Here is a 57,671-nt window from a genome sequence, read left to right on the forward strand (position 1 = left end):
GCTATGACATGACCATCCGGCCCGATATGTGGCGCGCCACCCTGCGCCAGAATGCCCGGATTTTTCAGCAGCAGGATATCAAAACCATCCTCACCACCCTGCTCAAAGAGAACGGCGTCCGGGATGTGGCGTTCAGTCTGCGCAATCCCCACCCGGAACGGGAGTTCTGCGTCCAGTACCGCGAAACCGATTTTGAATTCCTGCAACGGCTCACCGCCGAAGAAGGGATTTTTTACTTCTTTGAGTTCACCGGCCATAAAAACACCCTGGTGTTTGCCGACGATGCGGGCTCTGTCGTCAACGGCCCGGTGCTGCCCTATCACCCCGAAGAGGCCCAGCAATTGTGCATTACCCGGCTGACCCGCCAGGCGCAGGTGCGACCGGCGGTGGTCGAGCTCAAAGATTACACCTTCAAAAACCCGGCCTGGGCGGCGGAGTTCCGTCATCAGATGCGGGAACAGGACCTCCAGCATACCGGGTACGAACACTTCGATTTTCCCGGCCGCTTCAAAGACGAACAGCACGGCGCCGACTTCACCCGCTACCGGCTGGAAGCCCTGCGCAACAACGCCCTGACCGGCGACGGGGAAAGCAATGCCGCGACGATGCAGCCCGGCGTGCTGTTCACCCTGACCGGCCATCCCCGGAATGACCTCAACCGGCGCTGGCAGCTGGTCGGCGTCACTCACCGGGGCAGCCAGCCGCAGGCGCTGGAACAGACCGCCGGAGAGAGCGGCACCACCCTGAGCAACGACTTCACCTTCATTCCCGACAATCAGCACTGGCGCCCGGCCCCGTTACCCAAACCGGTGATGGAGGGCCCGCAGATTGCCAAAGTCGTCGGCCCCGAAGGCGAAGAAATCTACTGCGACCCGTTCGGCCGCATCCGCCTGCAATTCCTCTGGGACCGTTACGGCCGGAGCAACGATAACAGCTCCTGCTGGATACGGGTGACTCAGCCCTGGGCCGGTCAGGGCTGGGGCATGCTGGCGATACCGCGTATCGGGCAGGAAGTGGTGGTGGACTTTCTGAACGGCGACCCGGACCAGCCGATTGTCACCGGACGCACCTACCATGCCAGCAATCTCCCGCCGGGAGACCTGCCGGGCAGTAAAACCCGGATGACCTTTCGCTCCAAAACCCATAAAGGGGAAGGCTACAACGAGCTGCGCTTCGAGGATGCCAAAGGCAGTGAGGAACTGGCGCTGCACGCCCAGCGGGACATGCACACCGTGGTGAAACACGACCAGACCCTGGTGGTGGAAACCGGCAACCGCCAGGTGGCGGTAAAGACCGGGGATGAACAGACCCGCGTTGAACAGGGCAGCCTGACGGAAACCATCTGCCGGCTGCGCAGCACCGAAGCCAACCAGATACAGGTGAAAGCCGCCGCGGGTAAAGCCGGCGAGGGCACCCAGTTCTATACGGCCAGCGACAACATCACCCTGACCGTCGGCGCGGGCAGCATTGAGATGACCCAAACGCATATCACCCTCACCTTTGGCGGCTCCGTCATTACCCTGAACGCCGACGGGGTGTTGATTAATGGTTCCAAAATTGGCTTAAATAACGGTAGTGGTCAAAGCAGTGTTGCTCCACCTACGACAATAACTAAATCTCCTGCTCCTGATACTGCCCCTATAATTTTACCCTCGACAAGTCAGGAAGGAAAAAAACCATCTGTACCTGTAAATAGTCCGATTACGGCAACACCTACAAGCCAATCACTTCAACCCAAAAGCAGTGCTATTTCAGCTGATAATGAAAAATCAATAAGCCAGGATGGATTGAATTTATTAAAAGAAATCGAAGGACTGCGATTGAAACCATATAATGACCAAACAGGCAAAAATATAGACAACTGGACTGAAGGGGCAACTATCGGATATGGTAAATTGATTTCAAAAAGTGAATGGGATACATATAAAAATGGCATTACGGAAGATGAAGCAGAACAGCTCTTCAAAGATACTCTTGCACCTTATGAAAAAGCGGTAAATGATGGAATAACAAAGGAAATAAAACAAAACGAGTACGACGCTTTAGTTTTGCTGTCATATAACATTGGTATCGGTGGATTCAAAAAATCATCTGTTGTCAAAATGATAAATGATGAAAATGCGAAGACAGGTTATGACAGCATTGATGATGCCTGGAAAGTATGGAATAAATCACAGGGCAAGGTCAATCAGGGCTTAATAAACCGACGAGCAGCTGAGTTAAAAATATTTAATAATGGAGTCTATGAAAAATGGTAAAAAAAATATTTTCTACTCTTATTGGGATTATTTCTATTTCCCATTCTTATACATCGTTTGCGTCTTATACTTCGTCATTGGAAACGGAAAAATTTATTATCACTATTAATGTTCTTTGCCCAGAAGGTGAAGTTACCTGTGATGACGTTGTGTATACTGGAATAAGAAAAAAAGATAGCGCCACGCTAAGACTTAAAGGAAAAACATTAAATAAAAACTGTCAGACAGGAACCTGTAACTTATATGGTTATGAATTCATTAATCGTGGTACGACATATACAATATATCTCGACGGGATATTAGAAATTACTCAAGGGAAGAAGTTGCTTTTATCAGAAGTCGGAAAGTGGCACGCCCAATAATGATTTCATATTAAATAAATTGCTTTTTTCTATCTCATTTTTTAGCAGGAAAATACGATGACGCAGGAAAACACCTTAATCCCTTTTCACTTTAACGCCGGCACCCTCAACGTGCCCCGCGACTGGCGGGATGTCAGCATGCTGGTGCTCACCAGCCCCGATGACCACAACGGCAGCAGCTTCACCCTGTCCCGCGACACCCTGCCCTGGGGCCTCGACTTCCCCCAGTTTGCCGAGCGCGAAATCACGTCACTCAGTCAGCAGCTGAAAGACTGGCAGCTTATCGCCCAGGAACCCGGCCGGCTCAATGGCCGCGACACCCTGACCGCCGAGTTCACCTGGTCCGCCCCGCAGGGCCCCCTGCATCAGCTGATGATGATGCTCAACCTGCCACACCAGGTGCTGATTCTGACCGGCACCTGCAACGGCGCCATGACCCCGGCTCAGCGCGAGCAGATGCTGGCCATCATGACCTCGTTTCAAGCCCGTCCGGGTGAAGAACCCTAACCGCCGGGAGTCGTCATGAGCCTATTACAAAATGTCTGGGTGGGTGCCGGGGCCGCCCACCGCCCGCCGGCCTCCTCACCCCGGCAAACGCCCCCCGGTCCCGGGGCCGCCGCCCCGGCGAAAACCGCCACGCCGCCGCCCCGAACCGCCAGGACGACATCGGGTTCAGACAAGGCGCTGGCCTTTCTGGAAAGCGAGGCGTTCAGCCAGGCTTCGCTGGGCGCGGCCGGGGCTTACGCGGTCGCCACCGGCGCTGCCGCGCCCTTTGCCGCCGGCCTGGCCGCCGGGGCCGTCGGCGCGTCTGCCGGCCGTTATGTCGGCGATAAAATCGGCCGCCAGATCGCCCGCGCGATGGGCATGCAGACCGTCTCCACCGAAGGGAGCGCGCCCGCCCGGCTCGGGGATGCGATTGCCCACCAGAACAAAAGCGCCGGGTTATGGGGCGCGCTGGGCGGCGTCCTGATGGGCGCCGTCGTGGCGGTGGCCGCGGCCGCGTTTGTGGTGGCGACGGCCGGCGTCGGCGCCGCTATCGGGCAATACGGACAGAATAAAGGCGCCATTATTGAAGGCTCCCCCAATGTCTTTTTTGAAGGCAAACCAGTGGCCCGGGTCGGGGACAAAATTGTATGCAGCGCCCACCCCGTCGGTGAAAAAAACCGGCTGTGACAGTCAGCTCTGTCACAAAGCCGGGGAGCCGGTAGACGTGGCGACCGGCGACTTCCTACAGGTCTGGCCGGTGCTGGCCCTGCCGGGGGTACTGCCGCTCACCCTCAACCGGACCTACCGCTCCACCGCCGCTCTGTCCGGGCTGTTCGGCCCCAAATGGGCCGATGACTGGTCGCAGCACCTGCGCCGCGACGGCGAGGAAACCCATTTCACCGATAGCGAGGGAGTGATTTACACCTTCCACACCCCGACGGAAAACGTCTTCTCGGTCAACCTCCATGCCGGTCACTATCTGCTCTACGGGCAACGCGACGGCGAACTGCGCCTGTTTAACCGCCGCACCCAGCAGATACTGAGCTTTGCCGAAGTCCAGGAGGATAAACGCCGCCTGTCCCTGATAGAGGACCGCAACGGCAATCAGACCGTTTTTCATTACGATGAACAGCAGCGCCTGACCCGCCTGGTCCATGCCGACACCACGACCCTGGCGCTGCATTACGAGCACCAGCAGCTCACGGCCATTGACTGGCTGCACGCAGCACAGCGCCAGCGGCTGGTGACCTGCCGCTATGATAATTCGGGGTATCTGGCGGAATGTGACGCCTTTCAGTTTCACCACCTGTGGCATGAATACAGTCCGCAGGGGCACCTGACCCGCTGGCGCGACACCGATAAAACCGATGTCACGATTCACTATGACAACGCGGGCCGGGTGACGGCCACCACCACCCCGCAGGGATACTGGCAGGACCGCTTTGAATATGATGACGACCATCACATCACCACCTATTTCGATGCCGAAGGCGGCTGTACCCGCTACCACTATAACGCCGACGGCCTGGTAACCCGTCTGGTGGACCCGCTCGGCCATGACACCCGGACCGAATGGGATTTCAGTTGCAAAACCGCCGAAACCGACCCGCTGGGCCGGACCACCGCGTATGAGTACAGCCCTTACGGCGAGCTGACCGCCTTGCTGTCGCCCGCCGGGGACCTCACTGCTTACGATTACAATGAATACGGCCAACTTACCCAGGTCACTCAGCCGGACGGCGCCCGCTGGCGACTGCATTACAGCGAACAGGGGAATCTGACCTCGGTTATCGACCCCCAGGGGCGGGTGGAAGAGACCCGTTACGGCCCGCGGGGAGAAATCCTGCGCCAGGTCCTGCCCGACGGCCGCACCTGGCGCTACGGCTATGAACGCCAGCAGCTCAGTGAAATTCGGGCCCCGGACGACACCCTGACCCGGTTTGACACCGACGGCCTGGGCCGGTTATTGCGGGTCACCGACGCGTTACATCAGCAGACCGACTATCACCACAGCCCGTTTCATGCCAGCCCGGCGGGCAGCGTCAGCGAGATTCACTTACCGGATGGCATCCGGCAGACGATTGACTACGACAGCGAGCGCCGGGTCTCGGCGGTGACCGACGGGGAAGGCCGGACCACCCGCTATACCTATGACGCCTTTGACCGGCTCAGCCGCCTCACCCGCCCGGACGGCTCGGCCCTGACTTTTGGCTACGACCGGCTGACCCGCCTGAAAACCGTGACCAATGAAACCGGTGAAACTTACCACTACACCCGAGACCCGGCCGGCCGGGTGATTAGCGAAACCGATTTTACCGGCCGGACCATTCATTATCAGTATGACGCCGCCGGACGCCGCCTCACCGCCCGTTACCCCCATCACCAGCTGCTGCGCTGGTGCTACACCGACGACGACCGCCTTACCCGCCAGGAAGCGTGGCAGGAAGAGGCCGGGCAGTGCACGTTATGCGCCGTCACCAGCTACGACCATGACGCGCAGGGACGGTTGATACGGGCCGCCAACCCGGATGCGGTGGTGGCGTTTGAATACGATGAAGCCGGCCGCCTGACTCAAGAGACGATTAACGGGCGCGCCGTCAGCCATCAGTGGGACCCGATAAGCGGCCTGCCCACCGGATACCAGGCGGACACCCTGCCCGCGGTCAACTGGTACTACGGCCTCAACGGCCGGCTGATGCAGTGGCAGCTTGACGGCCATGCTCCGTTGCAGATGCAGCATGACGGGCTGGGCCGGGAAATCGCGCGGGAAAGCGCCGCCGGCTTTATCCAGTCACAGGCTTACACTCCGGTGGGGCTGCTGGCCCATCAGACCGCCGGGCGCAGCTCCGACTGGTTCAAACAGACGCTGTACGAGGCCGACCCGCATTTCCCGCCGATGGGCAGCGCGGTGACCCGCCACTGGCATTACACCCCGGCCTACAACGTGGCCTGCATTGAAGACCCCCGCTGGGACGAGACGCGCTACGGCTACAATGTGAATGACCAGGTGGTGACCGCCCAGTTTGGCGGAATGCGGGCCTGTGATGAACTGTTTGTGTACGACGCCGGCCAGCACCTGCATTACCAAAAACGGGTGCCGGAACGGCTCAGTGAAGACCTGCGCCAGAGCTACCACACCCAGCAGGCGGGGCGGGTGATTCAGCACGGCGCCTGCACGTATCGCTACGATGAAAACGGGCGGCGGACAGAAAAAACCGAACAGCGACGGGGATACCGGCCGCGGACCTGGCGCTACCGCTGGGATGCGCAAGACCGGCTGACCGGCTTTATCAGCCCGGAAGGAGTGCGCTGGCGTTATGGCTATGATGCCTTCGGGCGACGGATTAGCAAGCGAAAGGAGACAGACACCGCCGGACCGCCGGTGAAGCCGACCGCGATAATCGGCTATGATTACCTGTGGAGCGGGGAGCAGCTGATTGAAGAGACCCCGGTCCGGGCTGACGGCACCGTTGACTACGCGCACAGTATTCACTGGCTGTATGAGCCGGGCGCCCTGACCCCTTCGGCCCGGTTTGAAAAAGGCCGGCTATATTATGTGGTGAGCGATCACCAGGGAACCGTGCGGGAAATTCTGACCGAGGAAGGGGAGCTGATATGGGCGGGCCGGTTACTCACCTGGGGCGAGCCGGAATGCTGGCCGGTGCTGACAGTCAATGACCCGCGCAACCTGACCTGCAACCTGAGATTCGTCGGCCAATATGAAGACACGGAGAGCGGTTTATTTTATAATCGGCACCGTTATTACGAGAGGGAAACAGGCCAGTACTTATCGGCAGATCCGCTGAATCTTAGTGGAGGATTTAACCCGTACGGGTATGTCCATGATCCGGTCAATTGGGTTGATCCTCTGGGATTAACAGAGTGTCCAGATATTGTATCTTATAGGGGAGACTCCAGAAAACCTGATGTCGTTTTCAAAGAAGGATTTCAGCCTCAGGGAACAAGTACGGACTTATACAGACATGCAAAAGATAATTACGACCCACCTAGTAATTTTATTAGCACTACAAAATCTCCTAATATGGCTGCTGAATACGGCTCGCAATTTTATACTGAGAATGGATATGTATATGCTATGAAAACGAAAAATGGCATAGATGTAAACGCCGTTTTAGGTAAAGATTCCCCATTCCCTAAAGAATTAGAAATTGCTGTGCCTGGCGGAGTTAGCCCTAAAAATATATTGGGTGCAACACCTGTTGATGCTTCTGGTAATTTTGCTAATTATAGTATCTTAAACCCGCAAAGGTATGGATCAAAATGAGCATAAAAAAAATAACAGTTAAAACAATAGAGAACGGTAATAAAGGGGAAGCCGAATTATATTTGCTTACCTCACCCAACTCTGAATGCCACATGAAGATTCTCATAAATGGAATTTGTCGAGTAGAAGTGAGTGACTTTGATTTTTTCTCTTGTTTTTCAAAAGCAAGGAAAGAGTTAAAAGATATAACCTTTCTTTGCAAAGGTGCAAAAAGGAATGTATATCCATCTAATATGTCAAGACAGATGTCTTTAGGCATGGTTGCCTATGAATGCACATTAGGCAAACAAGCCACACGTGAAGATATAGTCAAAACATTTGATTTCGATGATTTGAATTTAGCAACTAATCCAGATGAACAAAAAGAATTTCATTATGAATGGCTTAAATCATTTTAATTGAAGTAAATAATAAAAAGCCGGAAATATCCTCGTAATCTTCCGGTTTTGTTTTTTTAATAGCTGCTCAAATGTAAGCAGCGCATTACGGTTACGTGCACAATCCAGTCAACTGGATTGATCCGTTTGGGCTTAGTAGTTTTGATCCATTTATACATGGTGACATTACAGATTTCCCTAAAGATTTGCATTTTGGTCAAAATAGAATAGCGCCAAACTTTAGTAGCATAGGAAGTCAGGCAGACCCTTTGATAACAGGAAGGCCTATTCTGGATGTAGCAAATGATATTAAGGTTGGGAAAATTAGCCCTGATACTTTTGTTATTTCATATACGATTGATCCTGCGACAGGTAAACCTATAACGCTTAATAACCGTGGTTTAGCCGCTATAGTTGAATCTGGAAAATTCCCTCAAAGTGCAATATATGTTCCCTATGAACATGTTCCGAAACATTTAGTAGCGGATATTTTAGATAGGCCACCTTCTAGGTCTATAGATATTACGCATAATAAAGATGGCTCTGGCCTTGTTAAGACAATTGGCTGCAAAAAATAGTTAGGAAATGATATGACAATACAGTTAATGCCAGAAAAAACAGAGTTTAGGATATCAACTACAGACCTTGAAACTGTTTATACAGAATCGAGTGGGGTTAAGCTCAGACTTGATGTTCTACGTATTGATAATTTTAAGAGTGATACATATCGTAATATAGAAATTCATTTTTTGATTGTGGCTGAACTCAAGTGTATTACTATGAATTTCTTCGATCTTAATCATCAAAACTATGCAATAGAGGGGCAGGATTTTACAGTAAATAGAATTGATTTTTGGGAAAAAAATGGATATCACCCTGATTCTGGTTTTTATCAAGTAACTAATTCAGATATATTGAACAATAAAAGACCATTATATGATCCTAAAAATAGATTCGATTTAAAGCATTATTTAATTAATGGCAATGATAGCCATGTAGAAATAATTGCATCTAAATATGAATATCGATATTTATAAGTAGTAATTAAAGCCGGAAAGATCCCCGTAATCTTTCCGGCTTTGTTATTTTTATGCTTAAAATAGATATCTTACAGACTTGGCCTTATATATTAAATATATAATTTAAAATCACAAAAATATAAAATAAATAAGAAGATAAAAAAAGCAATAATACATGAAAATATAAGATTAATAGTAAATATATACATAAACTATATTTAAAATATTTTATTCTATTTTCTCTCTGAAACAGCAAAAAGCTAGAATCACTTCCGGCCTGCTTCTTTCTTACCGTGGTGAATACCCATGCCACGCCAACGCCGACTGGTTAATGTAATGGCAAGGTGTCAAGGTAATCACAATGGTTACTCCAGGGCTATTAAAAATGCACTAGACAAAATAGACTTAAATCAGTCTGTTAATGAAATATCGAAACAGGTTGCTAATATACAAAATTTAGCTAAGAAAGGAATGATGAATGAAACACCAATAAGAGCTAAAAATACCTCGAAAGGAAAAACCAAAATAGGCAGTCAACGTGCTTTAGAAATGTGGAATAAAACTTTAGGGGTATAATAATGAAAAACAAAAATAAGAAATTTATAACTGAACCAATGAGTTTTTTATTTTCAGATAATCTTTTATCAGGGGGAGAAAAAGCACCCTCTGATATTATCCTATTGGAAGATAAAGACAAATCCCTCAGATTATCATTAAGTCAAAATTTACCAAATGGATATTTAGTCTGGCAAGATCTTATAGAAAATAGCGTTGGTGAATTTTCTTTAGAAGATAACTATCCTGAAGCCGAAGATTATTTAGAAGATATTGACGAAGAATACAGTGACTTACAAAAGGAAAAGACATTAATTTATAGAAAATCTAGAATGAAAAAAACAAATACAGAATACGATGATTTTTATTTTGAAGTTTTAGATGAAGTCTATTATCAACTAAAAATGTTATCTATTCAAAGGTACATGTTAGGTTATCAGAAGAAATCGTTATTAGAAAAAATGTTCGAAATATAAATAAGATTTCAAAATAGTGCTACATCTTATACCACTCATAATTCTATGTATAACAATGGGTTGAAGAAGGCTATGTGTAGCATAATTACGAAACGTTATTTATAAAGAAGGGTTGTATCCATGCGGAATGACTAAGGATAAAAAAATAGTCGCTTTTAATCCAATGATATTAAAAACTAGTTGATATAGAAAATATGTTCTCATGAAAAATCCGGAAAGATCTCCATGATCTTTAGGTTTTGTTATTTTCATACTTAAATAAATATTTTACAGGATTGATATTATATATTAAATATGTAACTTAAAATCCAAAAATATAAAATAAATAAAAAGATAAAAAAAGGAATAATAAAGAAAAATATAATACTCATAGTAAATATATACATAGACTATATTTTAGCTATTTTATTCTGCTTTCTCTCTGAAACAGCAAAAAGCCGGGATCGCTTCCGGCTGGTTTCTTTCTTACATTGGTAAATACCCATGCTACGCCAATGCCGACTGGTTAGTGTAATGGCAAGGCATCAAGGTAATCATCACGGATATACTGATGCAATAAGAAATGCTCTGGATAAAATAAATCCAAATCAATCAATACCATATCGAAACAAGTGACTCAACTACAAAATTATAGTTAAAAAAGATATGGCGAATGGCAATATTATTAGATCCAAAGATATGTGTAACACTGTATTCAGGGAAAAACATAAATTAAAAAGTAAGACAGAGCATCTTTGATCTCTGGAGTAAAATTTTAAGATAATTCAATATGAGTGAGATAATAAATTCTTATATGGAACCCGTTGAATTTTTTAAAAGTTCGGATTTTTTATCCAGTTCTATTGAAGAGTTTAATGAATATGAAATTACTCATAATAAAGATAGGGCATTAAAGCTTCTTTTCGAACAAGACATACCAGGTAACTATATTGTTTGGAATGATTTTTCTCTGATCTGGTATCCGAATTTTATCTTCATGAGGATTATAAAAACCAGAAAAGGATATCCTTGACAGAGTAAAAATATCTATTCAGGATCAAGTTAAAGAAAATATGAGATAAAAGAAAACCATATCTTATAAGAAAGAAACAAGGGTTAGTTAATAACATAGAACACGATAACTTTCCAAATAAAGTAAATACCGAATGTAATAACATGTTAAATATAATAAACATTTATCGATATTTATTTTCTTTTAATCAGAACGCTAAATTAGAAACCATATTGTCTATATTCAAAAAAGGAATTATGTCGTGCGGTATAAAAAAAGATAAAAAGACATGAGTTATTTTCAATCCTATTCTTTTGAAGAATAGAGAATAAAGATAGAACAGAGTCTGACACTGGCCCCTTACTGGCTGGACGGGCACGCTATCGCGGCTCAGGCCGCCGAAAAACTGGGGTACCGCTCTGTCGCAGACGCTATCCGCGATGAACTCAGCGCCTTTCTTGACCGCCTGCCTGTTCTACAGCGCCTGCATTTCTCCGACAGGAGCCCGTTTATCTCAGACGCCACGCTGAACTGGCTGCATCCCCCGGCCACCGTCAACAACGGCACCACGCAGGGGATTATTGGGTGATCTCCGAGGAGGAAAATACGCAGCAAACGAACTTCATGACAAAAAGCAGCGATAATACCCAGATGATCAAGACGTTTAATGACAGACGCTGGCGTGGACATATTGACTTTCCGGCAATCCGGCAAATAGAAGTAACAGATCAAAATTGGAGACCACCGTCAATCTCATCAACGCAATAAATACACAAAACAGGTGAAAGATCACACTATTTTTAAATCAGGAATTAGGTGCGGAATGACAGCTCTATAACTCGTTCTTGGGTAAGTGGACGTTCATTCATATTGAGCTAGTGCATCAAACACATGAAACAATAACTCTCTTGAGGGGGTTGTCGTATCCATTCCTTCAGTGAGCGATCTGAACGATCCTAAATGAGCCGATTTTTAGCTAATTCTGCCTTTTTGTGAGGTTTCCTACCGAATTTGACACTTTCTGTCTGTTCATTGCTGCTATCGATACCAATCCATATTTCCTGTGAGATTTGACAGTATTTAATTTGTCAACTAACGTTATTATTAACATATGAAATCATTGGAATAATGTAGGAAGGTAGGTAAGTAGCAAATGTAACTTTTAAAAATTAATAGGAGAAAATCATGCCGACTAAAGGATCGTTGTATAACCTTGAGAATGTAAATCGTCAGATCGTTACACCACAAAACCTAGTTGAGCTGGGAATTGATGAGTCTATTCTCAACACTCCAGCACTTTTGGTTACTGATTCATCTGGCAAAAAGCAAAAACCTATTGGAATTTCAATTAATGGTGCAACATTTGGAGATTTTCCAGATGGCACAGCTGAAAGTCGTGGATGGTATTCTTATATGAATATCGGAGCGCCAATAATTGAAGAGAGAAAAAATATTACACAACCACCGCCTGATACCCTATCCTCGCGGACCTATGTAAATCGTGATTCTAGGGAGCGTTTCTTTGCCGATAATGTAAATTTTGAGATTTCAAATACAATAACATGGAACATTCAAGGCACAGCTCAATTGACCTTCGGTGTACGAGACATGGCCTCTCTTACAAAAACCATAGAAACAAAATACAATGCTCGAGCGAGTTACAATCAAGGCAGTGTGGATGTTACTTATACGGGTACCGCAGCCGCTCATGGCGAAGGTGAGGTATACGCTAATCTTATGCTTGCTATTCAAGGTTCAGTCGGTGGTTCTCTGACAACCTCATGGAACTCCACTTCTGGAACCAATGGTAGCATCTCTGCGAAATCGCGCATACGAACTCTTGTTACACAACGTCGCGTCATTAAACAGTATAACTATACGATTCCTGTCACCTTTGCTGGGTTCATCGCTGTTCGATACGCCTCCCCCGTTCCAATCAAGTCCCCGCCCCAAACCGCCCCGCCTAATAGTGCTGAGATTGTGGCCCAGGATATCAACGTGCTTAATCTGGTTGGTGGCCAACGACATCGTGTAACGGGATTGGCAGAAACGGTATCTGCTCTAGAAGTTGATCATACAATCTTCGAGACCGAGTCTATGGAGTATTCAGATCAACCACTCTACCGGAAACCTTAAAGTTATATTTCACAGGAGATAATTATTATGTCATTCGATAGCATCTTTTCATTTGGCAAAGATAATGCGGAAACCGCTCAAAACCTCAGTAAATTATTGGAGAATAGAATTCCAGGCTCTCCTGTCGATCCTAACGCAAAGATTATTAAAGAAACATCTCCAGAAGCCCTATCTGTCATGGGGTTTCTCAACGGGTTTATGGGCGCTGTTCAGAAAACATCACAGACTCATAGTGAATCTTTTAATGATCCAAAGACAACGGGCAACATGGCATCTTCTTCAATGAAAGAAGGCAGTAAGACTGTTGATGCTGATCCTGACATCAAGAAAGCTAGCGATAGCACTAAGGCAAAGGGTGACAAAAATACTTAGGGAAAATGCCCAACGTCGCCGATATTGTGCCAACGACCATTACCGGCGATATATACAGCATTAACAAGGTTAGCTTCGCTATACTCCACGGGGTTCGGATTAAGTTTCGAACCCCGTTTATCTTGTTGAGTGCACGGCTAACTGAAAATATAATCACAATAGTTTATCTGCCAGTATTAACTATTTTCAGCAAAGTTTTCTCAATGCTGAGATCAATTTTTGAATACCTAATTCAACTTTACTACGGGGACATCCTACATTAAAACGGAGAAAACCCTCACCAGCTTCACCATAAATTTTACCTGGCATAATGGCGATTTTCTCTTCATGGATAAGTATCTGCTGCAATTTATCATCATCAATATTCAGATTACGCAGGTCTACCCAAGCCAAATAAGTTGCCTGGGGTGGCTGCCAGTTCAATTGTGGAAATGCAGCATTCAGTTCCTGTGCCACATAATTCAAGTTATCACTCAAGTAATTGCGCAGTTCATCAAGCCAGATATGTCCCTCCCTGTAAGCTGCAATATAGGCTGATATCGCTAAAATAGCAGGAGAAGATAATCCATCACTCTGCGTTAGTTGATGAGAATATGCCGCACGGCTATGACCATCATTAATAAAACCATAAGCACCCGTAAGGGCAGGAAGGTTAAATGATTTGGATGCAGAGGTTATTAATGCCCAATGTGTCGTGGCAACTTCACTCCAGGGAATATGTTTTGTGTCTCTCAAAGTCATGTCCATATGAATTTCATCTCTGATGACGTTAACATTATAACGCTCACACAGCTCAGACATCGTTTTAAGTTCAGAATGACCCTAGACTTTGCCTGTTGGGTTATGTGGATTGCACGGCAATAATATTTTGGTTTCTGGTTGCGATAGCAAAGTTTCAAGTTGATTCATATCGCACACCCAGTTATTGCCTTGTTTCTTAAGTGGGCAAGGAAGCAACCGCCGCTTATTCTCCTGAATAACTTTATAAAAACCATCAAATGCATCGGGCAATCGGATGGTATTACAACGCTCATGAAGTAGATAAACAAGAATGCCGACTATAACTGTCCCCAAAATACCAGTATCAATGGATTGAATACCAAGAATATTTTGGATGTTATTGGTTTTCAATATCGTGGGATCTGTCGTTGGCAGGATACCTGTGGTTGTTAAATAAAAGTTTATCCCCAGATGAAATACTGTAAAACCTACGAAGCCGGTAAAAGCTGCCACACCTTTATTTTCGCGTGCCATACCTAGCGGGATAGCAATCGCGAACATAATGAGCATAATGACTCCAGCGGATATTATTAGGAATTATTTAATAAATAGCACTACGGATTATCGGGTGAAATGGTTCACTATTGATAAATATTTTAAAGAAGGATTATTAGTTTGCTAGGATCACGTAAAAGCTACTCAAAAAATCATTATTATCCTTTAAGTCGTTCATATATTAAACAAAGAATAGGCAGAACCGTAATATTACAATTCTGCCAAAGGAAAAGTGCGTTTGGTTGAGCCTGATTTTATATTTTGAATAGATATCATTGTCATCTTGTCAGGAAAATATCTTCAATTCCTATTTACAATGGTACCAATAAAGATACGAAGGTAAGAAGTCAGTTTTTGTTCAAATTCTCCTAATAATCCATTTGAACAATAGGATTAATCATTGAGTTAATTTATAAGATGAAAAATATAATCATCTGATAATTACAAATTGATATTAGTTATATATAGCCAAGTAATGCAGCTTTAGCTATTGCCTGGAATTTATTCTTACAATCCAGTTTTTTGACGATATTCATTAGGTGGAAATCAACTGTACTTTTAGTGACACAAATGGTTGATGCAATTTCAATTGATGTCATCCCATCTGCGGTATACCTTAATACCTCTAATTCTCTATGTGAAAATGAGGTATTATCGATATAGAACGATTGTAAATACTTTGTGTGTGATGTTAAATATCTTATTATCCTAATATATACTCCTAAAATTTCTCCACTACATTTATACATTGTCTCGTTATCAATAGGCCCATCTTTTCCCGCAACAGAAAATACTCCATAAGTTCCTGAAAATGCAGGAAGACCAAAGGTGATCCCAGAGCGAAACCCATATTTCTGATTCACATACCACAGTTCTTGTCCATTAGATTTGGAAAAGAAATCCAAATCCCATATTTTTGAAAAAGAAGGCGGCACTGGTCGGAAATTTAGAACGGGATCAATCATCCAATACTTTTTTTCTATATAAAGGGCCCTCCAAGATTCATGATAATTATTAAAGAAATACACTTCTCGGTTAGATATAGGAAAACGCGCCTTTAATAAAAGGGAGAACAAACTAAATCCCGAAATTTTGTTAATAAGTTCACAAATTTCAGCCACAAAATGGGGATCTACGTCTAATTTATGGAAATTATAAGGTAAGGTATATGGTCGATAAATATTCATTCAATGTCCTCTTGAAAATTAAGAATATTGATAGTGAATCCTAATATTTATTATAGTAGCAGAATTTAAACTTAATAGAGAAAATAATTCTTTACTGTTATACAGAGGCAGAATCTGATAAGCCATCATGTATTATTCGTAAACAAGAGAAATTATATCAATAGGATTGAAAATTTAATAATCATGAAAAACAATATATATAAAAACATATTATAGCCATATGAAGAACATTAGACTATTTTCAAGTCAATATAAGTAATTATTTAATATTTTACTCTAAAAAATCATGTTTTATTCTTTACAACAATAAATTAATTAAAATATTGAATCATATGAAACAACACCTAATAAATATATGAGTAATTTTCCCGTATAAACTATGATTTATACCAGTAGCTGTTTCAACTTTAATAGTTAATTATATAAAAAGAAAGTTATTAAAATAATAATTAGTAAACAAAATAATCTTTCTATTCCTAATAAATAGTTTAAATATGTAAAGAGGTGTTATAATGAATGAAGTCATTCAGGGTAAAGATGACATTGCTATAACCAGGAGCTCTGTTACAGCTGATGTGACCTTTGTTATTGATATTAATTCAATAATTGAATATCTTCACACTAATAATCTTAAAAGTTCTCTGAACCCTAAAGATCCAACAATTATCCGTCAGCATGTATACATAGCTAATTATACTCCAGAGCTTGGATTAAAAGTAGCGAGTTCATCTGGTGCCCGCGTAACTGTTCCTATTAATGCAAATATTAGATGGAGGGCTACAACTGTATCCAATAATTTCGACTATACAATTATATTGTATAAATTCAAAAAACTTAGTACAGGACAAGATGTCATCTCTGTCCCATCACAAATATGGTCACAGAATCCTATAGGCAAAAAAGTTCCAATGGTCCCTTCAGGCGTTAACGCAGATGAGGATGAACCTAAGGTAATTTTTGTTGAATCTCAAGACAGTTATTTCCAAGCAATAGCTCATAGACCAGGTGTAGAGCAATATACATGGTTCTTTGCTGCTTATGACGGCAAAAAACTCCTAGGTTATTATCGATATGATCCATATATTGAAGTAACTAATAACTAATCATTTGTATATTACCATTTTCTACTGGAAAATTATTAAAAATAGTTTTCCAGTATTTTTATTTTTCACTTTACTTAAATATCTGCAATAAACACTAATTTATATAATAATATCACCACTGTATAGAGAAAAGCATCTAACATCCAGGTAAGTCTATTCTTCTCCATGAATTTAACAATCTTCCGACAATTATTCCGTCATCGGCTCAAGTGATTTTCTCTCTATTATTTGTTTCTTTAGCCAAAATCACTTATAAAAACCATTACATTCGACATTATCATTTCTTAAGCAACATAGTATTAAATTAAAATTTAGATGATTGTTACTTGTTTAACTTAATTTTTCCGTTATTTAAAAACCTTCCTAGTAAAGATCATCCTATTTTCCTGGAAGATACTACCTGTTGCTTACTCCACTTAAGTTAATTCTTTAATAAGAAACAAAATAAGTGTTCTTATTAACTCATTATGATCCGAATAACCAATTAATTAAAATTTCCAATAGAAAATCGAGATGTAAAAGAAACGTCACTCGTTAATCAGAGAAAGATATAACTCGGAGTGTGCTTTAATAACGAATAAATTAACCAATACGCATGTCATTACTATCAGGTTATCACCCCATATTTATGTTTTATGGAATAAAATATCATCCTTATTGGTGAATGAATGATAAAAAGAATATCTATTTTAATATTGGGTTGTATTTCCTTTCAGATAATCGCTTCACCGGCAGAGATAAATGATAATCTGCCAATGACTGAAGCGAGGAGAACTCTGCAAGATAGTTCCAGGGAAATTAACCAACTGATAGAACAACGCCGATATCAGCAATTAAAGCAGCAGGCTAATACTGTTCCTGAGCCAACTCCTGCGCCGGTATTGCCGGAATCTAAGCAATGTCTGCCGTTAACCGGTGTTTACCTTAAAGGGATTTCTCTGCTCTCGGTTCGGGATTTAAGTACGCTCAGCGCTTTGTCCCCGGAGTGTATCAGTAGTCATGATATTAACCGGCTCAGCCAAGAACTGACTCACCTTTATATCAGTAAAGGCTATGTCACCGCCCGTATTCAGTTTATTGCGCCTAATGCCGATGGCGAGTTAGGGCTAAGCGTTATCGAAGGGTTTATTGAAAAAATCGAAGGCGGTGATCGCTGGGTGAATAGTCGTATGTTATTTCCCGGTTTGGAAAAACAGCCGCTCAATATCACGCAACTCGATCAAGGTTTAGATCAAGCTAACCGGCTACAGTCCAATAAAGCCACCCTGGATATTTTACCGGGAACGATGAATGGCGGCTCGGTGATTAAACTGCATAATCAGCGCGGTAAGCCTTGGTTATTGAGTGTCAAAACTGATAATTATGGGCAAAAGAGTACTGGGAAATGGCTGGTTCGCACAAATGCCAGTTTTGACAGTCCATTTGGTTTATCCGATTTCATCAGCCTGAATGCCAGTAGTACGTTAGATAGCCCATCAAACCGATATAGCCGTGCTTATACTCTGCTTTATTCGGTGCCCTATGGCGCGGCAACATTCAGTGGGTTCGGTAGTTATTCCCAATATGTCAGCCGCCCCCATTTACAAATGAGAACCATAAAGATTTATGGTGATACTCAGCAAATCGGCATACGTTCCGATTTTGCCTTCTATCGTAATCAATCTCAGATTAATAGTGTTAGTGGGCAACTGACTTACAAGAATTACAATAATTACGTCAACGATGCCAAGATTGGCGTCAGTAGCCAAACATTGAGTGTCTTTGAGCTCGGTGTTAATCATTTACATATCATTCCAACCGGATTAATCACGCTCAATCTGAGTGTTGAACAGGGTTTGCCCTGGTTCGGAGCACAAACCGGCACTTCTTATCTCGATAAACAGTTCACCAAAGGCAAGTTGATGGTCAATCTGCATCAGCGTTTTATGCTGTTCAACTCGCCTTATCAGCTCAATAACCTGTTTTATGGACAATACAACCGGCACGGTCTGCCCGGCGTCGAATGGCTAAATATCACTGATCGGAATGCAGTGCGGGGATTTAGCAAAAATACGCTATCCGGGGATAACGGCTGGTATCTGCAAAATACGCTGTCCCGGACATTTCCCCTCGCCAACAGCACATTATCAATGCGTATCGGCATTGATACCGGCCGGGTTCAGGGATATCGCAGTCCACAAGGCTGGCAAAGCAGCGCCGGTATTAGTTCCGGCGCCACGCTGAAATACCAGCGCATGGTATTCGATATAGAAACCAGCCGAGGAAAGTTACTTTCTAATCGCCAAGCATCTGATGAACCCATTCAGGTGCTAGTCCGTTTTTCTTACACCTTTTGATGGTTTTAAGCAGTACCTAACGCTGTACACACAATAATATAACTAAATATATAGAGACTTAATGTATGAAAAACAAAAAATTCAGGTTATCCCCTACCGGCAAGCTTGTCGCTTCTATGGCAATCATTCTTGTCTCTTGTTCCACCAGTTTTGCCAGTGAAATTGTTGGTGGTGGCGATCCAACACACCATCCCGATATTTTCGCTGCCGAAGGTAAAGCAACGGTAGTGAATATCGTGACCCCTTCCTCTTCCGGGCTGTCACATAACCAATATCTGGATTACAACGTCGGCCAGATGGGCGTCGTCCTAAATAACGCGCTGAAGGAGGGGCAATCACAATTAGCAGGTCAACTCGCCGCTAACCCTAATTTGAATGGCCAAGCCGCCAGTCTGATTCTGAATGAAGTTATCAGCAGAAATCCTTCCCTGTTATTAGGTCAACAAGAGGTGTTTGGTATTGCCGCGGATTATATATTGGCAAACCCGAACGGTATTACCTGTAATGGGTGTGGCTTTATTAATACTAACCGCGCTTCTCTGGTGGTGGGTAATCCATTGGTAGAACAAGGTAATTTACAGGGTTTCAGTACATTTGATAATCAAAACAGCCTGAGAATTAAATCAGATGGTTTGATCGCAAACGCGATCTTGGATCTTATCGCACCCAAAATTGACAGCCGAGGCCCAGTCACCGCTCAGAAAGAAATTAATGCAATCAGTGGCGAAAATAAAACCTCAGCCACAGGGGAGATCATTGATTCTCAGCAAGAATTAACCAGTGTGCTGGATAGCTATTATCTCGGCAGTATGCAAGCCGGACGTATCCGTCTACTTAATACCGCAAAAGGCAGTGGCGTTAATTTGCAAGGTTCTCTCACTGCCAGTGATGAGATTATGGTGAATTCCCACGGTAATCTCAATTTAGAAGCGGCGCACCTGCAAGGCGGAAATGTTGCGCTCACAGGTAATAATATTGAAGTAAAAGGTAAAGTCAGCGAATCAGCATATAGCCGTGATGGTAGCAATAATTACCAAAGCTATTTCAGCGGTTCTTATGCCAATGATAGTAAAAGTAGCCAGTCACTTGCCCGCACTCAACTAGCAGGCAAAAACATCTCATTGGTCGCTAATAATAATAACCGAATTACAGCCACGGATATCGTGGGTGATGATGTTAATCTGAGTGGTGCTAACCTGACTTTAGATGGGCAGCAGTTAAAGCAATCCACTAAAAATATTGATAACCAATGGAGTTATTCCCGGCGCCATGAGGTGACTAAGGAAAGTGAAAAACTGCATCAGGCAGGGAATACAATAACCGCCCGACAGAATGTGAATTTAAATGCCGTTGAAGGCGATGTTAAGATCCGTGGCAGCCAAATAAATGCCAACGATAAGCTGGCCATTACAGCGAAAAAAGATGTCCTGATTGCCGGTTTAACTGAAATAGAAACATCATCAGCAAAAGGCTATAAAAAAAATCACACGGCTAAATTGCAGACCGGAAGTTGGGAAGAGAGTAAACAGACCGAGCGCTTGATTGCCAGTGAATTACAAGCAGGTAGTCATCTTGATATTAAAGCTGGAAATAAAGCCGAAATTCTTGGGGCGAAAATCCACGCAGGTCAAAATCTAACTCTGGAAGCCGGTAAACAACTGCAAATCGATGTTCAGAAAACGGCTAATAGCGGTGCCGTATATGATGATAAAAGATACTGGGGAGGTATCGGCGGCGGGGGGAATAAAGACAATAGTGAGCTGAAAGAAACCAGCCATGCATCTGAATTAACGGCGAATGGGCGTTTATTGCTATCAGGCTATGAGGGTATCGCCATTACCGGCAGCAAAGTGAAAGCGACCCAAGGTGCTTTTGTAAATGCTAATAGTGGTAAATTAACCATCGACAATGCGGTCAGTTATATCGACCAGAAAGTTGATGAGCGAACAGGCACCGTACTCAACATCACTAATAGTTCAAAAAGAACCAATAGCCAGCAACAGAAATCTCATGGCAGCGAGTTGGTTTCTGAAGCGGATCTCAAATTACTCAGTGATGAAGATATCAATATTATTGGCAGCCAGGTAAAAAGTAGCGGCGCGCTTAACCTGAGCACATCCGGTAATATCAACGTGCTCTCTTATGGCGAACAGAAACAGGTTGATAAACAAAGCACTTCTCTGAACCCACAAAGCCATTTCCAACCAAAGGGGGATAAACAGTATCGTGCCGGAGTAGGTATTGAACATACCAGTAACAGTCAAAAAAATCAGACGATAACACAGCAAGCTTCCACGTTAAGTGGAGGTAACATCACTCTCAATGCTGATAAAGATGTCACCCTGCGTGGTTCCAATCTGGTGACGACTACAGGTGATGCTAAGATCACCGGTGCGAATGTTCGTCTGTTAGCCGCGGATAATAAAAAATCCGAAGAGCAATCTCAGAGTAAAAAGTACGTTGGCGCCTATCTTACCGGAGGAATCGATAAAGTCGGTTCCGGTATTCATGGTAGTTATGAAGGTAACAACAACAATCATACCAGTACGACTGCCGTTGTTTCCGGTTCTCAAATCGCAGGTAATTTGCACATTAAAACCAATGGTGAATTGGTTCAGGAAGGGACGAAGCATGAAGTCAATGGCGCTTATACCGCTGAGGCAGGCAAAGTCAGCAATCTGGCCGTATCGAATACGACATCAAATACCAACCACAAACTACAAGTTGGCACAGATATTGGCGTCAATGTCGATTATAGCGCGGTCACTCGCCCAATGGAGAAAGTGGTCAAAGAACCCGCTAAATCTGCACTGGATGGCACTTTAACCAAAAAAGGCACACCCAATTTCGGAGCGGATATTGTCGCTAACGGCAGTAATATCCAGACCGCGAACAAAAAATCCGAAGCAGTTGCGACTTCTGTTCAGGCTAGCAATATCGTCATTAAAACCAACGGCGAGCTGTATGACCAAGGTACTCAATATCGTGCTGATAAAGGTAACGTTACACTGACTGCCGGTAGCCATAACAGTGAAGCAGCACAGAATCACCACCAAAGCAGCCACAGTGAAACCCGCGGCAATGCTGACTTACGTGTTTACACCACCACCGGTGAAGATATCTCCGGTAATGGTAAAGGCAAAGGCGGCACACAAAGCAGCCATACTGCGACAACCGAAGCAGTAACCAGCCGGATTACCGCAGCGGATGACATTAATATCCGCGTCGAAAGGGATGCTGAATATCAAGGCACATCTCTGAATGCTGGCGCCGGCAAGGCCAATATCGATGCTAAAGGTGATATCCGTTTTGATAACGCCGCCAATAGCATAACGAAAACAACAACCGGTTATAACGGCGAAGCGTCTGCTAAAGGGGGGAATTCGCCAGAGGGCAAGAATGTTCATCTCGGTCTTGGCGGCGGCTACAACACGGATAGCAAAAGCAGTACCACAGCTCAGGTCAGTAAGATTGGCGGTACACAAGGCATCAATCTAAGTGCTGGCAATAACCTGACGTTGAAAGGCGCTGAAGTGACCGGTAAACAAATCGACCTGAATGCCAAACAAGGTAATGTTGAACTGGTATCTGCTCAGGATCGCGTTAATAACGATGGTTGGGAATTTAACCTGAAAGGCAATGGGGGGAATGCAAATTCGATCAAGAAAGCTGAGGATGACACTACCACCACGACCACAAAACAGAACTTTGGCGGGGAAGTCAAAGTAGGTATTGATCGCCTGCAAGCAACAACCCAACGTAATAGCCATATCAAAGGTGAAAATGTCGTGATCAACAGCGGCGGTGATACGACAGTTGCCGGAGCACGGATAGAGGCTGATCAGGTAAAAGGCAATATTGGTGGCGATCTACGAGTTGAAAGCCGTAAAGATACTGAACATGGGTTAAATGTCGGTGTTGATGCCGGCATTAATTACACCAAAGAGTCCAAAGTAAAAAGTGACGATATTCCTAAAGACGGGGCAACTAAGGATGATTCATCTAAAGACGATGTGGCGAAAGATGAGGTATTGAAAGATGATCCAGCTAAAAATCCAACCGAAGATCCACAACCGAAAGGATGGCAGGAAAGATTAACCTCCACATTTAATAGTATTAACAATATTAAAGGTATTAATGGGGTTACAGGTAAACTTAAAAGCAATGTCGATATTAAAGATCGAGAAAATGTCGGTGAACAATCGGTTATTTCCGGTAACCAAGGGGTTGATTTAGATGTAACAGGAAATACTCATCTGATTGGCGGGCAAATTGGTAGTGAGAAAGGCAATGCCATTCTTAATACCCAAAATGTGGAACAACAATCTGTTACCAGCTATGACAATAGTAAAGGCGGCAATGTTGCATTACCTGATTCTGTTAGCGGAATTGTTAAGGCAGTTCAGGAAGGTGTATTGTCCGGTAAAGTACCTTTGGTAAAAACTTATAGTAATGAAACCGAAAGTAGTACCACTAACGGCGAAATAATTAATCGTAAATCTGATTGATTTGTTCTTCTATAAAAGATCCTTCAAATGAGGGATCTTTTTATTGTTATCTATTTCAATAGTTCCAATTGACAATATTAATGCTTTTTCATAATATCAAAAAATTAATAAATGACTTGGAAGTATAATTATGTTTAGAATTTACAAGCAAAATTTAGAGCTTAAAAACCACGATAAGTCACAGATTAGAATAAAGGGAATATTTAGGAAGGAAACTATTTGTTCAAATATATTCATTGCGTATATTATTTTTATGACCGTGTTTAAGTTCAATAATCCATTATTTATACCCTATGGATTTCAAGATGTATCGCGACGGCAAGGGAGTGAATCCCCGGGAGCATAGATAACTATGTGACCGGGGTGAGCGAGTGCAGCCAACAAAGAGACAACTTGAAAGATGACGGGTATAGATATGTGGATTACGCTATGGCAATAATACTAGTCACTACGTTAATAAGTATGTCTGTTAAGACGAGCAGAGAATTCAATATATTGATAAATGGATATCAACCAGAGGATATTAATTACTCTAACGAAAAGATAAAAACTTCACGTAAAGTATTAATTTCAATTATATTAATAACTTTTTCAATATTAATGTGGATATCAATATCATATTTATCTAGCATTATTAGATATAATTTTTCATTAAAAGTGTTTTTATTGATAATTATTAGCATATCAATATACCTAATCATGAAAATATTTAATCAGAGAGTATTCACTATGCATGAATAGGGGATATTAACTCAATACAAGTACGCTTTATACTTTGAATTGTTAGATAATAAGCCGCCACAATGAAAGCGGCTTTTAAATAAAGTTAGCGTCAATATTCTTTTATTTCCTTTGAAATTTGATAAATATTTTCTATACCGATAGAACACTCATCATCTGAAGCTAAAGTCGTTGTTATGAAACTGAGTTTATCCCTAGATTTGCTGGTAAATGTTACATGATACATTTGCCTATAAATCGGCTGAGATAAATAAATATCATCAAACTCATGTTTATCATTCAGTACTTTTTCCCTTTCGGTCTTGCTATTTCACGTTGTAGAATAATAGCTACTTCACTTTTATTTAATTTCTCAGAAAGAATTAATGATGTTCGCGTTTTATCGAAATCGATATTATTTCTATCAATACCAAAGTCATTCAAACTATTCGCAGTAAGCTGCGTTGCCCATCCATTTATATCTGAACAATCAGGTCCTGCGGCAATAGCAGATATTGAAAATGATAATATAGCTACCGATAGTAATATTATTCGACCGTTAAATCGTGATCGCCACTGACCCATATTTGTTTCCTGATAAATAAACGCTAATTTGTTATTTCAATGGTTGATATTGCCCCTATACATCAATCAAACGGGACGAAATGGACTTTATCCACATAAGTCACAGAATAGAAAGTTTTGTCATTTTAATACAACACAAGCTATTTACTTTGTGTTTTTTTTATGATTGGATGAAATTTGGTAAGCATTGATGGAGCATCATATGAAGACTGTTGCGATATGCTGGATCATACTCAATATCAGCTAGTTAACAGGGCTTTCTCGCTATCGCGAAGACAACAGGGAACTTATTTCTTTACTAGTTATCTGGCTATTCTGGCTCTATGCGATAGTTGGCGGCACAATCCACATCTGCAAGGAAAAGCATTAATAATGCATTTACATCAGCAACGCTGGCAGACCCCTTATAGTGAACTGCCCCTTTCATCATAAGGGGAGTTACAGAGACTAAAATGGGGGCTAATTTCAAAGAACAATCTGCCTATTTTGAATACCAGGAGCAATGCATAATGAGTGTAGTATCCAATACAAATATTCCTGACGATATTTTGCATATTAATGAGTCTGAAACAGCAACCTACCTTCCTAGCCTACCACAGCCTTTTGCTGTGCTGTTTGAAAGAGGGCAACTCTCTGTTGAATTATTTTCTCCCGTCGAAATCGATACTCAAACACCACATGATAGGGACGAAATTTATATCGTCAGTTCTGGTCATGGTGTTTTCCGTCGGGGAGAAACTTATGTCAATTTCTCTGCTGGAGATTTTCTGTTTGTTCCCGCTTATGTTGATCATCGCTTTGAGTCGTTCAGTAAAGATTTTAGAACATGGGTGATTTTCTTTGGTCCTATTGGGGGTAACAGCATCCACAACAGAGGGGAAGACATGGCTTCACAATGAGACTTCATTATCGTGGGGAAGGGCTGGCGGGTAGTGCATTGGCATTTTGGTGCAGTAAATTACCACTGAAAATCTTGCTACTAGAAGCTACAGCACCTGGTATCAGAGGAGCAACGGTGCAACGTCACTGCTTTTCCGACAAGCGCATTGTGTTGTGGGAACCGCTTGGCGGGTATGTGAATCCTCGTCTATATTCCTTGGGCTGCCCGTGAATTCAGCCAGCAGTTAGCTAAGCGCCTATGAGTTCAGCCCCTTTGTATTAAGAACAATTCAGACAAGCTATAAATTAGCGCCTATCTGTGCCTACAAATCTAGCCCTCAAAACCCCAACTTTGAAAAAAGTCTTTATTCAACATCTTAATACTTAAGTACCGGTATATGAGGAATTGTTAATAATTATCTTATAGTGGCATTATAAGATGGTAGGTTATTGAATATCATTGAGGCTATACATGCCAAAGAGTACAGAAAAACAGGAAACAGCCCAACATCAGTCGAAACGGTTATCCAGAACACCTTTGGAGAAGGGAATTCATCACGGTAAAAAAGCGCTTTCCCTAACTGTCAGAGTAGGAAACTATATCCGCAATATTCCTATTATCGCTCACTTTATCCGTGCAACGCTGCGTTTTAATGATCGGATGGGCAATCAGTTTGGCGCCGCAATAACATATTTTTCCTTCTTATCACTTATTCCCATTCTGATGCTCTCTTTTGCCATTGCCGGTTTTATTCTGGCCTCTAATCCCGATTTATTGGCAAAACTGATTAATGGTATCGCCAACAGTATTAGTGATCCGACTCTTGCCAATACGCTGAAAAATAGTGTCGATACAGCCATTAAACAACGTACTACCGTGGGATTAACCGGTTTGGCAATTGCGCTGTATTCCGGTGTGAATTGGGTCAGTAATTTACGTCAGGCCATTCTTGCCCAGTTCCATCCTGTCTGGGTGAGAAATCAGGAAGATAATGAGAAAATCTATTTTAAATATCTTCGTGATTCTATTTCTCTGATTGGGCTATTATTAGCTCTGGTCATCACGCTATCACTGACCTCTATCGCAGGCTCCGCCCAAGCAACTATTGTCAAGATGTTAGGGTTAGATGGCATTGAATGGCTGCGTCCATCCTGGTTCTTGATTGGATTAGCCATCTCTATTTCAGCTAATTATCTGCTTTTCCTATGGCTATTCTGGGTGTTGCCTCGCCACCAGCCAGAACGCAAGGCACTATTAAAAGGGACATTGATGGCAGCAATAGGCTTTGAAGCGCTCAAATATATTATGACCATGACATTACCACGCCTCGCCAATTCTCCCTCTGGCGCCGCATTTGGTTCTGTTATCGGTCTGATGACTTTTTTCTATCTCTTTGCCCGCTTAACGCTATTCTGCGCCGCCTGGATAGCTACCGCGGATAATAATCATAAAAATACCGAATAAATGTGCCCTGGCAGAGCGATCTGCCAATAATAACCGATGAAAAGGAGCTGTTTATGCCGTTTGTTAATATCAGAATTACTCGTGAAGGTGCTACAGCAGAACAAAAGAAGCAATTAATTGAAGGAGCCACTCAGTTACTGGTCGATGTATTAGGAAAAAATCCGGCGACAACTTTTGTCATTATTGATGAAGTCGATACGGATAATTGGGGAATCGGCGGTAAGAATGTGACTGAACTGAGAGCTGAGGCTAAAAAGTAGTCTCCAATGATGAAGGGCGGTATTGCCCGCCCTTTTGGTTGTCTTAAGACGCTTTTGCCTCAGGCTTCGATATCGGTGGTTGTGCCGGCATATCAGCTTTATCCTGATGTGGTGTCAGCAACATAATCTGATTAAAGCTGTTTCTTAACTGATCGACATCCATCTCCACTTCTCCTTTCGGTTGAATCAGAATAAATGCAACCTCTTGTGAAAGGATCTGCTTCAACTCGCGATTAAGCATTTCAGGGGTCAAGGAAGCTAAAAATGCTTGCCTCAAACGCTGATACTGCTCAGGAGCGATATCCACCACATTGCTTTGTTGGGACAAAAGACGCTGATTAATCAGAATATCCGTACTGGTATGACCATACATGGCAAACAACTGGCTGAGTTGTGCTTGTTTTTGCGCATATAGCTCATCAAATTGTCCCTTCGGCAACCCTTTATCCCGTAGTGTGACCAATTCAGCCGCCAGATACTCCATTGCCGGTTTTAGATTACCAGCTGTCGTGTTGAGATTCAGGGCGCAGCTCGCACGATGGTACTGGACTTTGCAATCCAACCCCAGTTTCAACGCTTTATCGTTTTTTCTTTCCAGCCCAAGTTGCAGATAGCGATAAAGTGCCTCGCGGGTAACATCACTGATCCAGTAGTTATTAAGCACATGTGAATCATTAATCGGCTGCCAATTGAGATCCCAAATCAAGGATAAAGTATCTTCCTTCTTTTTATCGCTGATAATCCCAATGGTCTCCGGTTTCATCGGTGACAATGCGGCGATGGTGGCCGGAGTATGGCGTTTACCTTTCAATGATGAAAACGCTTGGCTGATATTTTCCGGCAGAGTACGGCTATCCACATGGCCCGCAACGTATAACGTCATCATGTCAGGGGTATACCACTGCCGGTAAAACTGCTTAAGCTTTTCCAAATCAATAGGTTGAAGCGCGTTCTGTGCCGGATCATGCCCTAACAGGGTTGAACCTTTCAAACGTCTACGCCACACGGGATCTTGTATATCCGGTGGATAGGTTGCGACGGATGTATTAGCCATTTTCATGGCATGTTGTAGAGTCTCAGATGTAAATACCGCTTTTCCTGCCGCATCAGCCAACCAGTTCAATGCGTCTTTTAGTAGTTCAGGCTGATTATGTGGCAAGCTTAAGCTATAAAGTGTGAAATCATATGAAACAATAGCTGGAGGCAGTGGGTATTTTGGATCAATAGCACTGTTCCATAGCTGCTCTAATTTGGTAGAAGATAAACTTTTGCTACTAAAGAGAACGACTTTCGGAATCAACCAGGTATAACCCGCCTGTTGGGTTTTCTCCGCCAGTGACCCTGTTTTCACAACAAGGCGCAACTGTATTCTGTCGTTAGGACGTTGCGGCGTCTGCAAAATTTGCCAGTTAAAACCGTTTTCCAGTTTACCTTGTTTCCAGGCAGGGTCAGGCTGCAAGGCTTCTGCCTGCGTCTGGCCCGAAACTGCCAGCATTATCCCACCAATCAAATAACGAATTTTCGTACCCTGCATGTGAACCCCTATAGATGTCTATCCTTGGTTTTAGCCTTCGAAGATTTAACCATTGATGACAGAATATGTTCCCTTCGACCAATAATAACGGTAGAAAAAGCAAAAACCTGAATTTTAACAGGCGAAATCCTATCAGGATTATAACAGAGGATTAGACCTCAAACCGCCGCGGATAGTTTCATGATGACGGAGGTTTATGCTTATCAAATTGACGATTATATCCCCTGATCAGCATACCCAATTCATCGTCCTGATGGTATTTAGAGCAAGCCATTGGCTCTGATGGTTGATCGTTATTAAGATCCCGCGCAATGGCACGTAATGGGTGCACAATAATCCGGTTGATACACCAGCTTATCGACACCGTAAGGATAAGGGCCAATAATAAATAAGTTGTCAGCATCAGTGCCAACGTATTAATAGCAAAACGATATACTCGATTGGAATCCACTTGCAAAATCAGATGCCCTAGTGGTTTAGCACCTGTCGATACTGAACCATAAACATGAAGAGGAATACTCACTTCCACAGGGATACCAAAAACTCGTTTAGCCAGTTCGGGGATTGGGCGATGGGTGGCAAAACTCAATCGTATCACCCGGATATCTTCCGGTAACACCACATCCGCCCGTCCTAAGATACCTACAGTGCGCAGCCCTATCAGCAACTCTTTTGCTTTACTAAGATCAGAATTAAGTAGCGCTTCCGTTAAAGGCGCCTGTACCTGAACCGCCGCATTATTAAGCTGGCTGATATAATCATCTTTACGTTGCTGTATAAAATGACACAATTGAATCGTAATAAAAATAGCAATGGTCACCAGCGTGACGCCGGTCACTGCGGCCATCTGTTTAATAGTTAACGAACGTTTGACGCGCAATTTCATTTTCACTTAAACCAATGCCTATGGGTATCGCAGTTATAACACGTGATCATTGGAATTGAGTATACTTGATTTTATCGCTAACGATCCTGTTTCACTTATCCAAGTCGTTATTTTCCTGAAATAATTGCCTTTGGCGGTTATCTGTAACTATTAGAAAAACATATAAATATTCAATTTTCCTATTTTAAACCGCCTAATTTGACCACAATGTGTAACACTGATGAGTCAAACCACCAATCAGAAACTTAAATTAGTCACTCTTTTAGCATTACGCGAAGAAAAGTATCAAACCAAATTACTTTTTTCCTGGCAATCCACCTTTACTCACTCTGTCCAAGATTCATTCCTAATCGCCAGGTCGTCGTGATTTAACTCACTGTATACACGACATCATTAAGCAAAACGTAATGAAAGTTTAAATTTATACTATATTCTATTATATGCACCTAATTTCGGAGAAGCATATATTAACCACAGTAATTTACTGTATGTTCTGACTCCTCAACGTGACACTATTAACCTTGTGTGAAAGGATGGTGTGTATGAGTGATCTTGAAGATTTATACCCCTATCGTTTTTCAGCGCTCTCCTATTCTAAAGCTGAACGGTTTGATGCTTGGCGAGAAGAGCATCAACATCATAATATTTCGCTAAAAATGCGTGAAATTATTATCTTAGATGCTAATTTCCGCGGGATGCATATAGGAGAGCTGATGCTTGGACGTTGGCGTTTCCTTAGCAAGCGCGAGAATACAATCAATAACTTTGCTCATCGCTCATTAGACAAGATTCGCAAGGATAATCTTGACCATTATTATTTTCGCCTTAGCCTTTCTGATACGTGGATTTATAATGACACTAGCCACCAAACTCAGGTAAGACCTTCGCAATTGGCTGTTATCGATTTGGGTCAACCCTATAATTTGAGTATCGCCGAAGGTGAGGTCATCATGTTGATGGTTCCTCGAGATCTTCTCCCGACAACAACGGCTAATTTCCACGGAGCAGTCTTAAATCACAGCCTGGGGCAGCTTTTTGCTGAACATATTAGAGCACTATTTCTGCATGCTCCCCACTTGCCTAAGAACGATATGCCACAGGTTATGCAAGCTACTTTGGGCTTCCTGAATGCGACGCTTTCTGCGACCCCAGATAATATTATTCAGGCACAAACTGCTATTGACACGACTTTGTTCAACAGGATCAGACACTATATTGATCAAAATCTTAATTCAAATACACTAAACGTTAACCAGATTTGTGAACAAATCGGTATTTCCAGGAGTCATTTATATCGGCTCTTCGAAACGGTAGGCGGTGTAGCAAGTTACATTTGTTCACGACGTTTATCTAAAGTTCATTCAATTCTGAGTTCCCAAATCACCCCACGTCAACGTATTGCTGACTTGGCTTATCAGTATGGGTTCAGTAGCCCGGTTCAATTTGCGCGTGCCTATAAGAGGAAATTTAGCTATTCTCCAAGCGAAACGAAAAGAATCGTTCTCCCTACCGATGAAGATTCATCTGTCTTGCAGTCTAGTAGCGATTTTTGGCTACGGTCTCGTTGATTAATGTTCGTTTGTACTCTGCCCTACTGTGGGTGAATGAGCGCTTAACATTATGCTACAAAGAGCATCTCCTGCAATCATCCCGCCCGCGAAAGACTCCAGTCCGTGGGAAGGGTGGTTGCGATACTTGCGTTTTACCCATAAACGACAAATCAACCCAAGGAGAACCATCCAGCCAACAGTAGGTTTAGCTATTAATAGTCCTGTTGCAAGCATGATACCTAATTGGCCTCGAGTGCCGCCAATAACTTGTAGAAGCGCACCCAGTATTACCCAGCTGGTGAAATTCATTAAGTTGCTTTGATCTATACTTGTTTTAATAGCCGCGGCATAAGCCAAATTGACTGGGGCAAACAGGTTATGAGCGAACAAATCCCGCCAGGTCAGTAGAACAGCGATAATCGCTACGCCAAAACCTAACATGCCCGCGATCATTTGTTCTCGCCGCCCTCTTTGCTCAAATATGGGATCACGATTATCACCTCTCAATATGTATCCTGCTTTAAGGTCGTAGCCCATATCAGCAAATGCAGGCCCAGTTGCCGATGTAAACGCGGTTAATACGACCAAGGCTTTTACTGGAAAACCGATCCAGATACCAATTACCAATGATAGTAGCGCTACACCAAACGCAGGCATCCACCCGGTGTTCATGGCTGCGATTCCCACGATGAGTTCGTGAAGTAGCGCTGAGATCGTGCCAAATACAACAAATCCAATCAACATAGGTAAACTGAGTTGTTCAAACAGACCCGTCCCTAGAGCAAGTATCATCGCCAAAAATAGATAGCCCAAACTACCGAGACCGAGTAAAGCCCGAAAAGATGAGGCACCAGGCTGATCAATCTGATGTTGATGACAGCCTGCGGGAATAGTGATGTGTGCCTTCTTCCGCTTGTACATGGAAAGACCAATTTGCAAAGCTGCCACCATACCAGCACCAACCAAAATCCCTTCAGGCATTCTCAGGGTACTGATATCCAATGCAAACACAATATAGAGACAGGGAGCCAATAGCAGTCCAGCCGCGAATGACAGCATAGCCGCAAAGCCCCCGATAAAAGCAATACCGGCAGCCGACATTGGCAAACCTAAAAGACTGCCGATAAACCCACTTATCACCCCACAAATTAATGTGATCGTTCGATAACCTCCTCGATCAGTGGTTTTGATCACCTCAGCGGTAGCCATCCCAAGAGGCCAAGCACCTGATGCTGGAAATACCGGGGAGTCAAACATACGATATAGCAGGAAAGCATCCCACAACATAGCCAAACTTACCCCTACCAGTATCGGCATAATGAGTTCAGGCATCTCCATGACGTACGCGATACCAAGCGGGGCGAGAAGGCTGATAGCTGCCCCAAAAGTGGCAGAGGACATACTGGTTTGCACTAAATTTTGTGCATGAACAGAACGGAAAAGTGTGAATTGATAGATTGGGAGCCGTGCTATAGCCATAGCAACCAGAGCACCAATTATAGATGTGCTTGGTGTGACACCCAGAGTGACAAGTGTTTGGATACCAATGATTGATCCGAGAGAACTTACCAGAATCAATACAACTAACATTAATGGAGAAAACGCCCGTGGGTGAGGTGATGAGATATTCGTCATACGCTGGTGGCTTGATTCTTTCCCCACGGTGCTCTCCCCTAATTTTCAAAGTTGGTAATAGTCACTGTCTCTCTGTTGTTTCATCATCTATTTTCAATTTAAACCGATTTTTAAATCTATTGCAGATAGCCGCCGAACAACGTGGCATCTTCCTGTAATGCCTATTGTTTCGACTGTTGTCGTTTCAATGTCATCCAAAGGATACATAAAACTGAAAGGGAGATGGCTAACAACAACCCCATTGCCGCACGGTATCCCTCAATAAAGAACGTATGAAAAACATTCAGCGCATCTGCAAGGTCAAGACCAGCATGTTGATGCAAAGCTGAAAGCGCGCCTTCTGGTTCAGCGATAACTTTCTCCACCCATTGACCAGGAGTCACGCCAAACGCGCCTAATTTGAGTAATAAGCTGCTGGTAGCAACTTGCTGATAAAGTAGCAGACCAAAAGCAAGCCCTACGGCCCCACCAATATTATGCACCGTCCACGATGATCCCATAGCAACCGCCCCCATACGTTCCGGTACAGATGACAGCGCAGCCACTGTGGATGGCCCCAGTACACAAGCCCAACCAATACCCATAAACGTAAACGCAATCGCAATACTGAATAGACTGCTGTATTCGGAAAAGAGTGTTTGAAGGAATGCTGAAATAGCAAAAAATAAAAAGCCGCTGACAAGTATTATTTTGACTCCCATTCGGTCAGTAAGCCGACCAACAATCGGTGAAAGAAGAGCAACCATCGCCGTAGTAGGAAGCAACATCATACCTATCTGATATCCCTCAAGATCTTTTATCGTATGTAGGTACAGAGGCATCAGGAAAAAAGCCAGACAGTAAAAAAAGGCCAGTGCCGCATTGGCTATAGCCGCACCAATGAAAGTCCGGTTTTTAAACAGATGGAGTTGAAGGATCGGCGCAGAGACCCGTTGTTCAATATGATAAAATATGACCAACGCGACGACCGATATGATTAAAAGACCTAGCGTAGAGAATGACAGCCATCCCCACTCACTACCTAAGCTGAGTACAACAATGCAGGCCGACAGACCGGTGATCAGAAAAATCAATCCCCCCCAGTCTAACGTCGTCCCTTGTTCCTTATTCCTAGATTCTTTGACGCTAACCGTACAGATTAATAGGCTTAAGACAATCAATGGAACGTTTATTAGGAAAATCCAACGCCAACCTAGAGTGCTAACGATGATTCCTCCTATTACCGGGCCAATTGCCAGTCCGAGTCCATTAACCCCAAAGAGCAAACCGATACCTTTTCCACGCTCCTCCTCAGGGAAGGCATTGGAAACTATGGCACCAGAGGCTGTGTATAAGACTGCGCAGGATACTCCCTGAGCAAAGCGAAAAGCGATAAGCCAGTTTATATTTGTAACAAGCCCAGCACCAAGTGATGCAAGTCCGAAGCATATGGCGCCAAGGTAGAGTACGCGTCGACGACCATAGATATCAGCCATACGCCCCATCACAACCATGAAAGCTGATAGTGCCAAGAGAAAAATATTGATAATCCACTGGAGTTCAGCCACTGTAGCATGAAGATCAGCTCTTATTGCGGGCAAAGCCGTGTTGACGATAGTAAAGTCAATACAACCAAGAAAGCTCGCAATACTCACACCAGTCAAAACCCACCACTTTCTGTGATTCTCTGAGAAAAAAATCATCAAATAGCCTCCTCTGTGTTCAGTAGTTCATCTAAAAAATTCCCGGAATCTCACTGAAACAAGCTTGAGTATCGGCTTAGCATGTGCCGGGAATTTCCTGGAAGGACAGACTATAACCTTATCTTCCTTAGTTATTTCATATCTATCAGATTACTGATGTTTCATGTCTTTTTGATTTATTCCACCATACAATGAATCGCATCTTCCTGAAGGAATGCATTATTAAGAAAATTTGGTATAGACCGCTTCTTAAAGCGTAGAGATAACCAGCGTTCTTTTCCAGGATATTTTTCAACAACGAAACGCTCGCGTGTAGCATCCATTGCCGCAGTCATTGGTTGTGGATAGATGACGAAATCGTAACCTTTAGCTGCCCAAATCGGCATGATTATGGGACATTCTTCCATAAGATAATTTAAACAACGTATGAACGCCTGAACGGTATCAATACTTGGGTCCCGCTTTACCATTCGATCAATAAATATGCCTATGGTTTCGTTAATTGCCTCTTTATAAGCAGGATCATTGACATATAATCCTTCTATATCTTCTCGAAATGCCAAATATGATATATCGTTTAAGGCTTCATCCCAGCGGAGAATATTATTGGGAATTGAAAGTGCAGCGAGAACTTCGGAATTTCGAGCGATCCAAGAAGTACCCAATTCATATGTAAAACAATAGGCTGCTTCATAACTCATTCCCAGATAATTATGCCGCTGTAAGGTATCAGCTACCGCGATTGTGCATGAAGAAAATCCACTCTTATTAATCAGATCAATGGTTGCTGCGAGTTTATCGCCTTCATGATATTTTTGGCCGACACTGATAAGTAAGATGACCTTACTACCCGACAAGGCCGTTTTTTCTTTATCAAAATTGAATGCGGCTTTTGAAAAGAATGTGTAACTAGCCATATTCTTGCCCCCAAATTGAAGCTTTATTATCCCCTAAGCACCAATACTGTAATTTGACTTTATTCTCGTCATAAGATGATCTGCATACTCAATACGAGGATATCTTGCCGGATTATCCGCATCCTTAAATATATCTAATGGAGCTATTTGAGCATGCATGCTTGGCTCAAAAAAGAAAGGGATAGCGTATCGTTTCTTTCCAGAGCGATTTATTACCCGATGGGGAGTAGAAATAAAGTTATCGTTAGTCATCCATTTGATCATATCTCCGCTATTTAAGATAAAAGAACCCGGTTCAGGTGGAACATCAATCCATTCTCCCTCTTGATTTTTGACTTGCAGTCCCCCAATGGTATCTTGTGCTAATAAGGTCAAAAATCCATAATCCGTATGCGGGGCAATGCCATACTGGTCTTCAGGAATGATGTCTGGCTGTTCCGGGTAATATTGAAGCCTCAAGAAAATAGTCGGCTCCCTGAAATAATTATCTAATGCATCGGGGCTCAGGCCGAACGCCATTGCAAAAACTTGTACCATCCGTTTAGCCAAAGCCTGCATAGATTTATAGTATGTTGTGATCGTCTCCTTGAACTCCGGCATATCTTCCGGCCATTGATTTGGGCCCGCTAAGTTTTGTTCTAGTTTAAAGTCTTCACTTTCCTCCGATACTTCATTAGCAATAATAAATGCCTCACTTTGATTAGGCTTATTCGCTTTTTCCAAAGTAGATAATTCAAATCGAGATGTGCTCCTCGGCATATAACCCCGAAAGAACTTATTTTGACGAATTTTTAATTTCTTATTCAGTGGTAGATTGTGGAAATCTTTTGCTGCCTGAAACGTGGCTTGCACTAAATCTTCTGATATGCCGTGATTAATAAGGTAAGCAAACCCCACATTCGTATATATTTGGCGAACTTGATCAGCAACTGACAATAATCCCGTATCTGTATGGGTAAATATTGGCGCAAGGTCAATATGAGGTATTTTCTCAAAACTTTTCATACATGACTCTCCCTGACGACTCAATGTCAAATAATGATGAATTCTCTCCTTTAGAATATAAATCATAAGAATATTTACAGGGTAAGCATTCCGTCCCAGAAAACGGATATTTCATCCCATAAGGGATTTTTATACGTGTAATGAATGAGTTGCTGAATGGCATTTGTAGCAACAAACCCATCATTGTCAAAAAGTCGATTTTTCTAATCTCTTTTAACTAACTCTTTTTAGGTAAATTGCCGTAGCTTATGTTTGAAAGGGGAAATCAGAAAGAAAAATAGCGTTTATACAAACGCTATTACGGGAAATTAAGGATGGTTCAACCTCACCATCCTTAAAATTTATTAACTTAACCAATTATTCCACTGCGACATTTTCATCCTGATCAACCGCAAAACAGGCGATCAGTTGATTACCATATTGATTCAGTTTTGGCTGACGCTGAGTACAAATGCTAAGCGCCCGGCGGCAACGCGCTGCAAACGCACAACCGGGTGGTGGATTCATTGGGCTTGGTAATTCACCGGTCAATTTTATCCTTTCACGGCGTAATTCAGGATTCAACCTTGGCGTTGCTGATAATAACGCCTGTGTATAGGGGTGACGTGGATGACTGAAAATCATCTCTTTACTGCCTTTTTCCACACAACGACCGAGGTACATCACCATCACTTCATCAGCGATATGTTCAACCACCGATAAATCATGGGAAATAAAGACATAGGAGAGCCCCAGCTCTTGCTGCAAATCCATCATCAGGTTTAACACCTGCGCCCGCACCGAGACATCCAACGCGGAAACTGGTTCATCCGCAATCACCACATCCGGGTCCAACATTAAGCCGCGGGCAATCGCGATCCGTTGGCGTTGACCACCAGAGAACATGTGCGGATAACGGCTGTAGTGTTCCGTTTTTAGCCCCACTTTTTCCATCATCTGCAACACTTTCTCTTTACGTTCCTGTGCGCTCAACTTGGTATTGATCCGCAGAGGTTCCTCCAAGATCTGACCAACTTTCTTACGCGGATTAAGTGAACCATAAGGATTTTGAAACACAATCTGGATTTTCTGACGACGTAGCTTTTCAGCGTCTTTATCTGGCACCAACAGATCTTGTCCCTGATAATAAAGCTCACCCTCGGTTGGCTTTTCAATCATCGTCAGCAATCGCCCCAGCGTGGATTTACCACACCCCGATTCACCCACAACCGCCAGCGTTTTTCCCTTTTCCAGTTCGAAAGAGACGCCATCCAACGCTTTTACCGTTCTAGCAGGCGAAAAGAGCCCCCCTTTAATCGGATAATATTTTTTCAGTTCTGTCGCTTTTAATAACGGCGCCGTTGATGTCTCCCGCGCCGGATAAATAGGTTCACTCATATTGTCGGTCTCCCCGCATCATCCAACGGCATATGGCATTTCACCTGACGTTCCCCCACCGTTCTTAATTCCGGTTCCACCTGACGACAATGGTCATTTGCATATGGACAACGCGGATTCAATAAGCAACCAACGGGCCGGTCATATTTCCCCGGTACCACGCCCGGTAGAGAAGCAAGACGGGATTTATCCGTAGCAAATTCAGGTAATGCCCGGAGCAATGCCTGAGTATAGGGATGACGTGGCGCCTGGAAGATTTCCGATGCCTTGGCGGATTCCACCACCTGCCCGGCATACATCACGATAATGTGATGAGCGGCTTCCGCCACTAATGCTAAGTCATGAGTGATTAATATCAGCGCCATATTTTCCCGTTGTTGCAACTCCAACAACAGTTCAATAACCTGCGCCTGAATGGTGACATCCAAAGCCGTTGTTGGCTCATCAGCAATCAGTAATTTGGGCCGACAAGCAATCGCCATTGCGATCATCACCCGTTGACTCATACCACCGGATAATTGATGCGGATATACATCCAGACGCGATGCAGGATCAGGGATACCCACCAAGGTCAACAGATCAATCGCTCGCTGGCGACGAGTACGACGATTGCCGCCTTGATGCACTTTCAGCGCTTCCATAATCTGAAACCCAACGGTATAGCAGGGATTCAAGCTGGTCATCGGATCTTGGAAGATCATTGCCACTTCCGCACCAACCAGTTGGCGACGTTCTTGTTCGGAAATTTTGGTCAAATCACGCTGGTTAAATTCCAGCTTGTCAGCCATTACCTTGCCCGGATAATCAATCAATCCCATCACCGCCAATGAACTGACCGATTTACCAGAACCGGACTCTCCGACAATCCCGACAACCTGCCCTTGCTCAACTCGGTAACTGATGCGGTCAACGGCGCGGAATGGCGCTTCTTCGTCACCGAAGTGAACCGATAATTTTTCTACATTTAACAGTGCCATTTCACTACCTCACTACTGCTTGAGTTTAGGATCAAGTGCATCACGCAAACCGTCACCCATCAGGTTAAACGCCAACACTGTCAACAAAATTGCTATCCCGGGGAACGTCACTACCCACCAGGCACTTTGTGCAAATTGCAATACATCAGACAGCATAGTTCCCCATTCCGGCGTGGGTGGCTGCGCCCCCATCCCCAGAAAACCCAAAGCAGCCATATCAAGAATGGCATTAGAAAAACCCAGAGAAGCCTGCACAATCAGCGGCGCCAGACAGTTAGGCAGAATATTGATAAACATCTGACGCATAGAACCCGCCCCCGCCACCTGTGAAGCCATCACATAGTCACGGTTGACTTCTACCAACACCGCAGCACGAGTTAAGCGGATGTAATGTGGCAGAGAGACAAAGGTCAACGCCAACGAAGCATTGACAATCGATGGCCCAAAGATAGCCACTAGCACCAAAGCCAGCAACAGGCTTGGCAACGCCAGCATAATATCAACGATACGCATGATGATAATATCCACCACACCACCGAAATAACCCGCCAACACACCCAGAACCACCCCCATCAACAGGGATAGCACCACCACCAGACAACCTACCAGCAGTGAAAGCCGAGCGCCGTACATCAGACGTGAAAGTAAATCGCGTCCAACATCATCAGTACCCAGAATAAATTGCCAACTTCCTCCGTCCTGCCATACCGGTGGTGTCAGCAAAGCATCACGGAACTGTTCAGACGCACTGTGTGGGGCAAGCACCCCCGCCAACAGAGCGACTAATAACATCAGCACAATATAAACCAGACCAACAACGGCCCCTTTATTGCGCTTAAAGTAATACCAAAACTCCTGCATCGGCGTCATAATTTTAGGCACACGGTTTGCAGGCTCAGTCACTTGAGACATAATGTGCTCCCTATTTTTTATGCCGGATACGCGGGTTAACGACGCCGTATAGCAAGTCAACTATCAGGTTAACCAAGATGATCATGATAGCCACCAATAATACGCCTCCCTGAACCACCGGATAATCCCGGCGTTGAAGGGCATCGATCAGCCAGCGTCCCAGCCCCGGCCAAGAGAAGATGGTTTCAGTCAGGATCGCCCCCGCCAGCATAATGCCCACCTGCAAGCCGATAACGGTTACAACCGGCAGCAATGCGTTGCGAAGCGCATGGACCACAATCACACGAATACGACTCAAGCCTTTAGCGCGTGCAGTACGGATATAATCTTCACCGAGGACTTCCAACATAGAAGAGCGAGTCATACGGACAATCACCGCCAGTGGAATCGTCCCCAAGACAACGGCAGGCAAAATGATATGCATCACCGCATCTTTAAAATCACCGGCTTCACCCCAGAAAAGGGTGTCGACTAGCATAAAACCCGTCAGCGGATAACTGTCATCAAGGAAAACACTGTCGCTTATTCGCCCGGATACCGGCGTCAGATCCAACTGGACAGAAACTAACATGATCAACATGATCCCCCACCAGAAGATCGGCATGGAGTATCCAGTTAGAGAAAGTCCTATCGCAGTATGATCAAAAACAGAACCACGCTTTACCGCCGCGAGGACGCCAACGGGAATACCAACAGAGATAGCGAACAGCATGGCGCATATCCCCAGTTCCAGCGTTGCCTGGAAACGGGGAACAAACTCTTCCCACACCGAGATACGACTTTTCATGGAGATACCCAGATCGCCATGTAACACATTACTTACATAATGAAAATATTGCTGCCAAAGTGGTTTATCCAACCCCATTTCAGCCATTAGCTGAGCATAGCGCTCAGCAGATATTCCACGTTCCCCGGCCATAATGGTCACCGGATCGCCGGGGATCATATGGACAAAAGCAAAAGTCAGTAAAGTAATGCCAATAAACGTTGGGATTACCAACCCCAGACGTCGGAGTATGAACTGCAACATATCCCAAACTCTCTTTTTTAAATGCCGGTTACAGCTCTCAGGCCGTTTGGCTTGATAAGGGGGAGGACTTTCCCCCTTTGGCTCACAATCTTTTGGTTCACAACGTAATAAACATCTTGCCTCTACTTATCTTGTTAGTTTTCTTCTGACTATGACTGCCTGGAGAAAACCGCCATCTTCGGTTAGAAAGCAGGAGGATGGCGTATCACAACAAAGTAAAAACAGGATTATTCGAGAGATACTGTATCGAAACGGTGTTTATTACCCAATGGCTCAACAACATAGCCTTTAACTTCCTTACGGATGGGTTCATAAACAACGGAATGAGCGATAATCAGCGCTGGAACCTGTTCGTGCATCACAACCTGTGCCTGTTTATAAAGCTCGACACGTTTGGCGTGATCAGAAGCTACGCGCGCGGGCTGAATGATGTCCTCAAATGGTTTGTAGCACCATTTAGAGTAGTTAGAACCCCGCTCTTTGGCCGCACAACTAAATAGGGTTGCGAAGAAATTATCTGGATCACCATTGTCCCCGGTCCAACCCATCATCACAATTTGATGCTCGCCATCTTTAGCTCGTTTCAGATATTCGCCCCATTCATAGCTGACAATTTTGGCTTTCACACCAATTTTCGCCCAGTCCGCCTGAATCATTTCCGCCATACGACGAGCATTTGGGTTATACGGACGCTGTACCGGCATTGCCCACAGATCGATAGTAAAACCATCTCCTAAACCCGCTTCTTTGAGTAACTGTTTCGCTTTTTGCGGATCATATGGATAATCTTTAATGTTATCGTTGTAACCCCATATTGTCGGTGGAATCAGGTTTTTCGCTTTTTGACCTGCTCCTTGATAAACCGCCTCAACGATAGCGTCTTTATTGACCGCCATCGTCAACGCCTGACGGACTTTAAGATTATCCAATGGTTTTTTGGTGACATTGAACGAAACATAACCCACGTTCAAGCCCGGTTGTTCTAACAAGACAATATCTTTATCTTTCTTCATACGGGCAATATCCGCTGGATTTGGATATGGCATGATCTGACATTCATTTTTCTGTAGTTTTGCATAACGAACAGATGCATCAGGAGTAATAGAGAAGACCAACCGATCCACTTTCGCTTTATCGCCCCAGTAGGATTTGAACGCTTTATACAGGATACGAGAATCTTTCTGATATTGAACCAACTGGAATGGGCCAGTACCGATTGGATTCAGATCGACATTTTCCGGCGTACCGGCTTTCATCATTTTATCTGCATATTCCGCGGACATAATAGAGGCGAAATCCATCCCTATGTCAGCCAGGAACGGGGCTTCTGGACGGGTCAGTTCAAACCGGACAGTATAATCGTCAACTTTTACAATCTTATCGATCATCTCACTCATGCCCATGCCAATGAAATACTCATAGCTACCACCAGAGACTTTATGGTATGGGTGATTTTCATCTTTTTGACGCATGAAAGAGTAGATCACATCATCAGCATTAAAATCACGAGTGGGTTTGAACTCTTTATTCTCATGCCATTTAACGCCTTTGCGCAGATGGAAAGTATACGTCTTGCCATCATCGCTGATATCCCATCTCTCCGCCAGCCCAGGTATGATTTCGGTGGTACCGGCTTTGAACTCAACCAAACGGTTATACAGCGGTATAGAGCTGGCATCATAGCTTGTACCAGCAGTGAACAGTTGTGGACTAAAGCCTTCCGGTGAGCCTTCGGAACAGTAAACCAATGTTTTTGCCTGAACGCTGGCGGTTACTGCCAATGCAACTAAGCTGACCCCTAGCTTCAATAACTTCGCTCTTTTAGAGAAAGTAGTCATTTCTTGCACTCCATTTGTGATGTTGTTGTGTACAGCCAGAATCTGCACTTCCTGTCCGAAACTGCGCTGTTTAGGTTTTGTTTATTATTTTCAGCTTATCAATTAAACAACTGTTGTCTCTTGCGTCAATAAGATCTCAACAGATGTCACAAACAACAGGAAAACACAAAGGAAACTAATAATTAACATAGTTAGCACAAAAATATGACAAAGAACACATTTTATAGACAAAAAGACCATAAAAAGCACATAGCGATAGTACTAATCACTATTAACCTGGGCGCAAAAATTGTGGTTGTTTGATTAATTAGTAAACGATTATTTCACGAGAAAAGATGATAACTGGTATAAAATGCTGTGCGCCGAATAAAATCGGCACCTGAAAAGTTAATCCAATAAGTATAACATCAATAATATAAATAAATACAAAAACCTGTTACTAGTTTATCTATTTCTACTTTCCATCACCTTGGGTTTCATTAACGGTTTACCGGTAAATTTAGATAATATCTAAACGACTAAATCTAGTCTTATCCATTGATAGTTTATAGCCGCCAGAGCCAGAAATTTACTAGAAAATATAACGCCTCTCTGGTTAGCGACCATTATTATTATCTGACCTATAATTCTAAATAGGTTTCAAATACCCACCCAGTTCTTCCATTCTCCTAATTTTTTCGTAATCTTGCTGGATAACATTCTTATCATGATGAACTAAGTAAACTGTTCCAGGTTGGCTAAAAACATCTTTAGTTATTTCGATTTCATCACCTTCATCAACATAAAAAATTGCTTCGCAAAAAGAGGGCAATTTCTTTAATTCTGCCATAAAATCATTAGCAGTAAATATACCAGGACGATGATTAATCAAACATACATTATAGGAATGATTAATAAGAGTATAAGCTTCTCTTTGTATAGCTTTATGGAAATTTTCTGGCTCAACAACAGACATGGCAGCAGCACTAATTTGCCCTAAATCTGTTGTTAATTTTGCTATCGTCGGTCGTAATATTCCATCTATTCTCGCGGCAATTTCAACAAGTTTTGGACCATCAGGTGTTAACATCACTTCCGCATGACTGGGGCCATTAAATATACCTAAAGCAATGACAACTTTTCTCGTATATTCTACTAAAACATTATATTCTGAATAAGAGGAATCGATAATGTCATCAATATCATAAATTATACTACCCGTATCAAGCTTGCGTTTCTTATATTTTACTACTTCGGTAATTAATTGGTGACGATTAAGCGATACCATATTAACGACATATTCAGTTCCGTTAAGAAATTCTTGTATTAAAACCTGATGATTACAGATATTAAGTTTATTAGATTTTCCCAGTATTTTATGAAAAGCTTCCTTAGCTGAATGCACATCTTTACAAATATAAACACCATCAGAGCCCGCACTCTCTAACGGTTTAAGTACTACAGGAAAGTTATTAAAGGCTTTAATCCATTGTTCCGCCGTAGACCAATCTGAAAATTTTCCTTGTTCAGCCACAGGAATTTCACATTTTTTCAGTGTATCAATCATCTCATATTTATTACGTCTTGCCGATGTCTTAGCAAAATCATTTTTATAATTCAATTCAAAATGATTATTAAGCTCATCAGCAAGCGAAACACCACTTTCACTCCCGGCAATAATAAATTCAACTTCCTGTTTTTTAAGAAAGTTGACTGTATCCTCTATCGTATCGTGAACATGGTGCTCTTGGTAGATTGAATAATCAAATCCTTTATAATAATAACTATGTAAATCTGATTTCGAAGCGATATGCAAGAGATAACACCCCTTCTCATAAAGCGCTTTAGCCATAAATTTACCAGAAGAAAAACCATCTACAATAGCAACCTTTTTCATTTTATACCTCATTATACCCTATTTGTCTTTTTTATCTTACTCACACCAAGAATGGTTAATAAAGAAACTATAACCGAAACTGCAATCAGACTTTCAACAGAAAACGCTATACGTGAATCAAGATATTGAAAAAGAATCGTAAATACAGGTATTAATAAAAACAACAAAGAGACATGAAGAGGGCTAATGGCATTAATTGTTTTCTGTACGAGATAGATTGGAAGTAAGTGTCCGACCATAACCAGAATCAACATCGGAAGAATCATCTCAATATCCAAGCTAAGAGAAACATCGGATATTGAAATATAACAAAATGAAATTACTACCATTAAGATATTTCTAACAGACAATATCTCATATGTTTGCCATTTTTGCTTGAATAATTTCTTAGAAAAAATAGTGTATAATACTGTTCCTACCGCACTGAGTATCACACTAACAATACCAATCATCCTATCCTGAATTGAGGTCGATGATAATCCACTATTTCCTAAAAATGAATTTACCAGCATCAAACCTACTCCAATGAGAACTAACCAGGATATGACAACTTCCAATTTTTCTGTTTTTGCCTCGCTTTTATCGATAAAAGATGAGAGGAGGATAGTTATCGCGGGACCGCAAGCCACTGAAGCGACACCGACTATTGCAGGTTCAAGAAAACGCAGCGCAATAATTAATCCTCCCCAATTTAGTAAAATTGAGACATTAACAATTAACACCAATAAGATGTTCTTGCGGACCTTCACGATTAATTGATCAATCCCTTTGAAAATACTTATCATCATAAACAACAAAGTAGATGATACAAAGCAATAAAAGATAACAATAGCTGAATTTATCGATTGCGTTAAATACGCAACAAACACATCAAATGCTGCACTGATGAGGCAGAAAACAACCCCATATACTACGCCATTATACGAATACATATATCACCTATCGTTCTTTTATTCTAAAAAGTAAATTTCCGACATTGAAGCCCTCTTATTATTGCAAATTCATCTTTAATCGTTATTGTCTTCATATTTGTTATTAATCAATAACCTTAACACTTTTATGATCAAGATAAATTTTCATAATCGTTTTCACCTCTATGCCCGTTTTATCTTTCACCTTATTCTTACCATTATTCTGGATTTTCTCTACCGCACAGATAACATCTTTAATCTCACCCCCTCTCTTTTGTACGGCTTCTATAAGGGATATCACCGCCCCTCCGGTACTTAACGTATCATCAATAATAGAGACGCGATCACCTGGCTCTATTCCATTGAGGTACATTTTTCCTTCAAAATATTCAGAGCTGATCTGTACAACAGTATTATTCATCTCATCCAAACAATAGGGATACCATCTAGCCATTGCTAATGGTATTCCTGTAAAGAGAGAGATAGCTGTCGCCAGTGGAGCGCCTTTATCTTCTTCTGTAACAATTTTATCTACTTTAAGATCCATTAATTGGATTATTCTATGAGCAACCTCGATCAAAACCTGGGGCCTCAATGCAGGTAATTGATCTGTAAATTCATTAACTGTTGTAAGTGCTCTCCCCGAATTAACAACCCTTGCGTTTTCATAAACATCTTCTAATAACATTTTCAATCTGCCTTATATTCAGGATAAATACCATCCCAACGACTTTTATATTTCCATGCACTATCAAAGAATAACGTAATGAATACTTTATTATGTACTTTTTGCAGCATCCTCTCACATACTAGTAAATTAGCACCACAAGTAGGGCCTATACCAAGATCATCACTTAATATAAATGTTTTCATTCTTTTCCATGCTTCATCCCCCTCTACTGTATATACTTCATCAACTAATTCTTGGACAGTATTGACCGAAAGAACACCCGCACCAAGCCCCATCAAATTATGATTATGATGTTCAAAATGAAGGCCGTTTCTCAGTGCATATAATGGCGCAGAATTACTTACTTCAATGCCAACTGTTTTTATATTGCGATATTCTCTTTTTAATATTTCGGCAATTCCTGAGAAAGTTCCACCCGTACCTATCGAGCAAATAAAATAATCAGGAATAAGATTATTTTCTTTTAATTCTTTAACGATCTCCTCTCCACATATATTCCAAGCTTCCTTATTTAAAGTTGTACCTGATTGGTCAAGAAAAAAGACATCATCTCCGCTTTCAGCGCAATCTTTTGCTGCCGCAACAGCCCCATTCAGAAACAGTTCCTTTGGTGTCTCATAAATTTCTGCACCATAAGATCTTATTTGCTCTTTACGCTCATCTGTCATGCCTTCCGGCATAAATATCTTGACCTTATACCCTTTCTCTCTTCCTATCCATGCTAGTGCCGCCCCGCCATTGCCAGTCGAACAGTCAATCAATGTCATGCCTGGCCGTATCTTACCTTCTTTTTCTAACGTATTAACGATATGCAAAAATGTCCTATCTTTATGGCTGCCAGTAGGATTTCGATATTCACACTTCGAAAATACTCGATTACCGTTTATTCTAAATTTATCAAGTTCGAGTAAAATCGTGTTACCTATGTTATTTAATTTCACATTTACATTCCATTTGATATTCATAGAAGATAATATTCATACACCATTCTTATGTTTTTTCAATCAAGTCATTTAATGAATGAGATATATTTCTCAGATGGATAAATTAAGCCTTATTTATCATGAAATTAATAAAATCGAGGGATAAGAATAAATACATTAAATATCATTAATAGTAATTAATTGTTATTTTTTTATTATGGTATTATTAGTATATGCGTAATTTACACATGGACTTTCTTGATTAATTGAGTAAGTTTATATAATAAAAACAACATGTTTACTCTAGAAGTAAACATGTCCATATTCCTTTAAATAATTCCTTATTTTCATCAGCACAAAAAGCAGCCTCATAGAAAAAGGGGCATCTCTATAATTACACTATAAAATCATTAACCATAACCTTACCAAAAGAAAAACCATCTACAATAGCAATCTTTTTCACTCTATACCCTATTTGTCTTTTTTATCTTGCTCACCCCAAGAATAATTAATAAAGAAACTATAACCGAAGCTGAAATCAAACTTTCAACAGAAAACGCTATGCGTGAATCAAGATATTGGAAAAGAGTCGTAAATACAGGTAGTAGCAGAAATAACAAAGAGACATGAAGAGGGGTAATAGCATTAATTGTCTTTAATACCAGATAGATTGGCAGTAAATGTCCAACTATAACAAGAACCGACATCGGAAGAATCACCTCGATATCTAAACGAAGAGAAACATCGGATATTGCAACATAAAAAAATGAAAGTACCACCATTAAAATACTTCTAACAGACAATATCTCATATGTTTGCCATTTCTCCTTAAATAATTTCTTAGAAAAAATAGTGTATAATACTGTTCCTATGGCACCAAATATCACACTAACAATACCAATAATCCTGTCCTGAATTGAAGTTGATGAAAACCCACTATTTCCCAAAAATGAATTTACCAGCATCACACCTACCCCAATGAGAACTAACCAGGATATGATAATTTCCAATTTTTCTGTTTTTGCTTCGTCTTTATCGATAAAAGATGAGAGAAGGATAGTTATCGCAGGGCCGCAAGCTACTGAAGCGACACCTACTATTGCAGGTTCAAGAAAACGTAGCGCAATGATTAATCCTCCCCAATTTAGTAAAATTGAGACATTAACAATTAACACCAATAAAGTGTTCTTGCGGACCTTAGAAATTAACTGATCAACCCCTTTGAAAATACTTATCGTCATAAATAACAAAGTGGATGATATAAAGCAATAAAAGATAACAATAGCTGAATTTATCGATTGAGTTAAATACGCAACAAACACATCAAATGCTGCACTGATAAGGCAGAAAATAACCCCATATATTACGCCACTATGTGAAGACATATATCACCTATGATTCTCTTATTCCAAAAAGTAAATTTCCGACATTGAGTTCCTTTTGTTATTACGGATTCATCTTTAATCTCACCTGTCTCAATATTTCTTGTCGAACAGTCAATCAATGTCATGTTTGGCCGTATCTTATCTTCTTTTTCTAACGTATTAACAATATGAAAAAATATCCTGTCTTTATGTTTATTGATAGAATTTTGATATTCACACTTTGAAAATACTCGATTGCCGTTTATTCTAAACTTATTAATTTCAAGTAAAACTGTGTTACCTATGTCATTTAATCTCACATTTACATTCCATTTGATGTTCGTAGAAGATAATATTCATACACCATTCTTATGTTTTTTCAATCAAGTCATTTAATGAATGAGAGATATTTCTCAGATGGATAAATTAAATATCATGGATAGTAATTAAATGTTATTTTTTACTATGATATTATTAGTATATACGTAATTTTTCTACAGGATTACTGATGTAATGGATTAAATTAAACCTAAAATTAAATAGCGTAATTTATTTTTTAATTTATCAATAAAAATCCAATAAGTTTACCAATGAAAAATAGTTATAGTTTCTTGCCATTGATCCAGCCATATTAACGTCAATATACTCAAATAAAGTCGCCACATGACTAATATGGCGAAGCATGTTGACGTAAAGTTAAAAATACAGCATTAGGTGTTGTTACCTGAACAACCTTCTTATTAAAGAATGCTATCTTGTTTCCAAGGACGACGATGCATTTTTATACCCGTTGTTTAAATATTAGCCAGAAGTGGTCAAAACTCATTTAACATCAATCCATTTATCGACTCGAAATGTAGTTTATCTAACTCCGATTTTCAATAATCTTTGACATTTTTACGAGATTAAATTATATCAAATTTATGTATCAATATTTTAATGGAGATGTAATGAATCTATATAAAAATTAAAGACTTCATATCAGGATTATATTAAAAAAATGGAAAGTCAATAGAAATGTTATCTACTGAAAAAAAATTCTTAAAAGAAACGAACGATCAAATATTATCAGTCTATTCAACATTGCTGCACGAGAATTCACCATCATTTACTGTCCAAGGTGAAACCTCTCGTTGTGACAAAATTATTCAAAAAGGTGATCACGCGCTAGTAGGGATAAGCCCCTTTAACTCGCGTTTTTCAAAGAACTATGTGATGGACCTTATTCAATGGTCAAGTCATTATTTCCGACAAGTTGACATATTGTTACCTTGTGAACGTGAAGCTTCACGCCTTTTAGTCGCTAGTGGAACTGAGGATGCTAAGGCCCTCAAGAAAACACAACGCGAAATTAGACGTCATTTATGTAACCTTGAATATGTTATTTCCATAGCAATGTTAAGAAGTAAGCAGATCAGAGTCATTCAATTTAGTGACTTTGCACTAAACCATGACTACCAATCTCTTAAAATACAAGTTAAAAACGCTTTCAATGAATCAAAATCTTTTAAAAAAATCTGCCTTGATATGTCCTTTCAAGCTATAAAAGGGCGACTAAAAGGTACCGGGCAATACTTTGGTCTAATTGACCTACAATTAGTATATAAAGCGTTGCCATATATTTTCGCTGAAATTCCCTTTTATCTCGATACCCCTCGATTACTTGGGGTAAAGTATTCTACGTTACTTTATCACCGTCCTTGGCCAATCGGAAAAGGGTTGTTTAGTGGTAGTTATCCTATACAAGTAGGCGATAGACAAAGTTGCGGAATCGTTACTCAAGTACAAAATACAAACAGTCTGATGAAATAGTAATTGTATTTAAAATTAATAAGCTCTTAGTACCAAATATCTTTAGAAAGGAAGCACAATAATGGCTAAATTAAATTCTTTTAGTATTCTCGACCCTAAATTCATAAAAAATCCTTATGATTTTTACGACGCCTTACATAAACAAGATTTAGTTTATTTTGAACAATCTCAAAACAGCTATTTTATTGGCAAATATAAGGATGTTGAAGCTATTTTAAAATCCTCAATTTTCAATACGAAGCCATTAACTGCACTTGCCGAACCGGTTATGGGGGATCGCGTTCTTGCTCAAATGGAAGGTGAAGAGCATGCGTGTAAACGCAAACTCATAATGCAAGGACTTTCAAGAGATTATTTTAATCGCTACTACGAACCCATGATTCGAAAGATTACTGAAAATCTCTTACAACCTTATATAGAAAAAGGAAATATAGATATTGTTAATGACTTTGGCCGCGATTATGCCGTATTAGTCACATTAACTATTCTCGGACTGCCAAGTGATAACTATCGTGATATAGCTGAATGGCACAAGGGTATCGCCAGTTTTATTACCCAGTTTGACCAAACAGAGCCAGAAAAAATGCACAGTCTTGAATGTAGTCAGAAATTAATTCGCTTACTAAACCCTATAATAGAGCAAAGACGGCGTAATCCCGGCGGCGACATTATATCTATATTCTGTCAAGATACAGGGATGTCCATGAGTGAAATTACAGCACTGTGTTTAAATATTCTATTAGCGGCTATAGAACCTGCTGACAAGATATTAGCAATGATGCTTAATCACTTAATATCTCATCCGAGTATGCTTGATGCAGTGCTTAAAGATCGCAGTCTAGTTCGGGATGCATTTGAAGAAACTTTACGTCTGACATCACCGGTACAGCTAATTCCAAGAGAAACGAGTGAAGATGTCACTATTTCTGGTATCGATATTCCCAAAGGCGCTTTAATATTTTGTATGATTGGCGCAGCTAATCGCGATCCATCGGTTTTTCACAAACCAAATGAATTTGATCTATATCGAAGAAAAAATACAACTTCTCAACAGAAAGCAAATCGAAAAAGACATCTAGCTTTTGGAGCAGGTACTCATGCCTGTGCTGCGGCTGCATTTTCACTCAGTCAGTTGGAAGTTTCATCCAATATTATTTTGGATCGCCTGAGCAATTTACGTTTTGCCGATAACTATCATTACCAAGAAACAGGGGTATATACACGAGGACCTTCTAAACTTCTTCTAAGTTTTGATCCAATAATACCTTCTATCTCAAGAAATGGTGCCCCTGATCTGAAAACTACCTCAGAGACGATGAAATAGGAACAAGGTTCATGCTATGGCGTAAGCGAGGATATACAGTACAGTGACATAACGGTGAGTATGTAGCAGTTCTGGAAGAAATCAGACTTGTGTGAAATAGTTCAGAAGATTCATCTGAAATACTGATCAAAGGGATGCCGGAGGTAGGCATCCCTTGAAACAGTCAGGAGATACCTGCATTTTATTATCGAAAAGAGGTGACTCATGATGATGAATAAAGTCAATAATAAAACAAATTAAATAGACTACCTGATACATTGACACCTTGATGCTCAATGTATACGATGCCGTTATGAACAAATCGAAGAAAACACTTAACACTGTTGGACGAACCACAGTGGACTACACTGATAGAATGTATTGGAATGGCATCATTAAGATGAGCTTATCCAAGTTTTTCATTCTCTGTGTCTTACAACAACGGCCTATGCACGGTTACGAAATTGCCCGTGAGGTTGAACATTCTACCCAAGGGTGTTGTTCACCTACTGAAGGTACGATTTATCCGGTACTGCGTGAGTTTGAGCAGGGTGGATATGTCACGGTACATAACGAAACCGTTGCAGGTCGTGGACGCAAAGTATACACATTAACAGATAAAGGGCGTAAAGCTTTTACTGTCGCGGTAGAAGCTTGGATGGAAGTCGCCGCACATATCAATCGTCAGCAATGACGGTTTTTTTTGACTTTATACATTGATCATCTATGCATTGATCAGGAATATGAGAACCCATTGTAAATCTGGCGCCAAATTACCGAAACGTAATATCGGCCTATTAATAATTTAATTTGAAGGAAATAAATATGAACGAACAATCGATTAAACGACGAATCGAAGACATACAACACTATTATGGTAAAACCCTGTCTAGTAGAGAGGATCTTGCTATAAATGTATGCACTGTGGACAACACCACTTCAGACAGAATCAAAGAAATTCTTAAGCTTATCCATCCTGATGTACAGAGTCGTTTTTATGGTTGTGGTACGCCTTTTCCTCCCTTACTAGAAGGAACAACAGTATTAGATTTGGGATGTGGTAGTGGGCGTGATTGTTTTATTCTGTCTCACCTTGTCGGTATTGAGGGTAAAGTTATTGGTATTGACGCAACGGCAGAACAAATCGAATTTGCCCAACGTTTTGTGGATTACCATCGTCAAATCTTTAACTATTCATCCACCAATGTGCATTTTCAGCAAGGCTATATCGAGTCGCTAGAACAGCTTAATTTACTACCTGAAAGTATCGACGTTATCGTCTCAAACTGTGCCATCAATCTATCTGTATCTAAAACAAGTGTGTTGGCTGGTATGGCCCGTTTACTCAAATCAGGTGGTGAAATCTATTTTTCTGATATTTTTCTGGATAGAAGGCTGGACCAATCGCTGAAAAATGACCAACAAATTGTTTGTGAGTGTATTGGTGATGCATTGTACTTTGAAGATTTCATACGGCTGGCAAAAGCAGCCGGTTTTAATGATGTTCGTGTCGTTAATAGCAGTTTGAAATCCATAAATAATAAGGAGATCGAAGCGAAACTGGGCGGTGCAAAACTGTATTCAATGACGCTGAGGCTGTTCAAATTAGATTTGGAAGACCGTTGTGAGGATTATGGTCAAGTTGCCATTTACAAAGGCAATTTATCGGATGCCCCGGATCAGTTTGTGCTTGATCGAGAACATATTTTTGAGACAGGTAGAGCGGTCCCAGTATGCCGGAATACTGCCGATATGATCAGCAAAAGTCGTTACCATACACTTTTTGATTTAATTGGTGATGGGAAAAAACATTATGGCCTTTTCAACGGTGGAAGGCCGAAGCTTTTTGATGCTGATAGCAAAGTTATGCAAGCTTATGCACCAAACGACTGTGGCTGTTAGAGTAAACAGCCATATGACAAAAAGCCTTACAGCAATCACTGTAAGGCTTCTCTATTTCTTTAAATCTGCGGCTTATTTGACAGCCCCAAACTCTAAATTGGTCGGCGAGAGAGGATTCGAACCTCCGACCCACTGGTCCCAAACCAGTTGCGCTACCAAGCTGCGCTACTCGCCGAAAACGAGCCGAATCTTACTGCGCTCGCTACAGGCCGTCAATACCTTTTTGATAATCATAGGTTAGTTGCTGATAAAAACAGCGTGAACGTCGCTATGCCGCACTTTCACACAGTTTTTATAAAAAATTTTATCTGTAGAGGAAAAACTACGGTTCCGGCGACTGTTTTCACTACCGCCGAAACCGATTATTCCAGATTACTATTGCAGTAACGAAATATCAGCAACTCTCAGGAACAGGTCACGCAATTCACTTAACAGGGTTAAGCGATTTATTCGCACCTGTAAGTCTTCATCCATCACCATCACGTTGTCAAAGAAAGCATCGACAACTTCACGCAAAGATGCCAACTCAGCCAGTGCTTCCTGATAGCATCCTTGAGCAAATAAAGGCGCCAACTTATCCTGCAAAGCCACCAAATGTGTTGCCAGTTTCACCTCTTCCGGCGCTTTCAGCGCAGAAACATCTACTTTCTCGTTCAATGTCTCTTCTGACTTCGCCAGAATGTTAGAAACACGCTTATTCGCTGCGGCTAACGCCGCGGCTTCATCCAGTGTACGGAAGTGAGTTACCGCTTTAACACGAGCATCGAAATCAGCAGGTTGTGTTGGACGACGCGCCAACACTGCTTGAATGGTATCAATGCTGTAGCCCTGCTCCTGATACCAGGCGCGGAAACGGCCAAGCATAAACTCAACCACGTCATCGGTAACCTTGGCATTCGTTAGCTTGTCGCCATACAGACGAACCGCTTCTTCTGTCAATGTCTGCAAATCCAGCGGCAATTTTTTCTCAACGATAATACGTAGAGCGCCCAACGCCGCACGACGCAGCGCAAACGGATCTTTATCACCTTTCGGATGCTGACCAATGCCAAAAATACCCGTCAGTGTATCCATCTTGTCAGCGATCGCTAACGCACAAGAAACGCCGGTAGAAGGCAGTTCATCCCCCGAAAAACGCGGTTGATACTGCTCATTCAATGCCAGAGCAACATCCTCTGCTTCACCGTCATGACGAGCATAATGCATTCCCATTACACCTTGTGTATCGGTGAACTCAAATACCATGTTGGTCATCAGGTCACATTTGGACAGCAAACCAGCACGGGTAGCATGATTCACATCAGCGCCGATTTTCTCTGCAATCCAACCAGCAAGCGCCTGAATACGATCGGTTTTATCACGCAAAGTACCAAGCTGTTTCTGGAACAGTACTGTTTCCAGACGAGGTAGATTGTCTTCCAGACGCTGTTTACGATCCGTCTTAAAGAAGAATTCCGCGTCAGCTAAGCGTGGGCGGACTACCTTTTCGTTACCGTCAATGATTTGCTGTGGATCAGAAGAGTCGATGTTGGCAACAAAAATAAAGTTCGCCATCAGCTTTCCGGCACTATCGTAAACCGGGAAGTATTTCTGATCACCTTTCATGGTGTAAACCAACGCTTCTGACGGCACGGCAAGGAATTTCTCTTCAAATTTCGCCGTCAGCACAACCGGCCATTCAACCAATGAAGTGACTTCTTCCAGCAGACTGTCACTGATATCAGCAATACCGCCCAACTTAATCGCAGCCTGTTCTACATCCTGCTTAATGAGTGCCTTGCGGATTGTATAATCTGCCATCACTTTACCGCGTTGCTGCAAAATCGCGGGATACTGTTCTGCATTATCAATCGTAAATTCAGATTCACCCATAAAGCGGTGACCACGAATGACACGCGCAGATTTAATACCCAGAATTTCGCCTTCAATCAGTTCATCACCAAACAACATGGTAATGGTATGAACTGGGCGAACAAACTGAGTCTCTTTATCGCTCCAGCGCATCAGTTTAGGAATTGGCAACTTGTTTAGCGCATTGTTGACCATACCCACCAATAGCGCTTGTACACTGAGGCCCTTAACCAGCGCACGATACAATAACCATTCGCCTTTATCTGTCACTAAACGTTCAGCCTGAGCAACCGTGATACCACAACCGCGAGCCCAACCTTCCGCCGCTTTTGTCGGTTTACCCTCAGCATCAAATGCTTGAGCAATCGCCGGACCACGTTTTTCTACTTCACGATCAGCCTGAGCTTCATCCAGCTTAGCAACTTTCAGTGCCAGACGGCGCGGCGTTGCAAACCAACTTACTTCACCGTGCGCCAAATTCGCGTTATCCAACTCCGCCGCAAAATTAGCAGCAAATGCTTCAGCCAATGAACGAAGAGCCTTCGGCGGCAACTCTTCTGTGCCGATTTCCACCAGGAAAGTCTGTTGAGTCATGACAGCCTCTTAGTTCTGATTCTTGTTACACATAGGGAAGCCTAGCGCCTCACGGGAGGCATAATAAGCTTCGGCAACAGCTTTGGTCAGGGTGCGAATACGCAGGATATAACGCTGGCGTTCAGTCACCGAGATAGCTTTACGGGCATCCAGCAAGTTGAAGGTATGACCCGCTTTGAGAATACGTTCATAAGCTGGCAACGGTAGCGGCGTTTCTAACGCCAGCAGGTCCTGAGCCTCTTTTTCATATTGTTCGAAACAGGTAAACAGGAAATCGACATCTGCATGTTCAAAATTATAGGTGGATTGTTCTACTTCATTTTGATGATAAATATCGCCATAAGTGGTTTTACCCAGCGGGCCATCGCACCAAACCAGATCATAAACGCTGTCTACGCCCTGAATATACATTGCCAGACGCTCAAGACCGTAGGTAATCTCACCGGTGACAGGTTTACACTCAAGGCCGCCTACCTGTTGGAAGTAAGTAAACTGAGTCACTTCCATCCCGTTAAGCCACACTTCCCAACCCAATCCCCAGGCGCCCAATGTTGGGTTTTCCCAGTTATCTTCAACAAAACGGATGTCATGAACTGTTGGGTCTAATCCTAGCTCCCTCAGAGAACCCAGATATAACTCCTGAATATTGTCCGGGGATGGTTTAATAATGACCTGAAACTGATAATAATGTTGTAAACGGTTAGGGTTTTCACCATAACGGCCATCTGTCGGACGACGGGAAGGTTGCACGTAAGCCGCGGCAATTGGCTCCGGGCCAAGTGCACGCAGGCAAGTTATGGGATGAGAAGTACCCGCGCCGACTTCCATGTCCAGTGGTTGGACAATGGTACAGCCCTGGCGCGCCCAATAATCCTGTAATGTCAGGATCAGCCCCTGAAAGGTCTTGGTATCAAACTTTTGCATGTTAGATCCGCACGCGATACATATGAATTTGAAAGGAAGTTGGTCAGTATACCCTTTGACCTTAAGATATACAGCCCTGAATTCGCTCTTAATTTCACCTTGAAATAAAAAAATCTTAATCGAGTTATTTTACTTGTACATTTATACAGTTAAGGTACTGTCAATGACCAACCACTCATATTGGAAATCTCAACTATGGAATTAACACGCTGCCATTGGGTTACCTCTGACCCGGAATATTTGGCTTACCATGACAATGAATGGGGAAAACCTCAAAAAGATAGCCAGAAGTTGTTTGAAATGATCTGTCTGGAAGGGCAGCAATCCGGGCTGTCATGGCTAACTATTCTGAAAAAACGTGAAGGTTATCGTAAATGCTTTCACCAATTTGATCCGGTAAAAATTGCTGTCATGAATGAAAACGATGTAAAACGGCTGATGCTTGATACCTCGATTGTCCGTAACCGCACCAAAATTAACGCGATTATCAGCAATGCGCGAGCCTATCTTAAGATGCGGCAACAAGGGGAAGAATTCAGTCC

48 protein-coding genes, 1 tRNA gene and 1 pseudogene (1 of these 50 running past the window's edge) are annotated in these 57,671 nt (G+C 42.3%); 28 read left to right on the top strand and 22 right to left on the bottom strand.

Going from position 1 to position 57,671, the window contains the following annotated elements; translation table 11 throughout:
- The 14 genes from tssI to Phpb_RS22380 form a co-directional block, all read left to right on the top strand.
- The coding region (gene tssI / locus Phpb_RS27430; RefSeq protein ID WP_205634822.1) for a type VI secretion system tip protein TssI/VgrG at positions 1-2,258 on the top strand (2,258 nt) is incomplete at its 5' end.
- Positions 2,252-2,620, top strand: a complete 369-nt coding sequence (locus tag Phpb_RS22320) for a hypothetical protein (protein WP_051560905.1) — start codon at positions 2,252-2,254, stop codon at positions 2,618-2,620. The genes tssI and Phpb_RS22320, both read left to right, overlap by 7 nt.
- 57 nt (positions 2,621-2,677) lie before the next feature.
- Positions 2,678-3,127 (top strand): DUF1795 domain-containing protein, encoded by a 450-nt coding sequence (locus Phpb_RS22325; protein ID WP_065392280.1) that lies wholly within the window; start codon positions 2,678-2,680, stop codon positions 3,125-3,127.
- Positions 3,128-3,142: 15 nt separating this feature from the next.
- Positions 3,143-3,793, top strand: coding sequence for a PAAR domain-containing protein (locus tag Phpb_RS27170; protein WP_065392281.1), 651 nt, complete (start codon positions 3,143-3,145; stop codon positions 3,791-3,793).
- A 37-nt stretch (positions 3,794-3,830) separates the two neighbouring features.
- Entirely contained in the window at positions 3,831-7,391 is a 3,561-nt protein-coding gene (locus tag Phpb_RS22340; RefSeq protein ID WP_240492657.1) for a scabin-related ADP-ribosyltransferase, read from the top strand.
- A complete protein-coding gene (locus Phpb_RS27175) occupies positions 7,388-7,789 on the top strand; it encodes a hypothetical protein (protein ID WP_065392284.1) in 402 nt (133 codons plus the stop codon). The genes Phpb_RS22340 and Phpb_RS27175 overlap by 4 nt, the downstream gene beginning before the upstream one ends.
- 95 nt (positions 7,790-7,884) lie before the next feature.
- Positions 7,885-8,346 carry a hypothetical protein gene (locus tag Phpb_RS22350; protein WP_109396705.1) on the top strand — a complete coding sequence of 154 codons (462 nt, stop codon included), beginning with the start codon at positions 7,885-7,887 and terminating at the stop codon, positions 8,344-8,346.
- A gap of 12 nt (positions 8,347-8,358) precedes the next feature.
- The gene (locus Phpb_RS22355; protein ID WP_065392285.1) at positions 8,359-8,805 is read left to right on the top strand and encodes a hypothetical protein; all 447 of its coding nucleotides are present in this window, start codon (positions 8,359-8,361) and stop codon (positions 8,803-8,805) included.
- 288 nt (positions 8,806-9,093) lie between these two features.
- The gene (locus Phpb_RS22360) at positions 9,094-9,363 is read left to right on the top strand and encodes an AHH domain-containing protein (protein ID WP_065392286.1); all 270 of its coding nucleotides are present in this window, start codon (positions 9,094-9,096) and stop codon (positions 9,361-9,363) included.
- Between the two features lie 2 nt (positions 9,364-9,365).
- Entirely contained in the window at positions 9,366-9,818 is a 453-nt protein-coding gene (locus tag Phpb_RS22365; protein ID WP_065392287.1) for a hypothetical protein, read from the top strand.
- A 513-nt stretch (positions 9,819-10,331) separates the two neighbouring features.
- The gene (locus tag Phpb_RS27435; RefSeq protein ID WP_338016517.1) at positions 10,332-10,433 is read left to right on the top strand and encodes an AHH domain-containing protein; all 102 of its coding nucleotides are present in this window, start codon (positions 10,332-10,334) and stop codon (positions 10,431-10,433) included.
- A gap of 758 nt (positions 10,434-11,191) precedes the next feature.
- A complete protein-coding gene (locus tag Phpb_RS24225) occupies positions 11,192-11,398 on the top strand; it encodes a type VI secretion system domain-containing protein (protein ID WP_420848371.1) in 207 nt (68 codons plus the stop codon).
- A gap of 596 nt (positions 11,399-11,994) precedes the next feature.
- Positions 11,995-12,945, top strand: coding sequence for a hypothetical protein (locus Phpb_RS22375; protein WP_065392288.1), 951 nt, complete (start codon positions 11,995-11,997; stop codon positions 12,943-12,945).
- Positions 12,946-12,972: 27 nt separating this feature from the next.
- The gene (locus tag Phpb_RS22380) at positions 12,973-13,317 is read left to right on the top strand and encodes a hypothetical protein (protein ID WP_065392289.1); all 345 of its coding nucleotides are present in this window, start codon (positions 12,973-12,975) and stop codon (positions 13,315-13,317) included.
- Positions 13,318-13,503: 186 nt separating this feature from the next.
- Here Phpb_RS22380 and Phpb_RS22385 read toward each other — a convergent pair.
- Positions 13,504-14,601, bottom strand: a pseudogene (locus Phpb_RS22385) (MalY/PatB family protein); the annotation flags it as partial.
- Positions 14,602-15,050: 449 nt separating this feature from the next.
- The gene (locus Phpb_RS22395) at positions 15,051-15,779 is read right to left on the bottom strand and encodes a LuxR family transcriptional regulator (RefSeq protein ID WP_046395258.1); all 729 of its coding nucleotides are present in this window, start codon (positions 15,777-15,779) and stop codon (positions 15,051-15,053) included.
- A 512-nt stretch (positions 15,780-16,291) separates the two neighbouring features.
- On the opposite strand from Phpb_RS22395, the gene Phpb_RS22400 reads away from it, so the two are divergent.
- From Phpb_RS22400 to Phpb_RS22410, 3 genes are all read left to right on the top strand, one after another.
- The gene (locus tag Phpb_RS22400) at positions 16,292-16,882 is read left to right on the top strand and encodes an inclusion body family protein (protein WP_065392292.1); all 591 of its coding nucleotides are present in this window, start codon (positions 16,292-16,294) and stop codon (positions 16,880-16,882) included.
- Positions 16,883-17,550: 668 nt separating this feature from the next.
- Complete coding sequence (locus Phpb_RS22405; protein WP_065392293.1) at positions 17,551-19,218, top strand: ShlB/FhaC/HecB family hemolysin secretion/activation protein; 1,668 nt, start codon at positions 17,551-17,553, stop codon at positions 19,216-19,218.
- A gap of 65 nt (positions 19,219-19,283) precedes the next feature.
- The gene (locus Phpb_RS22410; protein WP_065392294.1) at positions 19,284-23,726 is read left to right on the top strand and encodes a hemagglutinin repeat-containing protein; all 4,443 of its coding nucleotides are present in this window, start codon (positions 19,284-19,286) and stop codon (positions 23,724-23,726) included.
- A gap of 1,020 nt (positions 23,727-24,746) precedes the next feature.
- Here Phpb_RS22410 and Phpb_RS22420 read toward each other — a convergent pair.
- On the bottom strand, positions 24,747-25,031 hold the full coding sequence (locus Phpb_RS22420; protein WP_065392296.1) for a hypothetical protein: 285 nt from the start codon (positions 25,029-25,031) through the stop codon (positions 24,747-24,749).
- Between the two features lie 177 nt (positions 25,032-25,208).
- On the opposite strand from Phpb_RS22420, the gene Phpb_RS25785 reads away from it, so the two are divergent.
- From Phpb_RS25785 to Phpb_RS22440, 5 genes are all read left to right on the top strand, one after another.
- On the top strand, positions 25,209-25,463 hold the full coding sequence (locus tag Phpb_RS25785; RefSeq protein ID WP_131817536.1) for a hypothetical protein: 255 nt from the start codon (positions 25,209-25,211) through the stop codon (positions 25,461-25,463).
- A gap of 77 nt (positions 25,464-25,540) precedes the next feature.
- Positions 25,541-25,930, top strand: coding sequence for a cupin domain-containing protein (locus Phpb_RS22425; RefSeq protein ID WP_165603332.1), 390 nt, complete (start codon positions 25,541-25,543; stop codon positions 25,928-25,930).
- Positions 25,927-26,142, top strand: a complete 216-nt coding sequence (locus tag Phpb_RS22430) for a hypothetical protein (RefSeq protein WP_065392297.1) — start codon at positions 25,927-25,929, stop codon at positions 26,140-26,142. Before Phpb_RS22425 ends, Phpb_RS22430 begins: the two co-directional genes overlap by 4 nt.
- 240 nt (positions 26,143-26,382) lie before the next feature.
- Entirely contained in the window at positions 26,383-27,375 is a 993-nt protein-coding gene (yhjD, locus tag Phpb_RS22435) for an inner membrane protein YhjD (protein ID WP_065392298.1), read from the top strand.
- A 53-nt stretch (positions 27,376-27,428) separates the two neighbouring features.
- Complete coding sequence (locus tag Phpb_RS22440) at positions 27,429-27,635, top strand: 2-hydroxymuconate tautomerase family protein (protein WP_046395265.1); 207 nt, start codon at positions 27,429-27,431, stop codon at positions 27,633-27,635.
- Positions 27,636-27,678: 43 nt separating this feature from the next.
- On the opposite strand, the gene Phpb_RS22445 is transcribed toward Phpb_RS22440, so the two are convergent.
- The gene (locus Phpb_RS22445; RefSeq protein WP_065392299.1) at positions 27,679-29,169 is read right to left on the bottom strand and encodes an insulinase family protein; all 1,491 of its coding nucleotides are present in this window, start codon (positions 29,167-29,169) and stop codon (positions 27,679-27,681) included.
- A gap of 178 nt (positions 29,170-29,347) precedes the next feature.
- Positions 29,348-30,055 (bottom strand): HAMP domain-containing protein, encoded by a 708-nt coding sequence (locus tag Phpb_RS22450; protein ID WP_065392300.1) that lies wholly within the window; start codon positions 30,053-30,055, stop codon positions 29,348-29,350.
- A gap of 542 nt (positions 30,056-30,597) precedes the next feature.
- On the opposite strand from Phpb_RS22450, the gene Phpb_RS22455 reads away from it, so the two are divergent.
- Positions 30,598-31,623: an AraC family transcriptional regulator gene (locus Phpb_RS22455; protein WP_065392301.1), complete on the top strand. Its 1,026-nt coding sequence runs from the start codon at positions 30,598-30,600 to the stop codon at positions 31,621-31,623.
- Here Phpb_RS22455 and Phpb_RS22460 read toward each other — a convergent pair whose 3' ends face one another.
- The 14 genes from Phpb_RS22460 to Phpb_RS22525 form a co-directional block, all read right to left on the bottom strand.
- Positions 31,624-33,267 carry an OPT/YSL family transporter gene (locus tag Phpb_RS22460; protein ID WP_240492658.1) on the bottom strand — a complete coding sequence of 548 codons (1,644 nt, stop codon included), beginning with the start codon at positions 33,265-33,267 and terminating at the stop codon, positions 31,624-31,626.
- A gap of 134 nt (positions 33,268-33,401) precedes the next feature.
- Positions 33,402-34,922 (bottom strand): MFS transporter, encoded by a 1,521-nt coding sequence (locus Phpb_RS22465; protein WP_065392302.1) that lies wholly within the window; start codon positions 34,920-34,922, stop codon positions 33,402-33,404.
- Between the two features lie 176 nt (positions 34,923-35,098).
- Positions 35,099-35,839, bottom strand: coding sequence for a tRNA-dependent cyclodipeptide synthase (locus Phpb_RS22470; RefSeq protein WP_065392303.1), 741 nt, complete (start codon positions 35,837-35,839; stop codon positions 35,099-35,101).
- 33 nt (positions 35,840-35,872) lie between these two features.
- Positions 35,873-36,844 (bottom strand): isopenicillin N synthase family dioxygenase, encoded by a 972-nt coding sequence (locus Phpb_RS22475; protein WP_036814341.1) that lies wholly within the window; start codon positions 36,842-36,844, stop codon positions 35,873-35,875.
- A 357-nt stretch (positions 36,845-37,201) separates the two neighbouring features.
- Positions 37,202-38,221 (bottom strand): dipeptide ABC transporter ATP-binding subunit DppF, encoded by a 1,020-nt coding sequence (dppF, locus tag Phpb_RS22480; protein ID WP_065392304.1) that lies wholly within the window; start codon positions 38,219-38,221, stop codon positions 37,202-37,204.
- Positions 38,218-39,198 (bottom strand): dipeptide ABC transporter ATP-binding protein, encoded by a 981-nt coding sequence (gene dppD / locus Phpb_RS22485; RefSeq protein WP_046395272.1) that lies wholly within the window; start codon positions 39,196-39,198, stop codon positions 38,218-38,220. Before dppD ends, dppF begins: the two co-directional genes overlap by 4 nt.
- 12 nt (positions 39,199-39,210) lie before the next feature.
- Complete coding sequence (gene dppC, locus Phpb_RS22490; protein WP_065392305.1) at positions 39,211-40,110, bottom strand: dipeptide ABC transporter permease DppC; 900 nt, start codon at positions 40,108-40,110, stop codon at positions 39,211-39,213.
- Between the two features lie 10 nt (positions 40,111-40,120).
- A complete protein-coding gene (gene dppB / locus Phpb_RS22495; protein WP_065392306.1) occupies positions 40,121-41,140 on the bottom strand; it encodes a dipeptide ABC transporter permease DppB in 1,020 nt (339 codons plus the stop codon).
- A gap of 227 nt (positions 41,141-41,367) precedes the next feature.
- On the bottom strand, positions 41,368-42,978 hold the full coding sequence (gene dppA, locus Phpb_RS22500) for a dipeptide ABC transporter periplasmic-binding protein DppA (RefSeq protein ID WP_065392307.1): 1,611 nt from the start codon (positions 42,976-42,978) through the stop codon (positions 41,368-41,370).
- A gap of 628 nt (positions 42,979-43,606) precedes the next feature.
- Positions 43,607-44,854, bottom strand: coding sequence for an ATP-grasp domain-containing protein (locus Phpb_RS22505; protein WP_065392308.1), 1,248 nt, complete (start codon positions 44,852-44,854; stop codon positions 43,607-43,609).
- Between the two features lie 11 nt (positions 44,855-44,865).
- On the bottom strand, positions 44,866-45,786 hold the full coding sequence (locus Phpb_RS22510; RefSeq protein ID WP_065392309.1) for a DMT family transporter: 921 nt from the start codon (positions 45,784-45,786) through the stop codon (positions 44,866-44,868).
- A gap of 103 nt (positions 45,787-45,889) precedes the next feature.
- Positions 45,890-46,453, bottom strand: a complete 564-nt coding sequence (locus tag Phpb_RS22515) for a phosphoribosyltransferase family protein (RefSeq protein WP_065392310.1) — start codon at positions 46,451-46,453, stop codon at positions 45,890-45,892.
- Positions 46,454-46,455: 2 nt separating this feature from the next.
- Positions 46,456-47,397 (bottom strand): cysteine synthase family protein, encoded by a 942-nt coding sequence (locus Phpb_RS22520; RefSeq protein WP_082302663.1) that lies wholly within the window; start codon positions 47,395-47,397, stop codon positions 46,456-46,458.
- A 446-nt stretch (positions 47,398-47,843) separates the two neighbouring features.
- Positions 47,844-48,764: a DMT family transporter gene (locus Phpb_RS22525; protein ID WP_065392312.1), complete on the bottom strand. Its 921-nt coding sequence runs from the start codon at positions 48,762-48,764 to the stop codon at positions 47,844-47,846.
- 996 nt (positions 48,765-49,760) lie between these two features.
- On the opposite strand from Phpb_RS22525, the gene Phpb_RS22535 reads away from it, so the two are divergent.
- From Phpb_RS22535 to Phpb_RS22550, 4 genes are all read left to right on the top strand, one after another.
- Positions 49,761-50,555 (top strand): tRNA-dependent cyclodipeptide synthase, encoded by a 795-nt coding sequence (locus Phpb_RS22535; RefSeq protein ID WP_240492659.1) that lies wholly within the window; start codon positions 49,761-49,763, stop codon positions 50,553-50,555.
- 61 nt (positions 50,556-50,616) lie between these two features.
- On the top strand, positions 50,617-51,879 hold the full coding sequence (locus Phpb_RS22540; protein WP_240492660.1) for a cytochrome P450, cyclodipeptide synthase-associated: 1,263 nt from the start codon (positions 50,617-50,619) through the stop codon (positions 51,877-51,879).
- Positions 51,880-52,171: 292 nt separating this feature from the next.
- The gene (locus Phpb_RS22545; RefSeq protein ID WP_201445816.1) at positions 52,172-52,552 is read left to right on the top strand and encodes a PadR family transcriptional regulator; all 381 of its coding nucleotides are present in this window, start codon (positions 52,172-52,174) and stop codon (positions 52,550-52,552) included.
- 131 nt (positions 52,553-52,683) lie between these two features.
- A complete protein-coding gene (locus Phpb_RS22550) occupies positions 52,684-53,760 on the top strand; it encodes a methyltransferase domain-containing protein (RefSeq protein WP_240492661.1) in 1,077 nt (358 codons plus the stop codon).
- A gap of 98 nt (positions 53,761-53,858) precedes the next feature.
- On the opposite strand, the gene Phpb_RS22555 is transcribed toward Phpb_RS22550, so the two are convergent.
- The 3 genes from Phpb_RS22555 to glyQ all read right to left on the bottom strand — a co-directional run bounded on the left by Phpb_RS22555 (position 53,859) and on the right by glyQ (position 57,129).
- Positions 53,859-53,935 (bottom strand) — tRNA-Pro (locus Phpb_RS22555).
- A 200-nt stretch (positions 53,936-54,135) separates the two neighbouring features.
- Complete coding sequence (gene glyS, locus Phpb_RS22560; RefSeq protein ID WP_065392314.1) at positions 54,136-56,205, bottom strand: glycine--tRNA ligase subunit beta; 2,070 nt, start codon at positions 56,203-56,205, stop codon at positions 54,136-54,138.
- A 9-nt stretch (positions 56,206-56,214) separates the two neighbouring features.
- Entirely contained in the window at positions 56,215-57,129 is a 915-nt protein-coding gene (glyQ, locus tag Phpb_RS22565; protein WP_065392315.1) for a glycine--tRNA ligase subunit alpha, read from the bottom strand.
- A gap of 195 nt (positions 57,130-57,324) precedes the next feature.
- Between glyQ and Phpb_RS22570 the strand changes: the two genes are divergently transcribed.
- Positions 57,325-57,671: the 5' portion of a DNA-3-methyladenine glycosylase I gene (locus Phpb_RS22570; protein ID WP_065392316.1), read on the top strand. 211 nt of this gene lie beyond the right edge of the window; the window shows 347 of its 558 coding nt (coding positions 1-347); its start codon is at positions 57,325-57,327; the stop codon falls past the right edge of the window.

Origin of the sequence: Photorhabdus namnaonensis, from assembly GCF_001684335.1 — a bacterium.
GTDB classification, from domain to species: domain Bacteria; phylum Pseudomonadota; class Gammaproteobacteria; order Enterobacterales; family Enterobacteriaceae; genus Photorhabdus; species Photorhabdus namnaonensis.

What these genes read in the sequence shown, in the direction of transcription:
- Phpb_RS22320 (WP_051560905.1), top strand. Translation starts at nt 2,252, where the DNA reads ATGGTAAAAAAAATATTTTCTACTCTTATTGGGATTATTTCTATTTCC.
- Phpb_RS22325 (WP_065392280.1), top strand. Translation starts at nt 2,678, where the DNA reads ATGACGCAGGAAAACACCTTAATCCCTTTTCACTTTAACGCCGGCACC.
- Phpb_RS27170 (WP_065392281.1), top strand. Translation starts at nt 3,143, where the DNA reads ATGAGCCTATTACAAAATGTCTGGGTGGGTGCCGGGGCCGCCCACCGC.
- Phpb_RS27175 (WP_065392284.1), top strand. Translation starts at nt 7,388, where the DNA reads ATGAGCATAAAAAAAATAACAGTTAAAACAATAGAGAACGGTAATAAA.
- Phpb_RS22355 (WP_065392285.1), top strand. Translation starts at nt 8,359, where the DNA reads ATGACAATACAGTTAATGCCAGAAAAAACAGAGTTTAGGATATCAACT.
- Phpb_RS22360 (WP_065392286.1), top strand. Translation starts at nt 9,094, where the DNA reads ATGCCACGCCAACGCCGACTGGTTAATGTAATGGCAAGGTGTCAAGGT.
- Phpb_RS22365 (WP_065392287.1), top strand. Translation starts at nt 9,366, where the DNA reads ATGAAAAACAAAAATAAGAAATTTATAACTGAACCAATGAGTTTTTTA.
- Phpb_RS27435 (WP_338016517.1), top strand. Translation starts at nt 10,332, where the DNA reads ATGGCAAGGCATCAAGGTAATCATCACGGATATACTGATGCAATAAGA.
- Phpb_RS22375 (WP_065392288.1), top strand. Translation starts at nt 11,995, where the DNA reads ATGCCGACTAAAGGATCGTTGTATAACCTTGAGAATGTAAATCGTCAG.
- Phpb_RS22380 (WP_065392289.1), top strand. Translation starts at nt 12,973, where the DNA reads ATGTCATTCGATAGCATCTTTTCATTTGGCAAAGATAATGCGGAAACC.
- Phpb_RS22395 (WP_046395258.1), bottom strand. Translation starts at nt 15,779, where the DNA reads ATGAATATTTATCGACCATATACCTTACCTTATAATTTCCATAAATTA.
- Phpb_RS22400 (WP_065392292.1), top strand. Translation starts at nt 16,292, where the DNA reads ATGAATGAAGTCATTCAGGGTAAAGATGACATTGCTATAACCAGGAGC.
- Phpb_RS22405 (WP_065392293.1), top strand. Translation starts at nt 17,551, where the DNA reads ATGATAAAAAGAATATCTATTTTAATATTGGGTTGTATTTCCTTTCAG.
- Phpb_RS22410 (WP_065392294.1), top strand. Translation starts at nt 19,284, where the DNA reads ATGAAAAACAAAAAATTCAGGTTATCCCCTACCGGCAAGCTTGTCGCT.
- Phpb_RS22420 (WP_065392296.1), bottom strand. Translation starts at nt 25,031, where the DNA reads ATGGGTCAGTGGCGATCACGATTTAACGGTCGAATAATATTACTATCG.
- Phpb_RS22425 (WP_165603332.1), top strand. Translation starts at nt 25,541, where the DNA reads ATGAGTGTAGTATCCAATACAAATATTCCTGACGATATTTTGCATATT.
- Phpb_RS22430 (WP_065392297.1), top strand. Translation starts at nt 25,927, where the DNA reads ATGAGACTTCATTATCGTGGGGAAGGGCTGGCGGGTAGTGCATTGGCA.
- yhjD (WP_065392298.1), top strand. Translation starts at nt 26,383, where the DNA reads ATGCCAAAGAGTACAGAAAAACAGGAAACAGCCCAACATCAGTCGAAA.
- Phpb_RS22440 (WP_046395265.1), top strand. Translation starts at nt 27,429, where the DNA reads ATGCCGTTTGTTAATATCAGAATTACTCGTGAAGGTGCTACAGCAGAA.
- Phpb_RS22445 (WP_065392299.1), bottom strand. Translation starts at nt 29,169, where the DNA reads ATGCAGGGTACGAAAATTCGTTATTTGATTGGTGGGATAATGCTGGCA.
- Phpb_RS22450 (WP_065392300.1), bottom strand. Translation starts at nt 30,055, where the DNA reads ATGAAATTGCGCGTCAAACGTTCGTTAACTATTAAACAGATGGCCGCA.
- Phpb_RS22455 (WP_065392301.1), top strand. Translation starts at nt 30,598, where the DNA reads ATGAGTGATCTTGAAGATTTATACCCCTATCGTTTTTCAGCGCTCTCC.
- Phpb_RS22465 (WP_065392302.1), bottom strand. Translation starts at nt 34,922, where the DNA reads ATGATTTTTTTCTCAGAGAATCACAGAAAGTGGTGGGTTTTGACTGGT.
- Phpb_RS22470 (WP_065392303.1), bottom strand. Translation starts at nt 35,839, where the DNA reads ATGGCTAGTTACACATTCTTTTCAAAAGCCGCATTCAATTTTGATAAA.
- Phpb_RS22475 (WP_036814341.1), bottom strand. Translation starts at nt 36,844, where the DNA reads ATGAAAAGTTTTGAGAAAATACCTCATATTGACCTTGCGCCAATATTT.
- dppF (WP_065392304.1), bottom strand. Translation starts at nt 38,221, where the DNA reads ATGAGTGAACCTATTTATCCGGCGCGGGAGACATCAACGGCGCCGTTA.
- dppD (WP_046395272.1), bottom strand. Translation starts at nt 39,198, where the DNA reads ATGGCACTGTTAAATGTAGAAAAATTATCGGTTCACTTCGGTGACGAA.
- dppC (WP_065392305.1), bottom strand. Translation starts at nt 40,110, where the DNA reads ATGTCTCAAGTGACTGAGCCTGCAAACCGTGTGCCTAAAATTATGACG.
- dppB (WP_065392306.1), bottom strand. Translation starts at nt 41,140, where the DNA reads ATGTTGCAGTTCATACTCCGACGTCTGGGGTTGGTAATCCCAACGTTT.
- dppA (WP_065392307.1), bottom strand. Translation starts at nt 42,978, where the DNA reads ATGACTACTTTCTCTAAAAGAGCGAAGTTATTGAAGCTAGGGGTCAGC.
- Phpb_RS22505 (WP_065392308.1), bottom strand. Translation starts at nt 44,854, where the DNA reads ATGAAAAAGGTTGCTATTGTAGATGGTTTTTCTTCTGGTAAATTTATG.
- Phpb_RS22510 (WP_065392309.1), bottom strand. Translation starts at nt 45,786, where the DNA reads ATGTATTCGTATAATGGCGTAGTATATGGGGTTGTTTTCTGCCTCATC.
- Phpb_RS22515 (WP_065392310.1), bottom strand. Translation starts at nt 46,453, where the DNA reads ATGTTATTAGAAGATGTTTATGAAAACGCAAGGGTTGTTAATTCGGGG.
- Phpb_RS22525 (WP_065392312.1), bottom strand. Translation starts at nt 48,764, where the DNA reads ATGTCTTCACATAGTGGCGTAATATATGGGGTTATTTTCTGCCTTATC.
- Phpb_RS22535 (WP_240492659.1), top strand. Translation starts at nt 49,761, where the DNA reads ATGTTATCTACTGAAAAAAAATTCTTAAAAGAAACGAACGATCAAATA.
- Phpb_RS22540 (WP_240492660.1), top strand. Translation starts at nt 50,617, where the DNA reads ATGGCTAAATTAAATTCTTTTAGTATTCTCGACCCTAAATTCATAAAA.
- Phpb_RS22545 (WP_201445816.1), top strand. Translation starts at nt 52,172, where the DNA reads ATGAACAAATCGAAGAAAACACTTAACACTGTTGGACGAACCACAGTG.
- Phpb_RS22550 (WP_240492661.1), top strand. Translation starts at nt 52,684, where the DNA reads ATGAACGAACAATCGATTAAACGACGAATCGAAGACATACAACACTAT.
- glyS (WP_065392314.1), bottom strand. Translation starts at nt 56,205, where the DNA reads ATGACTCAACAGACTTTCCTGGTGGAAATCGGCACAGAAGAGTTGCCG.
- glyQ (WP_065392315.1), bottom strand. Translation starts at nt 57,129, where the DNA reads ATGCAAAAGTTTGATACCAAGACCTTTCAGGGGCTGATCCTGACATTA.